This is a genomic window from Hydrogenophaga bisanensis, from assembly GCF_042665135.1.
GTDB lineage: Bacteria > Pseudomonadota > Gammaproteobacteria > Burkholderiales > Burkholderiaceae_C > Hydrogenophaga > Hydrogenophaga bisanensis.
The window spans coordinates 55260-112930 of record NZ_JBHTBX010000010.1; the positions used below are offsets into that span (position 1 = coordinate 55260).

General features: G+C 65.0%; 44 protein-coding genes (2 of these 44 cut by a window edge). 25 read left to right on the forward strand and 19 right to left on the reverse strand.

Features of this window, described 5'->3' with window-relative positions:
- The 5 genes from ACFQNJ_RS14650 to ACFQNJ_RS14670 form a co-directional block, all read left to right on the forward strand.
- On the forward strand, nucleotides 1-424 hold the end of the coding sequence (locus ACFQNJ_RS14650) for a glycosyltransferase family 4 protein (protein ID WP_382258917.1). It extends 821 nt beyond the left edge of the window; only the last 424 of its 1245 coding nucleotides appear in the window; its start codon lies off the left edge, out of view; its stop codon occupies nucleotides 422-424.
- Between the two features lie 65 nt (nucleotides 425-489).
- Nucleotides 490-1344 (forward strand): GNAT family N-acetyltransferase, encoded by an 855-nt coding sequence (locus tag ACFQNJ_RS14655; RefSeq protein WP_382258920.1) that lies wholly within the window; start codon nucleotides 490-492, stop codon nucleotides 1342-1344.
- Between the two features lie 32 nt (nucleotides 1345-1376).
- Nucleotides 1377-2237: a UDP-2,3-diacylglucosamine diphosphatase gene (locus tag ACFQNJ_RS14660; RefSeq protein ID WP_382259048.1), complete on the forward strand. Its 861-nt coding sequence runs from the start codon at nucleotides 1377-1379 to the stop codon at nucleotides 2235-2237.
- Between the two features lie 158 nt (nucleotides 2238-2395).
- Nucleotides 2396-4453: a polyphosphate kinase 1 gene (ppk1, locus tag ACFQNJ_RS14665; protein ID WP_382259050.1), complete on the forward strand. Its 2058-nt coding sequence runs from the start codon at nucleotides 2396-2398 to the stop codon at nucleotides 4451-4453.
- A 31-nt stretch (nucleotides 4454-4484) separates the two neighbouring features.
- Nucleotides 4485-4967 carry a SixA phosphatase family protein gene (locus ACFQNJ_RS14670; protein WP_382259052.1) on the forward strand — a complete coding sequence of 161 codons (483 nt, stop codon included), beginning with the start codon at nucleotides 4485-4487 and terminating at the stop codon, nucleotides 4965-4967.
- A 48-nt stretch (nucleotides 4968-5015) separates the two neighbouring features.
- Here the strand turns inward: ACFQNJ_RS14670 and ACFQNJ_RS14675 are convergent, their stop codons facing one another.
- Both ACFQNJ_RS14675 and ppx read right to left on the reverse strand, forming a co-directional pair.
- On the reverse strand, nucleotides 5016-5498 hold the full coding sequence (locus ACFQNJ_RS14675) for a hypothetical protein (RefSeq protein ID WP_382258923.1): 483 nt from the start codon (nucleotides 5496-5498) through the stop codon (nucleotides 5016-5018).
- Between the two features lie 80 nt (nucleotides 5499-5578).
- A complete protein-coding gene (gene ppx / locus ACFQNJ_RS14680; RefSeq protein WP_382258926.1) occupies nucleotides 5579-7063 on the reverse strand; it encodes an exopolyphosphatase in 1485 nt (494 codons plus the stop codon).
- 212 nt (nucleotides 7064-7275) lie between these two features.
- On the opposite strand from ppx, the gene pstS reads away from it, so the two are divergent.
- The 7 genes from pstS (at nucleotide 7276) to phoR (ending at nucleotide 13778) form a co-directional block, all read left to right on the forward strand.
- Nucleotides 7276-8310, forward strand: a complete 1035-nt coding sequence (gene pstS / locus ACFQNJ_RS14685) for a phosphate ABC transporter substrate-binding protein PstS (RefSeq protein ID WP_382258929.1) — start codon at nucleotides 7276-7278, stop codon at nucleotides 8308-8310.
- 77 nt (nucleotides 8311-8387) lie between these two features.
- A complete protein-coding gene (pstC, locus tag ACFQNJ_RS14690) occupies nucleotides 8388-9386 on the forward strand; it encodes a phosphate ABC transporter permease subunit PstC (protein ID WP_382258932.1) in 999 nt (332 codons plus the stop codon).
- A gap of 1 nt (nucleotide 9387) precedes the next feature.
- Nucleotides 9388-10242 (forward strand): phosphate ABC transporter permease PstA, encoded by an 855-nt coding sequence (pstA, locus tag ACFQNJ_RS14695; protein ID WP_382258935.1) that lies wholly within the window; start codon nucleotides 9388-9390, stop codon nucleotides 10240-10242.
- 26 nt (nucleotides 10243-10268) lie between these two features.
- Nucleotides 10269-11042 carry a phosphate ABC transporter ATP-binding protein PstB gene (gene pstB / locus ACFQNJ_RS14700; protein ID WP_374639811.1) on the forward strand — a complete coding sequence of 258 codons (774 nt, stop codon included), beginning with the start codon at nucleotides 10269-10271 and terminating at the stop codon, nucleotides 11040-11042.
- Nucleotides 11043-11056: 14 nt separating this feature from the next.
- Nucleotides 11057-11758, forward strand: coding sequence for a phosphate signaling complex protein PhoU (gene phoU, locus ACFQNJ_RS14705; RefSeq protein ID WP_374639810.1), 702 nt, complete (start codon nucleotides 11057-11059; stop codon nucleotides 11756-11758).
- Nucleotides 11755-12462 carry a phosphate regulon transcriptional regulator PhoB gene (phoB, locus tag ACFQNJ_RS14710; protein WP_374639809.1) on the forward strand — a complete coding sequence of 236 codons (708 nt, stop codon included), beginning with the start codon at nucleotides 11755-11757 and terminating at the stop codon, nucleotides 12460-12462. The genes phoU and phoB overlap by 4 nt, the downstream gene beginning before the upstream one ends.
- Nucleotides 12459-13778: a phosphate regulon sensor histidine kinase PhoR gene (phoR, locus tag ACFQNJ_RS14715; RefSeq protein WP_382258940.1), complete on the forward strand. Its 1320-nt coding sequence runs from the start codon at nucleotides 12459-12461 to the stop codon at nucleotides 13776-13778. The genes phoB and phoR overlap by 4 nt, the downstream gene beginning before the upstream one ends.
- On the opposite strand, the gene ACFQNJ_RS14720 is transcribed toward phoR, so the two are convergent.
- From ACFQNJ_RS14720 to trxA, 4 genes are all read right to left on the reverse strand, one after another.
- Nucleotides 13767-15506 carry a hypothetical protein gene (locus ACFQNJ_RS14720; RefSeq protein WP_382258943.1) on the reverse strand — a complete coding sequence of 580 codons (1740 nt, stop codon included), beginning with the start codon at nucleotides 15504-15506 and terminating at the stop codon, nucleotides 13767-13769. The two genes, phoR and ACFQNJ_RS14720, sit on opposite strands and share 12 nt — an antisense overlap.
- Before the next feature lie 98 nt (nucleotides 15507-15604).
- Nucleotides 15605-15862 (reverse strand): type B 50S ribosomal protein L31, encoded by a 258-nt coding sequence (locus tag ACFQNJ_RS14725; protein WP_374639806.1) that lies wholly within the window; start codon nucleotides 15860-15862, stop codon nucleotides 15605-15607.
- 100 nt (nucleotides 15863-15962) lie between these two features.
- Complete coding sequence (gene rho / locus ACFQNJ_RS14730; RefSeq protein WP_382258946.1) at nucleotides 15963-17225, reverse strand: transcription termination factor Rho; 1263 nt, start codon at nucleotides 17223-17225, stop codon at nucleotides 15963-15965.
- Between the two features lie 175 nt (nucleotides 17226-17400).
- On the reverse strand, nucleotides 17401-17733 hold the full coding sequence (gene trxA, locus ACFQNJ_RS14735) for a thioredoxin TrxA (RefSeq protein ID WP_374639804.1): 333 nt from the start codon (nucleotides 17731-17733) through the stop codon (nucleotides 17401-17403).
- Nucleotides 17734-17844: 111 nt separating this feature from the next.
- Between trxA and ACFQNJ_RS14740 the strand changes: the two genes are divergently transcribed.
- From ACFQNJ_RS14740 to ACFQNJ_RS14755, 4 genes are all read left to right on the forward strand, one after another.
- Nucleotides 17845-20496 carry a PD-(D/E)XK nuclease family protein gene (locus ACFQNJ_RS14740; RefSeq protein ID WP_382258948.1) on the forward strand — a complete coding sequence of 884 codons (2652 nt, stop codon included), beginning with the start codon at nucleotides 17845-17847 and terminating at the stop codon, nucleotides 20494-20496.
- On the forward strand, nucleotides 20493-23831 hold the full coding sequence (locus ACFQNJ_RS14745; RefSeq protein WP_382258950.1) for a UvrD-helicase domain-containing protein: 3339 nt from the start codon (nucleotides 20493-20495) through the stop codon (nucleotides 23829-23831). Before ACFQNJ_RS14740 ends, ACFQNJ_RS14745 begins: the two co-directional genes overlap by 4 nt.
- Nucleotides 23828-25165 carry a TIGR03862 family flavoprotein gene (locus tag ACFQNJ_RS14750; RefSeq protein ID WP_382258952.1) on the forward strand — a complete coding sequence of 446 codons (1338 nt, stop codon included), beginning with the start codon at nucleotides 23828-23830 and terminating at the stop codon, nucleotides 25163-25165. The genes ACFQNJ_RS14745 and ACFQNJ_RS14750 overlap by 4 nt, the downstream gene beginning before the upstream one ends.
- Before the next feature lie 88 nt (nucleotides 25166-25253).
- On the forward strand, nucleotides 25254-26252 hold the full coding sequence (locus tag ACFQNJ_RS14755; protein WP_382258954.1) for a Bug family tripartite tricarboxylate transporter substrate binding protein: 999 nt from the start codon (nucleotides 25254-25256) through the stop codon (nucleotides 26250-26252).
- Nucleotides 26253-26274: 22 nt separating this feature from the next.
- Here the strand turns inward: ACFQNJ_RS14755 and ACFQNJ_RS14760 are convergent, their stop codons facing one another.
- The 6 genes from ACFQNJ_RS14760 to dapC all read right to left on the reverse strand — a co-directional run bounded on the left by ACFQNJ_RS14760 (nucleotide 26275) and on the right by dapC (nucleotide 33650).
- On the reverse strand, nucleotides 26275-28272 hold the full coding sequence (locus ACFQNJ_RS14760; RefSeq protein ID WP_382258956.1) for an ABC-F family ATP-binding cassette domain-containing protein: 1998 nt from the start codon (nucleotides 28270-28272) through the stop codon (nucleotides 26275-26277).
- On the reverse strand, nucleotides 28269-29144 hold the full coding sequence (gene prmB, locus ACFQNJ_RS14765; RefSeq protein WP_382258958.1) for a 50S ribosomal protein L3 N(5)-glutamine methyltransferase: 876 nt from the start codon (nucleotides 29142-29144) through the stop codon (nucleotides 28269-28271). Before prmB ends, ACFQNJ_RS14760 begins: the two co-directional genes overlap by 4 nt.
- A gap of 5 nt (nucleotides 29145-29149) precedes the next feature.
- Nucleotides 29150-30316, reverse strand: coding sequence for a succinyl-diaminopimelate desuccinylase (gene dapE, locus ACFQNJ_RS14770; RefSeq protein WP_382258960.1), 1167 nt, complete (start codon nucleotides 30314-30316; stop codon nucleotides 29150-29152).
- Nucleotides 30316-31476: a PilT/PilU family type 4a pilus ATPase gene (locus ACFQNJ_RS14775; RefSeq protein WP_374639796.1), complete on the reverse strand. Its 1161-nt coding sequence runs from the start codon at nucleotides 31474-31476 to the stop codon at nucleotides 30316-30318. The genes dapE and ACFQNJ_RS14775 overlap by 1 nt, the downstream gene beginning before the upstream one ends.
- A 75-nt stretch (nucleotides 31477-31551) precedes the next feature.
- Nucleotides 31552-32376: a 2,3,4,5-tetrahydropyridine-2,6-dicarboxylate N-succinyltransferase gene (gene dapD / locus ACFQNJ_RS14780; RefSeq protein WP_374639795.1), complete on the reverse strand. Its 825-nt coding sequence runs from the start codon at nucleotides 32374-32376 to the stop codon at nucleotides 31552-31554.
- A gap of 53 nt (nucleotides 32377-32429) precedes the next feature.
- A complete protein-coding gene (gene dapC, locus ACFQNJ_RS14785; protein WP_382258963.1) occupies nucleotides 32430-33650 on the reverse strand; it encodes a succinyldiaminopimelate transaminase in 1221 nt (406 codons plus the stop codon).
- A gap of 147 nt (nucleotides 33651-33797) precedes the next feature.
- Between dapC and smc the strand changes: the two genes are divergently transcribed.
- From smc to ligA, 3 genes are read left to right on the forward strand one after another with little or no spacing between them, the layout of a single operon-like run.
- Nucleotides 33798-37319, forward strand: a complete 3522-nt coding sequence (smc, locus tag ACFQNJ_RS14790; RefSeq protein WP_382258965.1) for a chromosome segregation protein SMC — start codon at nucleotides 33798-33800, stop codon at nucleotides 37317-37319.
- A gap of 24 nt (nucleotides 37320-37343) precedes the next feature.
- A complete protein-coding gene (locus ACFQNJ_RS14795) occupies nucleotides 37344-38504 on the forward strand; it encodes a cell division protein ZipA C-terminal FtsZ-binding domain-containing protein (RefSeq protein WP_382258967.1) in 1161 nt (386 codons plus the stop codon).
- Nucleotides 38501-40564 carry an NAD-dependent DNA ligase LigA gene (ligA, locus tag ACFQNJ_RS14800; RefSeq protein ID WP_382258969.1) on the forward strand — a complete coding sequence of 688 codons (2064 nt, stop codon included), beginning with the start codon at nucleotides 38501-38503 and terminating at the stop codon, nucleotides 40562-40564. The genes ACFQNJ_RS14795 and ligA overlap by 4 nt, the downstream gene beginning before the upstream one ends.
- A 21-nt stretch (nucleotides 40565-40585) precedes the next feature.
- Here the strand turns inward: ligA and ACFQNJ_RS14805 are convergent, their stop codons facing one another.
- The gene (locus ACFQNJ_RS14805; RefSeq protein WP_382258971.1) at nucleotides 40586-40966 is read right to left on the reverse strand and encodes a hypothetical protein; all 381 of its coding nucleotides are present in this window, start codon (nucleotides 40964-40966) and stop codon (nucleotides 40586-40588) included.
- Between the two features lie 114 nt (nucleotides 40967-41080).
- Here ACFQNJ_RS14805 and def point away from each other — a divergent pair, with 114 nt between their 5' ends.
- Complete coding sequence (def, locus tag ACFQNJ_RS14810) at nucleotides 41081-41623, forward strand: peptide deformylase (RefSeq protein WP_382258973.1); 543 nt, start codon at nucleotides 41081-41083, stop codon at nucleotides 41621-41623.
- Between the two features lie 19 nt (nucleotides 41624-41642).
- Here def and ACFQNJ_RS14815 read toward each other — a convergent pair whose 3' ends face one another.
- Entirely contained in the window at nucleotides 41643-44318 is a 2676-nt protein-coding gene (locus ACFQNJ_RS14815; RefSeq protein ID WP_382258975.1) for a [protein-PII] uridylyltransferase, read from the reverse strand.
- A gap of 68 nt (nucleotides 44319-44386) precedes the next feature.
- The gene (gene map / locus ACFQNJ_RS14820; protein ID WP_374639787.1) at nucleotides 44387-45214 is read right to left on the reverse strand and encodes a type I methionyl aminopeptidase; all 828 of its coding nucleotides are present in this window, start codon (nucleotides 45212-45214) and stop codon (nucleotides 44387-44389) included.
- Between the two features lie 138 nt (nucleotides 45215-45352).
- Between map and purL the strand changes: the two genes are divergently transcribed.
- The 4 genes from purL (at nucleotide 45353) to ACFQNJ_RS14840 (ending at nucleotide 51460) form a co-directional block, all read left to right on the forward strand.
- Nucleotides 45353-49360 carry a phosphoribosylformylglycinamidine synthase gene (gene purL / locus ACFQNJ_RS14825; protein ID WP_382258977.1) on the forward strand — a complete coding sequence of 1336 codons (4008 nt, stop codon included), beginning with the start codon at nucleotides 45353-45355 and terminating at the stop codon, nucleotides 49358-49360.
- Nucleotides 49361-49409: 49 nt separating this feature from the next.
- Nucleotides 49410-50378 (forward strand): DUF808 domain-containing protein, encoded by a 969-nt coding sequence (locus ACFQNJ_RS14830; protein ID WP_374639785.1) that lies wholly within the window; start codon nucleotides 49410-49412, stop codon nucleotides 50376-50378.
- Nucleotides 50379-50488: 110 nt separating this feature from the next.
- A complete protein-coding gene (locus tag ACFQNJ_RS14835) occupies nucleotides 50489-51028 on the forward strand; it encodes a hemerythrin domain-containing protein (protein ID WP_382258979.1) in 540 nt (179 codons plus the stop codon).
- Between the two features lie 60 nt (nucleotides 51029-51088).
- Nucleotides 51089-51460, forward strand: coding sequence for a hypothetical protein (locus ACFQNJ_RS14840; RefSeq protein ID WP_382258981.1), 372 nt, complete (start codon nucleotides 51089-51091; stop codon nucleotides 51458-51460).
- Between the two features lie 4 nt (nucleotides 51461-51464).
- Here the strand turns inward: ACFQNJ_RS14840 and ACFQNJ_RS14845 are convergent, their stop codons facing one another.
- Nucleotides 51465-53444 (reverse strand): peptidase U32 family protein, encoded by a 1980-nt coding sequence (locus ACFQNJ_RS14845; RefSeq protein ID WP_382258983.1) that lies wholly within the window; start codon nucleotides 53442-53444, stop codon nucleotides 51465-51467.
- Nucleotides 53445-53537: 93 nt separating this feature from the next.
- On the opposite strand from ACFQNJ_RS14845, the gene ACFQNJ_RS14850 reads away from it, so the two are divergent.
- Nucleotides 53538-54284 (forward strand): alpha/beta fold hydrolase, encoded by a 747-nt coding sequence (locus ACFQNJ_RS14850; protein WP_382258985.1) that lies wholly within the window; start codon nucleotides 53538-53540, stop codon nucleotides 54282-54284.
- A 52-nt stretch (nucleotides 54285-54336) separates the two neighbouring features.
- Here ACFQNJ_RS14850 and ACFQNJ_RS14855 read toward each other — a convergent pair whose 3' ends face one another.
- The 3 genes in view from ACFQNJ_RS14855 to ACFQNJ_RS14865 are tightly spaced (at most 16 nt apart) and all read right to left on the reverse strand, a layout consistent with a single transcriptional unit that may run on beyond the window.
- On the reverse strand, nucleotides 54337-54984 hold the full coding sequence (locus ACFQNJ_RS14855) for a GntR family transcriptional regulator (RefSeq protein ID WP_382258987.1): 648 nt from the start codon (nucleotides 54982-54984) through the stop codon (nucleotides 54337-54339).
- Nucleotides 54981-56357 carry an aspartate aminotransferase family protein gene (locus ACFQNJ_RS14860; RefSeq protein WP_382258989.1) on the reverse strand — a complete coding sequence of 459 codons (1377 nt, stop codon included), beginning with the start codon at nucleotides 56355-56357 and terminating at the stop codon, nucleotides 54981-54983. The genes ACFQNJ_RS14855 and ACFQNJ_RS14860 overlap by 4 nt, the downstream gene beginning before the upstream one ends.
- 16 nt (nucleotides 56358-56373) lie before the next feature.
- Nucleotides 56374-57671, reverse strand: partial view of a glutamine synthetase family protein gene (locus ACFQNJ_RS14865; RefSeq protein WP_374639777.1) — the 3' portion only. It continues 49 nt past the right edge of the window; only the last 1298 of its 1347 coding nucleotides appear in the window; the start codon falls outside the window, past its right edge; its stop codon occupies nucleotides 56374-56376.

Genomic DNA, 57671 nt, shown 5'->3' on the forward strand with positions numbered 1-57671 from the left:
TCCCGATGCCTTGCTGCTGGGTGTTCAGGGTGGGCTTGAACTCGCACAGAGCTACGCCAGCGCCGACATCTTCCTGTTTCCCAGTCGAACGGAAACCTATGGCAATGTGACCGCCGAGGCGCTGGCCAGCGGCCTGGCGGTGGTGGCGTTCGACTACGCAGCGGCTCGGGAACTGATCATCAACGGCCACAACGGATGGACATCGGGTCTGCAGGACGAGGAGGGCTTTGTGCGTCGGGCGTGCGAGGTGCTGGAGGCATGGCATCCGGGGCACCCCATGCGGATGAATGCCCGTCGCACCATGCTGTCCAGAGACTGGTCGGGCATCGTGGAACAAATGGAGGAGCGCTGGCGGACATTGACCGCTGCGACACAGCAGTTACGCACACATGACGGGAAACTGGGTGTCATGAAGACTTCATGAGAATGCCGCCGCAGTGTCATCACTTCTTTCAACAATGACACCAGTCCGTGAAAGAGGAGTGAACCATGAAAGAACTGCCGACGCCCACCATCGATCTGTCACCGGCCCACCTTCCCCGGGGGTCGCTTCATCCGGCTGGCCCACTGGTGGCCCGGCAGATGGTGGCAAGCACGGCCGCCGCGTCGGGCATTGCGGTGAGCTGGGCCAGGCATCTGGACGAGGTCCGGGAGGCGCAACGTCTGCGGTATGCCGTGTTCGCGGGCGAGATGGGCGCCATCCTGCCCAACACCGTGCCCGGTCACGACGTCGATCTGTTCGATGACTATTGCGAGCACCTGCTGGTCAGGGATGTCGCGACCGCAGAAGTTATTGGCACCTACCGCGTGCTGACACCGGAACAGGCACGCCGTGTGGGATGCACCTACAGCGATACCGAATTCGACCTGACCCGACTGCGTTCGATCCGTGACCGGATGGTGGAGCTGGGCCGCAGCTGTGTGCACCCGGACCACCGGCATGGGGGGGTGATCATGGCCCTCTGGGGCGCGCTGGCCGAATTCATGGTCCGCAACCGCTTGGACACGATGATCGGTTGTGCCAGCATTCCAATGACCCATCAGGGCCCGCACGGCATGGTCGGCGGTGGCCATGCTGCCGCCAGCATCTGGCGTCAGGTGCGCGAAAAGCACCTCGCGTCCATCGAGTTTCATGTGCGACCACGCCTGCCTTTGCCGGTCGAAGAGCTGGACGCGAGTCTCGACGTCGAGCCGCCTGCGCTGATCAAGGGGTATCTGCGTCTGGGCGCCAAGGTGCTGGGCGCGCCGGCCTGGGATCCGGACTTCAATGCCGCAGACCTGCCGATGATGATGCGCCTGGCCGACCTGCCATCGCGCTACCGGAAGCACTTCCTGGGGGCCTGATGAGGACGCCCTTCGGAGTCGATGGTCTTCCGATGGATGACCGGCAGGAAGTCGGCGATGCGGACGCTGATGACAAACTCCCGGATGAGGTGGAACCCAAGTCTCGCTGGCGCACGGTCTTCATCTCCGACATCCACTTGGGTACGCCGGGGTGTCAGGCGCAGGCGTTGCTGGACTTCCTGCGAGCCAACCCTTCTGACCGGCTGTATCTGGTGGGTGACATCATCGATGGCTGGCAGCTGCGCCGCCGCTGGTTCTGGCCTCAAGCCCACAACGATGTCGTGCAGAAGCTGCTGCGCCGGGCACGCAAGGGCTGCCGCGTGGTGTTTGTTCCGGGTAACCATGATGAGTTTGCCCGTCACTTCCTGGGGCACAGCTTTGGGGGCATCGAGGTGGCGGCCGAGGCTTTGCACCTGACTGCTGACGGCCGCAGGCTGTGGGTCATGCACGGCGATCATTTTGATGGGGTGATCCAGTACGCCAAGTGGCTGGCGTATCTGGGCGACACGCTCTACGAGTTCACCCTGCGCCTGAACCGGCATCTCAATTCGCTTCGAGCACGCCTTGGGCTGCCTTACTGGTCCTTGTCCCAGTATCTCAAGCACAAGGTCAAGACCGCCGTGAACTTCGTCTCCGATTTCGAGCGCGCTGTCGCTCAGGAGGCACGGTCTCGCGGATACGACGGTGTCGTCTGCGGACACATCCACCGCCCGGAAATGCGTACCATTGATGGCACGCTGTATTGCAACGATGGCGACTGGGTGGAAAGCCTGTCGGCCCTGGTGGAGCATCAGGACGGTCGGCTGGAGCTGATCCACTGGGCGGGCAGGCAGGGAGGTTTGCCTGTGGCGGCGGCACCGACGCCTGTGGCCGAGGTGGGTGCGACTGCCTGATCCGCCACGGTGCCGTGACAGCGGTGTGCATGTCGTGTCATCAATCTGACACGGTATCGTCTGAAAATAGTCATATTGACATGCTTCGCGGAGAAGAGCCCTTGCCACGCACGAGTGCCAGCACCACCAGCCACCGGGTCACCCACCAGCGGCCGCCCATGACTTTCCTGGATCGCGATCACAGCATCCTGGCCTTCAACGAAAGGGTGCTGGACTGGGCTCGCCGTGTCGATGTCCCCCTGCTCGAGAGGCTGCGCTATCTGAGCATCGTCTCGTCCAACCTCGACGAGTTTTTTGAGGTGCGCATGGCGCCCCAGGTCAGCGCCCGCAAGACCAACGAACAGCGGGGACTGTGCACGGTCGATACCTACCTCGGCATCTCCGAGAAGGTCCACCAGCTGGTGTCAGAGCAGTACCGCATCTACAACGATCAGCTGATGCCTTTGCTGGAGAAGAAGGGTATCCGGGTGGTGGCGCATGCCGATCGCAGTCCTGCACAGAGGCGGTGGGTCAAGGATTACTTCGTCCGCAATGTTCAGCCCCTGCTGATGCCGGTGGGTCTGGATCCAGCCCACCCGTTTCCCCAGGTGGCCAACAAATCCCTGAACTTCATCGTCCGTCTCTCGGGCAAGGATGCCTTCGGTCGCGAGAACGAGATCGCCATCGTCAAGGTCCCGCGCATCCTGCCGCGCTATGTGCGTTTGCCGGTGGCCAAGGGATCGCGGCAGCAGCACTTCGTCTCCATCTCCAGCCTGATCCGTTCGCACCTGGCCGATCTGTTTCCGGGTCGCCAGGTGACCGAGTTCTCGCAGTTCCGGGTGACCCGCCACTCCGACCTGGCGGTGGACGAGGAAGAGGTCAAGAACCTGCGCACCGCGCTGCGCAAGGGTTTGCAGCAGCGCCACTATGGCGAGGCGCTGCGCCTGGAAGTTTCTGCCGGTTGCTCCGAGCACCTGGCCAACTTCCTGCTCAGCCAGTTTGCGCTACCCTCCGAAGCGCTCTACCGGGTGGCGGGGCCCGTCAACCTGGTGAGGCTCAACCAGCTGATCGATCAGGTGGACATGCCCAGCCTGAGGTTCGAGCGTTACAGTGCCGGCTGGCCCGTCCAATTGACACCTGGGCAGTCGTTTTTCGAGCGGCTGCAGCAGGGCGACGTCCTGATCCACCAGCCTTACGAGAGCTTCGATGCGGTGCTGGCTTTCCTGAGGGAGGCGGTCGAGGACCCGGATGTGCTGGCCATCAAGCAGACCATCTACCGCACCGGCGCCAAGTCGGAGCTCATGGAGCTGCTTCGCGAAGCCGTCCGGCGAGGCAAGGAGGTCACCGCGGTGGTGGAGCTCAAGGCACGGTTTGATGAAGAAGCCAACATCAGCTATGCCGAGCGTCTGGAGTCGGTCGGTGCCCAGGTGGTCTATGGTGTGGTGGGTCTGAAGACACACGCCAAGATGCTGCTGATCACCCGGCGAGAAGACGGGCAACTCAAGCGCTACGCGCACCTGTCGACCGGCAACTACAACCCAGGGACGGCTCGCCTTTATACCGATCTGAGCTACCTCACCGCCGATGAGGCGCTGACAGCCGATCTCGATCAGGTCTTCCTGCACCTGGCCAGTCAGAACCGGCTGCCGCGTCTGAACAAGGTGCTGATGGCGCCTTTCCACCTGCACAAGGCCATGATCGAACGCCTGGATGCGGCGGGTGCCGCGGCGTCCAAAGGCAAGGACGTGCGGGTCGTGCTCAAGATGAATGCGCTGACCGACGAAGCCCTGTGCCGCGCCTTGGCGCAGGCCTCGCAGGCCGGGGTCCGGGTGGAGGTGATCGTCCGCGGCGCCTGCATCTTGCCCGCCCAGGTGCCCCAGCTGACGGACAACATTCGGGTCCGATCCGTCATCGGCAGGCTGCTGGAGCACTCACGCGTCTTCTATTTCAAGGTGGGCGAAGTCGAGGAGCTCTGGCTGTCCAGTGCCGACTGGATGAACCGCAACATGCTGCGCCGCATCGAACTGGCCTGGCCGGTCACCGATCCGTCACTGAGACAGCGCATCATCGAGGAGTGTCTGGACTGCTACCTCACCGACAACCGGGATGCCTGGCTGTTGCAGGCCGATGGCACCTATGTACCGGCGCTCAGGCTGAGCTCGGGAACCCGAGCCAAGGCTGCCGAGCCGGTGTCCGCACAGGCCCTGCTGATGGCGCGCTACGGCGGCAAGGGCTAGGCGCACCATGACCACGCCCGAGGACTGCACCATGGACCTGATCCTGTGGCGCCATGCGGAAGCTCAGGAACATCCCGACGGGGTTGAAGGACGTCAGGGGGATGAAAAGGATATGGCCAGGCGCCTGACGCCGAAAGGTGAGAAACAGGCCTTGCGCATGGCCCGCTGGCTGGACCGCCAGTTGCCGCAGGGCACCCGCATCTTTGTCAGCCCGGCGCAGCGCACCGAGCAAACGGCGGCGGCCCTGGGGCGCAAGGTTCGCATTGCTCCCGTGCTGGCACCCGAAGGCGACCCTGCGGCTTTGCTGGAACTCGCGCAATGGCCGAACGGCCGTTCACCGTGCCTCATCGTCGGCCACCAGCCGACTTTGGGGCAGGTGGTGGCCCGTCTGCTGAACCTCCGGCAGGAGGACTGCGCCATCAGAAAGGGCGCCGTCTGGTGGCTCAGACACCGGCAGCGCGACGGCCAATCGCAGACGGTGATCCTGACCGTGCAGACGCCCGAACTGCTCTGAGCCGCCCCGATGGGGCCTGACAGGGCAGAGCGGGGACGTTTCTTTTCCTCAGGCTGCGGCGGTGTCGGCGGGTGTGGCTGCAGGCGATGCGGCTTTGGCGGGAGCTGCTTTCCTGGTTGCCGCCTTGCGGGCCGGCGCCACCTGGGCCGTCTTATTGGCTGCAGGTGCCTTGGCGGTGGTCACTGGGGCTTTGACGGGCGTTTCCTTCTTGACCGATGGGCGGCGAGCGACTGGCGCAGCGGACGCCTTACCCACCGTGGGGGCAATTGCTGCCTTGACGGCCTGGGTCTTCTCCGCCACCGGGCGGCCGGTCTTGAGCGAAGGCACCGCCGCAATGGCCGCCTTGAAGGCGGCTTCGTCGGCCTTGACCAGCAGCATCAGGCCGGCGCGCAGCAACTCGCTTTTCTTGACCGACGTCCCTTGGGCAATGGCACGGGTCTTGAGTGCCTCAATCGCGGCGTATTCGCTCTTGGGAATGGTGAAACTGTCACGGACCAGCTTGGGTTTGCGGGCTTTTTCCTCTGTGCTCATGGCAACTCCTTGTTAACGATATAAACAGTATATACCGTTAGACTTGGTCTGGTCCCGGAGAACAGCCACCCACAACCTGGTCAGCGGATGTCGGCGCTGAACTTCCAGTCGGTCTTTTGCCAGGCCAAGGCCTCTTCGCTCAGCAGCCAGGCCGACTGCGGGTAGCGTTTGGCCCAGCCCGGTGTCGTGGTTACCTTGAACGTCCCGGACTTGAACGCCAGGCGGACCGCCTCGTACTCGGGCGTCTGGCGCGCGTGGCACAGGATGACCGCCAGGCGCAGGCAAACCAGCTGCTTGGCAAACAGCTCGTCGTTCAGGGACGACTCCATTTTTTTCAGCTTCCCGCGTTGCCCCAGCACCAGTTGGCTCATCCGGTGCAGCTCGGGAATTGAAAATCCAGGCGCATCAACGTTGTCCAGGATGTAGGCCCCGTGGTGATAGGAGCGGTCGTGCGAAATGTGGGTGCCGATTTCGTGCAGGCGCGCTGCCCAGGCCAGCTTCTGTGAGTAGCGGCCGCTCTGGGGATCCTCTGCGGCAATCTGGGCGAAGAGGGCGGTGGCCACGTCACTGACCCGCTTGGCCTGGCCTTCGTCGATCGAAAAACGCTCGGCCAGCCAGCGCACCGTGCGCTCACGCACGTCGGTGTCGTCACTCTGTCGGTCGATCAGGTCAAAAAGCGCGCCCTGGCGCAGAGCGCCCTGGGCCGGAATCATCTGCTGGATATCGAACAGGTCGAAGATGGCCCTCAGCACGCTCACGCCACCCCCGAGCACCGGCCGGCGATCGTCCTTGAGGCCGTCGATGCGAAGCTGGTCAAGGTTGCCCGCCTTGATCAGGCGATCCACCAGCCAGTCCAGACCTGAACGGGTCACGACACCGGATGCCCAGCCATTGGCCGCCAGCATGTCCGCCACGGCACTGACGGTACCCGACGATCCATAAGCGACCGTCCACTCGGTCGGCGGAAAGGTGTCCAGTGCTTCATCCAGCACCGCCTTGGCGGCGATCTCCGCCGTTTTGAAGGCGGCGGCCGTGAATTGCCCCCTCGCAAAATACTTGGTTGACCAGGCCACGCTGCCCAGACGGTAGGACTCCATCCGGCGGGCCTCGTAGTTCTGGCCCAGGATCATCTCGGTCGATCGGCCACCAATGTCGACCACCAGCCGCTTCTCGTCGGATTGGGGCAGCAGGTGGGAAACGCCCTGATAGATCAGGCGTGCCTCTTCCTGGCCGGAGATGACTTCGATGGGAAACCCCAGGATGGCCTGGGCCTCGCGAAGGAAGTCGTCGCGGTTGCGCGCCTCTCGCAGGGTCTGGGTGGCGACCGCGCGCACCTGCTGCTTCTTGAAGCCATGCAGGCGTTCGCCAAAACGGGCCAGGCACTCCCAGCCGCGCTGCATCGCCGCCTGGCTCAGCACCTTGTTGTCGTCCAATCCGCCGCCCTGACGCACGGCTTCCTTGATGTATTCGATCCGTTCAATATGACCGGAGTGATAGCGGCCAATTTCCAGCCTGAAACTGTTGGAGCCGAGGTCAACTGCGGCCAGGAGGGTTCCGTTCTGCATGGGGTCCTTGTGGGGCCCGGCGCACTTCAGCCGGGGAAATCTAGCGTCAGCAAGGGGGTAATTGTCTCCGATCGGGGCCGGCGTCGTGTCTGTCCGAGGTGAACGCGTCATCCCGGGTCTTTATGACAAATGTGTCTTGTCACAAAGATGTCACAGAGCATCCCTAGAGTTCAATCCGTCAACCAGTTTTTCCCCAACCAAGAGGACAACCGATGAACTCCAAGCGTACCTTGCTCAAGACCGTTGCCGCCGCCGCCCTGGCCACCATGGCGATGGGCACCGCCATTGCCGCCGACATCACCGGCGCCGGCGCCACCTTCCCGTTCCCGATCTACGCCAAGTGGGCCGAGGCTTACAAGAAGGAAACCGGCACGGGCCTGAACTACCAGTCGATTGGCTCGTCCGGCGGCATCCGCCAGATCCGCGCCAAGACGGTGGCCTTCGGTGCCACCGATGCGCCTGTGTCGGGTGCTGATCTCGACAAAGACGGCATGGTGCAGTTCCCCGCCATCATTGGCGGCACGGTGCCGGTCATCAACCTCGATGGATTCAACAAAGGTGAACTGCGCGTGACCGGTCCGGTGCTGGCCGAGATGTTCCTGGGCAAGATCAGCAAGTGGAACGACCCCAAGCTGGCCGCCCTGAACCCGGGCAAGAACCTGCCGGACCAGCAGATCACCGTGGTCCACCGCGCTGACGGCTCGGGCACGACCTTCAACTGGACCGACTACCTGTCGGCGGTCAGCAAGGACTGGGCCGACACCGTGGGCAAGGGCGCAGCGGTGAAGTGGCCAGCACCCACCTCGGTCGGTGGCAAGGGCAACGAGGGTGTGGCCGCCAACGTGACCCGCATCAAGGGTTCGCTGGGCTACGTGGAGTATGCCTACGCCAAGAAGAACAACATGAACGTGATGGCCCTGCAGAACAAGGACGGCAAGTACGTCATGCCGGACGACAAGACCTTTGCCGCCGCTGCCGCTGGCGTGAACTGGTTCAGTGTCCCGGGCATGGGCGTCTCCATGGTGAATGCCGCCGGTGCCGACAGCTGGCCGGTGTCCACCGCCTCGTTCATCCTGATGTACAAGGAACCGGCCAACAAGGCCGAGAGCGCCGAGGTGCTGAAGTTCTTCGACTGGGCTTTCAAGAACGGCAAGCAACTGGCTGTCGATCTGGACTACGTGCCGCTGCCGGACAGCGTGACCGCCGATATCCGCAGCAAGGTCTGGTCGCAGATCAACAACAAGTGATCCTCTGAGGACAAAGGCGCCCGGATGGCACGACAGGCCAACGGGCGCTTTTTCAGATTCCGCAGACCGGAGCTTTCATGAACCTGGATACCCCCATGAGCGCCACCCCAGATCGCGCCGAGACCGGCAGTCCGCAGATGATCCAGATTGCCCGCCGGCAACAGATCCAGGACGCCATCTTCCACCGCCTCACCCAGGGCTTTTCCCTGCTGGTGTTGCTGGCCCTGATGGGCATCATCGTTTCTCTCTTCATCAATGCCTGGCCCACTTTCCAGAAGTTTGGCGTGCAGTTCATCTGGCATGTCGAGTGGGACATCATCAATGAGGATTTCGGTGCCGCGATCGCCATCGTCGGTACCCTGGCCAGTGCGGCCATTGCGCTGCTGATTGCCGTGCCGCTGGCTTTTGGCATCGCGCTGTTCCTGACGGAAACCTGCCCGGTGTGGCTGCGTCGCCCGCTCGGAACGGCCATCGAACTGCTGGCGGCCGTGCCTTCCATCATCTACGGCATGTTCGGCCTCTTCGTCTTTGCGCCCCTGTTTGCCGACTACATGCAGGTGCCCCTGCAGAAGGTCCTCGGCGGTCTCCCGCTGGTGGGCTTTCTGTTCGGTGGCGCCACCAACGGCCTGGGCATCATGGCGGCGGGCATCATCCTGGCCTTCATGGTCCTGCCGTTCATCGCGTCCGTCATGCGCGACGTGTTCGAGATCGTCCCGCCCATCCTGCGCGAGTCCGCCTACGGCCTGGGCTGCACCACCTGGGAGGTGGTGCGTCGTGTGGTGCTCCCCTACACGCAGAAGGGTGTGGTCGGTGGCGTCATGCTCGGTCTGGGCCGGGCCCTTGGCGAAACCATGGCGGTGACCTTCGTGATCGGCAACGCCAATCGCATGCCCACCTCGCTGTTTTCGCCCGGCACGTCCATCGCGTCGACGCTGGCCAATGAGTTTGCCGAGGCGGCCGACTTCCACCTCTCGACGCTGTTTGCACTGGGCTTCCTGCTGTTCGTGATCACCTTCGTGGTGCTGACCGCTGCCAAGATCATGATCAACCGTGCCGAGAAAGCCAAAGGGATCTGACATGGACTTCAATCATCAACTCTATCGTCGCCGCCAGCGTGCCAACGCGGTCGGTCTGACGCTGTCCATGGGCGCCATGGTGCTTGGCCTGGTGGTGCTGCTCTGGATTCTGGTCGTGCTGTTCAAGAACGGCCTGTCGGCGGTGGACTGGAACATGTTCAGCCAGGACACCCCGGCACCCGGCACCGAGGGAGGCGGATTGCGCAACGCGATCGTCGGCAGCCTGATGATGGTCGGTCTGACGGTGCTGGTTGCCACACCCATCGGGATTCTGGCGGGTGTCTACCTGAGCGAGTACGGTGACGAGAGCAAGACCGCCAGCCTGACCCGATTCGTCACTGACATCATGCTGTCAGCGCCGTCCATCGTGCTGGGTCTCTTTGTCTACGCCATCGCGGTGGCCACGGTCGGCAACTTCTCGGGCTATGCCGGCAGTCTGGCCCTGTCCCTGATCGCCGTGCCCGTGGTGGTGCGTACCACCGAAAACATGCTGCGTCTGGTGCCTGGCAGCCTGCGCGAGGCGGCCTTTGCGCTGGGTGCGCCCCGCTGGAAGGTTGCCACCATGGTGACCCTGCGGGCCGCCAAGAGCGGCGTGATCACCGGTGTGCTGCTGGCCATTGCCCGCATCAGCGGCGAGACGGCGCCTCTGCTGTTCACCGCGCTGAACAACCAGTTCTTCAGCACCGACATGGGCAAGCCCATGGCCAACCTGCCCGTGGTGATCTTCCAGTTCGCCATGAGCCCGTATGACAACTGGATCCGTCTGGCCTGGGGTGGCGCGCTGCTGATCACGCTGGCCGTCCTGGTCCTGAACATCCTGGCGCGCGTGGTCTTCCGAGAGAAGGTCGCCCGCTGATACGAATGCCGAAACAGGTGAATCACATGACAACCGCCACCCTCGAGAAAAACGCGCTGGAAGTGCGCAACCTCAACTTCTACTACGGCAAGTTCCAGGGCCTGAAGAACGTGTCAATGGACATCGCCGAGAACAAGGTCACGGCCTTCATCGGACCATCGGGCTGCGGCAAGTCCACGCTGCTGCGCACGCTCAACCGCATGTACAGCCTGTACCCCGGGCAACGCGCCGAAGGGCAGATCAACTTCTATGGTCAGAACATCCTGGATGCCAAGCAGGACCTGAACCTGCTGCGCGCCCGCATCGGCATGGTGTTCCAGAAGCCGACACCCTTCCCGATGTCGATCTATGACAACATCGCCTTTGGCGTCAAGCTCTATGAGAACCTGAGCAAGGACGAGATGGACGACCGTGTAGAGTGGGCCCTGACCAAGGCCGCCTTGTGGGGCGAGGTCAAGGACAAGCTGCACCAGAGCGGCCTGTCGCTGTCCGGGGGACAGCAACAGCGCCTGTGCATTGCGCGCAGCGTCGCGGTCAAGCCATCGGTCCTGTTGCTGGACGAGCCGACCTCCGCACTGGATCCGATCTCCACCGGCAAGGTGGAGGAACTGGTGCACGAGCTCAAGAAGGACTACACCATCGCCATCGTGACACACAACATGCAGCAGGCCGCCCGCTGCAGCGACTTCACCGCCTACATGTACCTGGGCGAGCTGATCGAGTTCGGCGAGACCGAGCAGATCTTCTTCAAACCCAAGCGCACCGAAACCGAAGACTACATCACCGGCCGCTTCGGCTGATCAGGGAGACCGACATGGGTGACAAACACCTTTCCAGCCAGTTCGACGCCGAACTCAACTCCATCTCCACGCACGTTCTGGAAATGGGCGGGCTGGTCGAATCGCAGCTGCACCAGGCGATCTACGCTTTGGTTCACCTGAGCCTGGAGACGGCCGAGCAGGTGCTCGAGAACGAGAACCGGCTCAACCAGATGGAAGTGAACATCGACCACGAGATCATTTCCACCATTGGACGGCGCCAGCCCACCGCCCGCGACCTGCGCTTCCTGATGGCCATCTCTCGCACCACCCAGAATCTGGAGCGGGCCGGCGACGAGATCGCGCGCATTGCCCGCATGGTCAAATCCATCATCGAGGGCGGTTCGGCCCGGTCCTTGCCGATTTCCGAGCTGCGTCTGGCCTCCGATCTGGCCGCCGGCATGCTGCGAAAGACACTGGATGCCTTCGCCCGCCTGGACACTACCATGGCGCTGGCCATCATGAAGGAAGACAACGCCATCGATGTCGAGTACGACGGCTTCCTGCGCAAGCTCATCACCTACATGATGGAAGATGCGCGTACGATTTCGCCGAGTCTGGATCTGCTGTTCCTGGCCAAGTCCATCGAACGCGTCGGGGATCACGCCAAGAACATCGCCGAGCAGATCATCTTTATTGTCAAGGGCGAGGACGTGCGTCACTCGTCGTTGGCCAAAGTGGAGTCCGTGGTCGGATGAAAAAGTTGCCGCGTGTGCTGGTCGTCGAGGACGAGCCGGCCATTGCCGAACTCATTGCGGTGAACCTGCGCCACAACGGCTTTGCGCCGACGGTGGTGTTTGACGGCGAAGCCGCCCAGCGCGAGGTGGATGCCGTCCTGCCCGATGTCATCCTGCTCGACTGGATGCTGCCCGGGCAGAGCGGCATGGCGCTGGCCCGGCAGTGGCGCAAACAGGAGCGGACCAAGACCGTACCCATCCTCATGCTCACAGCGCGCAGCGACGAGACCGACAAGGTCCAGGGACTGGATGCCGGGGCAGACGACTACATCACCAAGCCTTTTTCCACGCAGGAACTGCTGGCCCGCATCCGCGCGGTGCTGCGCCGCCGCGCGCCGGAGATCGTCGATGACTCGGTGACCGTGGGCGAGCTGACCCTGGACGCTGCGACGTACCGGGTGAGTTTCCGCGGACAGGAACTCAAGGTGGGGCCGACCGAGTTCAAGCTGCTGCACTACCTGATGAAGCATGCCGAGCGGGTGCATACCCGTGGTACCCTTCTGGACAGGATCTGGGGGGATCATGTCTTCATCGAGGAGCGCACCGTGGATGTGCATGTCAAGCGCCTGAGGGAATCGCTGGGTGATGCCGCCAGCATGGTCGAGACCGTTCGTGGTGCGGGCTATCGCCTGACCGCACAAGGTCAGGCCCGAACGGCCGCATGATCCGCCGGGTCCTTGAGCCCGTCATCCTGGTTTCTCTCGGCGCCGTCTGGGGCTGGACCCAGGATGCCGCCACCTGGACGTACGCCGGTGCCTTGCTCGGTGCGGTGGCCTGGGGGGTGTTCGACGCCGTTCGCGCGGCCCGCCTGCTGGCCTGGCTGAACAAGCCGGATGCCTCTCGTGCGCCCCGTTTGTCGGGCGTGTGGAACGAGATCATCGAACGCACTCGCAAGCTGGTCAAGAAGCTGGAGAAAAAGGCCAGCAACAGCGACGCCCGTCTGGAGGACTTTCTATCGGCGATCCAGGCCTCGCCCAATGGCGTGGTGCTGCTGGATGCGGACTGGAAGATCGAGTGGGCCAACCTGACTGCGGCCAGCCATCTCGGCTTCGATCCCCAGAGGGACCAGGGTCAGTACGTTCGCAACATGGTGCGCGCACCGGCGTTCAGCGCCTACCTGGCCGAGGCTGACTTCAGCCACGAGATCGACATCGACGGGCCTGGGCCACGCCCGTCCCAGCCGACACGCATCTCTCTGCAGATCCATCCCTACGGCAAGAAGCGCAAGCTGATGATCACGCGGGACGTGACAGCGCTTCAACTGGCCGAAACCATGCGACGCGACTTTGTGGCCAACGTCTCGCACGAGATCCGCACTCCATTGACAGTGCTCAGCGGGTTTGTCGAAACCATGCAGAGCCTGCCGCTGGAGGAAGCCGATCGCACCCGCTACCTGGGTTTGATGGCCCAGCAGGCCCAGCGCATGCAGACGCTGGTCAGCGACCTGTTGACCCTGTCCCGGTTGGAGGGAAGCCCGGCGCCCGGCGCCGGCGAGTGGATCGCGGCCCGGGAGCTGTTGGAGCACGTGCTGCAGGAAGCACGGGGTCTCAGTGCGGTGATCGCCGACCCACCACACGACATCGCTGCGGATGCGGACGAGGAAATCTGGATCTCCGGTGCCAAGACGGAACTGCTCAGCGCCATGTCGAACCTGATGAGCAATGCGGTGCGCTACACGCCCCCAGGCAGAAAGATCAGTGCCGGATGGACACACCGCGAGGACGGATCGGCGGAGTTCCATGTCCGTGACACCGGGCCAGGCATCGCGGCCGAGCACATTCCCCGTCTGACCGAGCGTTTCTATCGGGTGGACCGAAGCCGGTCACGCGAGACCGGGGGCACCGGCCTGGGCTTGGCGATCGTCAAGCACGTGGTTCAGCGCCATGGGGGCCAACTGGACGTCACCAGCGAGCTGGGTAAGGGGTCCACTTTCATGCTCGTGATCCCAGCCTCCCGGGTGCGGGCTCGCTCAAGGCGTTGAGGCAGGTCGCACGCGCAGATACAGCAGCAAGCGTTCCTTGCGATCCGTCAGGCGGCGAACCGTGGCCTTGAAGGCCCACTCGGTCAGGTTCGTCCGCTCTGCCAGGCTGTCCTGCCGATCGGGCTCCACGATCAGTGCGCGGCAGGCGCCTTGACCGGGCTGACCGATGCGCACGAGCGTCAGCCCGCCGTGGTATCGCAGTGCAGATTCCTGGGCCTGGGTCAACCCATCGACGACCACACAGCTGTTGGCCGGCACCAGTGTGGCCATGCGCCGGGACAGTGGCCCGTAACTTCGCGCAAAGTCCAGAAGCGGCAGCCACAGACTCATGAGCAGGATCCAGCACAGGGTCGCGCCTGCAGCGGGCAGCACCAGACTCTTCCAGAGCGCCTGGCGGTGACGTCCCGCCCGCCAGCGCACCAGCCACAGCCAAGCGAGGGTTGAGCTCAGCCCCACCAGCAGCAGCCAGACGGAGAACTCCGGCTGGAAGCCGGGCGCCAGCTTGGCCACGTTGGCCGCAGGTTTGGCCGGAAAGCCGGTCATCATGGCCAACCAGATCACCCAGATGATCAACGCACAGCCCGAGAAGAACAGCAGGGTGAACCAGTCGATGAACGCCGAGACGCTGCGGCGCAGCGTCGGCAGCGCAAAGGCGGCGAGTGTGGCCATGGCGGGGAGGGCGAGCAGCAAGGCCCGATCCAGACGGTCCGTGGTCAGGCTGGCCACCAGACCAACGGCGGTCACCCACAGCGGAATCAACAAGTGTGGGCGCAGCCACTGGCGACGCCATCGCCATAGCGTCCAAAGTGCCAGGGGCCAGGCGGGCCAGGCAAACCACAGCACCATGCGGCCCCAGCGCTGCCATTCCTCGATGGCGGCGGGCAGGGCGGGGGAGACCATGGGCGCCAGCGTGTCCAGCCAGCCGGCCAGAAGCAGCAGTGCGGCCAGGGAGGCCGCGGCCAGCGGGACGCTCCAGCGTCGCGCATCGATCGCTGCAGCGGGCTCCCAGTCGGATGATGCCCGGGGCGAACTGCCAGCCGCAACGATGCCGATCAGCAGTCCGGCACCAAGCAGCAGGGCCTGCCACGGCGCACCGGCAAAAACCAGCAGCACCGAGCCCATCAACCATCCGACGACGCCTCGGTAGGGATGCCGGTTTTCCTGCAGCGCCAGCTGGGCGGCACCGTAGAACATGGCCGCGGTACCCGCCAGCCGCACCAGGTCCGGGGTGCCTTCGTGCGACAGCTGCGCCAGGCCCAGACAGGCCATCAGGGCCAACAGGGCAGCGTCGGCCAGGGTGCGTGCATAGTCCCTGGGGTTGGCTTCTCCCCCGAATGCCAGGCTGACGGGTTGTGCCGCAGGTTGTCTGGCCAGGTGGTACACGCTGTACCAGGTGCAAGCCAGTGTCAGGAGCAGCAGGGCAATGAAGGGCAACCTGGCGGCCGTGTCGGCTGCGAGGAAAGGCAACCCCTGAATGGCCCAGGCGCCCAACCAGTAGGCCAGCCAGCCGGGCACCTCGGCGGGTGCCCCCAGAACCCCAGGGTTCCACCAGTCACCACCCCGCGCGAGATCGAGCATGATCCCGAACGCGGTGACGTCGGCGGTTTTCCAGGGCTCGCGCCCGATGAAACCCGGCAGCACATAGGCGATGCAGAACAGCAGCAGCACGGGCCTTGGCAGGCGGCGAACCGCATCCTGGGTGACGATGGCGGGTGTGGTCTTGTTCACTGCGCAGGACTATACGGCAGGAGCATGAGTGCAATCAGGCGACAGGGGCCAAAAAAAACAGCCGGACAAGCCGGCTGTTTGTGTTGATCGGGCCAGGATTACTTGGCCGCGGTCTTTGCGTAGCGGTTGCGGAACTTCTCCACGCGACCACCCATGTTGTCCACGCTCTTTTGCGTGCCGGTGTAGAAGGGGTGCGACTCGCTGGAGGTATCAAGCTTGAACAGCGGCAGTTCACGGCCGTCGTCGGTCTTGCCCATTTCCTTGGTGTTCACACAGGAACGGGTGACAAACTTGAAACCGTTGGAGAGGTCCACAAACAGGACTTCGCGGTAGTTGGGGTGAATGCCTTCTTTCATGGCTGATCTTTCAGTTCAGGTGCGGCAGCCGCGGAAAACCCTTTTCTCCGTACTTGCCAGCAAGTTGCAAAGCCTTGGATTATATGAAATTTGCGAGGAATCAGCCACCGCGACGCATCATGTCGAAGAACTCGGAGTTGTTCTTGGTGGCCTTCATGCTCTTGAGCACCATTTCCATGGCCTCGATTTCGTCCATGTTGTACATGAACTGGCGCAGGATACGGGTCTTTTGCAGGATCTCCGGCTGCAACAGCAGTTCTTCGCGACGGGTGCCCGAACGGTTGAGCTGGATGGAGGGGAAGACACGCTTCTCGTAGAGGCGGCGGTCCAGGTGGATTTCGCAGTTGCCGGTACCCTTGAATTCCTCGAAGATCACCTCGTCCATGCGGCTGCCGGTATCGACCAGCGCCGTGGCAATGATGGTCAGGCTGCCGCCTTCCTCGACATTGCGCGCGGCGCCGAAGAATCGCTTGGGACGCTGCAGGGCGTTGGCATCCACACCACCGGTCAACACCTTGCCGGAGGATGGCAGCACGTTGTTGTAGGCGCGAGCCAGGCGGGTGATGGAGTCGAGCATGATGACGACGTCCTTCTTGAGCTCGACCAGACGCTTGGCGCGTTCGATCACCATCTCGGCCACATGCACGTGGCGGGCAGCCGGCTCGTCGAAGGTGGAGGCAATGACCTCGCCGCGAACCGTGCGCTGCATCTCGGTCACTTCTTCCGGACGCTCGTCCACGAGCAGCACCATCAGTTCCACATCGGGGTGGTTGGTGGTGATGGCGTGGCAGATGTGCTGCATCATGACCGTCTTGCCGCTCTTGGGCGGGGCGACGATCAGGGCGCGCTGGCCACGGCCGACGGGCGCGATGATGTCGATGACACGGCCGGTGATGTTCTCGTCTGTCTTGATGTCGCGCTCAAGCTTCATCTGCTCCTTGGGGAACAGCGGCGTGAGGTTCTCGAACATGATCTTGTGCTTGTTCTGCTCGGGTGGCAGGCCGTTGATCTTGTCGAGCTTGTTCAGGGCGAAGTAGCGTTCGCCATCCTTGGGAATGCGCACCTCACCCTCGATCATGTCGCCGGTGTGCAGGTTGAAGCGGCGGATCTGGCTGGGCGAGATATAGATGTCGTCGGTGGACGCCGTAAAACTGGTGTCCATGTTGCGCAGGAAGCCGAAGCCGTCGGGCAGGACTTCGAGGATGCCGTCGGCAAAGACCTGCTCCCCGGCTTTGGCGCGCTTCTTGATGATGGCGAACATCAGCTCCTGCTTGCGCATGCGGCCGGTGTTTTCAATCTCGAGGGCTTCGGCCTGCTTAAAGACTTCAGACACATGCAGTGCCTTGAGCTCGTTGAGGTGCATGGATTCGACTCCGTGGGGAGTGTCAGTGAATTCGGGGAGGTGGGCGCGATAGGCCGTGGGTCGGGCCTGCGCAGTGGACACCGGGCTGTGTCAGCCGGCTGGGAAAGATTATGACAGGAAAAAATGCGGCGCCAGAAAGGACCCGGGCGTTGCACCCGGGTCAGGCCGCAGACGATCAGGCCAGTTGCTGGTCGATGAACGCGGTCAGCTGGGCCTTGCTCATGGCGCCCACCTTGGTCGCTGCGAGCTGGCCGTCCTTGAACAGCATCAGGGTCGGGATGCCGCGGATGCCGAACTTGGCAGGCACTTCGCGGTTCTCGTCCACGTTCACCTTGGCCACTTGCAGCTTGCCGGTGTAGGCGGAGGCGACTTCATCGAGGATCGGCGCGATCATCTTGCAGGGGCCGCACCACTCGGCCCAGAAGTCGACCAGCACGGGCGTCTGCGCGCTGAGCACATCTGCCTGGAAGCTGGTGTCGGAAACGTGTTTGATGAGGTCGCTGGCCATGGTCCGTCCTGTGGAACGATTGCTAGGAATGAAATGGAAGGCGGGCATACTCGCCAAGCAAGCGAGCATTTCCCAATACGATCAGATTGTGACAGAAACCGCATTTCCACGATGAGCCCCACCACCGAAGGCCCTGATGCGAACATGACCGCCAGGATGGCGGAGCCGCCTTGGGAAGGGTGGTTGCTGCAACTGGAGCAGCGACTGGCCTCTGAGGGCGTGATGCCTTCCCGGGTGGTGGTGGTGCTGCCCTACGCCCAGATGATGGCAGAGGGGCGCCGTGCCTGGGCGGCGCGACACCCCAGCGGTCTCTCGCCCCGGTTTGAGACCACCCGCAACTGGGCGGCTGCGCTGGGGCCTTTTGTGCCGTCGGGCGACGACCTGACGGGTGACATGGCCAGGGACAGTCTGGTGGCGGCCGCTTTGCTGGATCGGGTGGCCGGACGTCGCGCTGACCGGTCCCTGCATCCGCTGCTGGTCTCCCGGCTGGTGGAGATGGCCCGCCAGATTGCCCCGCTGGCGGCCGCGCGGCCGCCGGGCGAACGGGCCGCCTGGGCGCAGTCCCTGATGGCCGATCTCGTCCCATCGTCGCAGACGCTTCAATGGGAGGGCCTGTTGGCCTCCCTGGCGCTCACCTGGGCCGGTCACTCTGCCTATCCGACCGATGCCCTCTGGGCACCGGTGGCCGAGCCTGGCGTGGTGGCGGACCTTTTGATCGTGATTCCCGGTTTTCAGGAAGATCCGTTGACCCAGGCCCTGCTGAACCGGTGGGGTTCGCGCGGGGACCAGGTGGTAGCCACGTTGCCCCCCCGGTCGCCTGTCGCATCGGCAGAGATCATGCTGCATGCCTGCGCAGATGTCCACGACGAAGCCGAGCGCGCGGCGGCCTGCGTGCTGGCTCACCTCCAGGCGGGACGTCGGCCGGTCGCGCTGGTGGCCACCGACCGGCTGCTGACGCGGCAGGTGACCGCCTTGCTGGCCGGCAGAGGTCTGGTGCTGGTGGATGAAACCGGCTGGCGCCTGTCGACGACGCACGCCGCCGCCAAGGTCCTGGCCCTGCTCAGGGCTGCTTCGCCCCGAGCCAGTCTGGATGACGTGCTGGACTTGCTCAAGGCGGGCGATGCCTGGCCCCAGCGCCTGGTGGACCGGCTGGAGTCGGCAGCCCGTCGGCACGGGATCGCCAGTTGGTCTTCGGCTCGTGCCCATCCCACGCTGTCCCAGCTTCTGCCCGAAGGTTTTTCGTCCTTGCTCGAGGCGTTGCAGCCGTCCCGTTCTCTGGACCGCTGGCTGGCTGCGCTGCGTGAGGGATTGCGACAATGTGGATGGGACGGCTGGTTTGCCGGGGATGCCGCGGGGCAACAGCTGTGGGAGGTGCTTCGACTGGGAGAAGGGCGATCTCAGGAGCTATGTGGCCTTCAGGGCCATCATCCAGGCGGGGAGGAGCGCTCGCCAACCTGGTCATTGGCGGCGTTCACCGGTTGGGTTCGGCAGGTATTGGAGTCCGTCAACTTCACGCCCGACGCGGCTGCTCGCCCGGACGTGGTGGTTCTTCCCATGGCGCAGCTGCTGGGTCGACCGTTTGGAGCGGTGGTGGCCGCTGGTTGTGACGAAATACGCCTTCCCGCCTCACCGGAACTGCCCGGACAGTGGACCGCGGGCCAGCGCGAGCAACTGGGCTTGCCCGCCAGAGACACCTTGGCACTGGCGGCGCTGCGGGCCTGGCAGCACCTGTTGACCCATCCTTCCATCGATATCCTGTGGCGCACCCAGGAGCAGACCGAGCAGATCCTCCCTGCACCCTGGCTCCGACCCATGGTCGAGCGAGAGGCCGGGGCGGCCGTGGCGGCCCCAGACCCCAGGGCGATGAAGGTGGTTCAACGTGAACCCGCCGGACCACCGGCTTGCAGTGCCGCCGATCTGCTGCCGTCCAGCCTCTCCGCCAGCGCCTACCAGGACCTGCGGGATTGCCCATACCGCTTCATGGCGCTGCGGCAGTGGCGCCTGAAGGAAGACGAGGAACTGGACGACACGCCGGACAAGCGGGACATGGGACTCTGGCTGCATGCGGTGCTGGGGCGGTTTCATGAGGAGCGGCGCGACCGGCGGCACCCGGATGAGCCCGATGATCAGCGACTCGACCGCATCGCGCGAGAAGAGGCGCAGGCGCGCGGTCTGTGGGCCATGGACGGATCGGGGTCCCCTGGTTTCCTGCCTTTTCTGGCCGCTTGGCCGACCCTTCGGCAGGGCTATCTGAGCTGGCTCGGGCAGTACGAGGCCTCGCCCGAACGCCCGGTGTTCGGCCAGGCCGAGGCTTCGCTCTCGAGCCGGGTTGGCCGATGGCGTCTGGTGGGACAGCTGGACCGCATCGATGTATTGGAGAGCAGTTCGGATGGCACGCGCATGGTGATTGACTACAAGACCGAGCCGCGTGACAAGACCCGCGCCAGGGTGTCTGAGCCGCTGGAGGACACGCAACTGGCCTTCTACGCCGCGCTGGTGGATCCGCAAGGGACTGGCGCGGTCAGGGGCGCCTACCTGAGCATTCAGGACAGCGCCAGCGGCAAGGGCGTTGATGGTCCGACGCGGCTGTTCGAGCAAACAGAGCTGGCCAGAGCCCGCGATGCGCTGCTCCAGGCACTGCCTGCCGAGATGGACCGGATTGCTCAGGGGCACGTGATGCTGCCGCTGGGCGAGGGGCGGGTCTGTGAGTATTGCGCGGCAAGGGGTCTGTGTCGCAAGGATTTCTGGGAGCCGCAGGCATGAGCACGGAAGCGGCATATCGCGTCAACGGCCAGCTGGTGTCGCGCGAGCAGTTCTATCGGGTGGCCTGTGATCCGCAGCGCAGCGTCGCTGTCGAAGCCTGTGCGGGTGCCGGCAAGACCTGGATGCTGGTCTCCCGCATCCTGCGGGCGCTGCTGGAGGGCACCGAGCCACAGGATATTCTGGCCATCACCTTCACCCGCAAAGCGTCGGCCGAGATGCGTGAACGCTTGACGGTCTGGTTGGCCGATCTGGCGCGTACGACCGACGAACGCCGGGAACAGGAGCTGACCAGCCGCGGGATGTCGGCCGAGCAGGCGCGGCGGCTGGCGCCCGCCCTGCTCACGCTCCATGAGCGCCTGCTGGCCTGCGGGCGCCCGGTCCAGATCAGGACCTTTCACAGCTGGTTTGCATCCTTGTTGCGGATGGCTCCGCTGTCGGTGCTGCAGGAACTGGGGCTGCCACCCGAGCACGAGCTGCTGGAGGACGACGAGGAGGCGGTGGCGCTGGCCTGGCCGCTGTTCCAGCGCGCTGTGGTGCAGGATAAGCACTTGCGCCAGGACTATCTGGACAGTGTGGCCCGTTTCGGTCGCAGCCAGACCGACAAGGCCCTGAAGAACGCCCTCGACAAGCGGGTTGAATTCTCCTTGTCGGATGAGGCCGGCCAGCTGGAGACCTCGATCGAGCCCTTCGGGGCCCTGTATCCCGAGTGGTCGGGACTGCCTTCGCCACAGCAGATGCTGCAGGAGCCGGCCACGCGTGAACGTTGGCTCCTGAGGGCTCGGATTCTGGGGGCGGAAAAGAACAAGACGCCCCAGGACGCTGCCAATGCCATCGTGGATGCATTCGCGGGTACCGATGAACCGCAGGCGATGGCCAGTCGGCTGGAGGCCTTGCGCAAGGCCTTCTTTGTCGCCAACGAGGACAGGCTCAAGCAGCACCTGGCCCGCCACGAGGCCGCCCAGCAGGCCGAGGCCGAGTTGCAACGCCTCCTGGCCGCCTGCCGGCAGCACGAAGCCTGGCAGCACCAGCAGCGGATGACCCGCCTCACACGGGTCCTGCTGGCCACCTACGCGGCGCTCAAGCGCGAACGAGGGTGGGTGGACATGAGCGATGTCGAGCAGGCGGCGCGCCGCCTGCTGGGCGACGCGGAACTCTCCGGGTGGATGCAGCAGCGTCTGGACGCAAAGGTGCGTCACCTGCTGGTGGATGAGTTCCAGGACACCAACCCGCTGCAGTGGCAGGCGCTGTACGGGTGGCTCAGTGCCTATGCCGGGGCGGGGTCTGGCGACGGTCCCCGGGTGTTCCTGGTGGGGGACCCGAAACAATCGATTTACCGGTTCCGGCGGGCCGAGCCGCAGGTCTTCCGGGCTGCACAGGCGTTTGTGGTGAATGGATTGGGCGGCTCACTCCTCAGCTGTGATCACACGCGCCGCTGTGCGGTTTCTGTCGTGGACACGCTCAACGCCGTGATGACTGGTGCCAGCGATGATGCAGGGTATGCAGGCTTTCGACCGCACACCAGCGAGAGTCGGGACCCGGGCGAGGTGCTCGCACTGCCTCGCCTGGAGCGGGCCCGGGATGCGGGGCAGATCGCCGACACAGATACCGGCTCTGGCACCGGCGCGCATGACTGGCGCGACAGCCTGATCACACCTCGCGTGCTGCCGGAAGACAGCATCGCCACCCATGAAGCGCGGCAGGCGGCACGGTGGATCGCTCGGGAGCTGGCTGGCGGAGGTATCCGACCGGCGGATCTCATGGTACTGTCGCGCCGTCGTGACCGCCTCAGCCGCGTGCACGAGGCCCTCACGGCGCTCGGGGTGCCGGCCGATGAACCCGAAAAGGCCGACCTGGCCGATAGTCCGGCGGTCCAGGATGTGGTCGCTCTGCTGGATGCGCTGGTCTCACCGCAGCATGACCTCAGCCTGGCACGCGCGCTTCGCTCGCCGATCTTTGGCCTGGACGAATCCCGGCTGACGCTGATTGCGAAGGCCCGGCGCGACTGGCCGGTGGGTGACCTGCAGTCAGAGCCTTCCTGGTGGGATGTCATCGGTCAGTTGGCCCGGGAGCCGGGGTGTGACGCCCAGTGGCCGGCCGTTGCGCAGCGATTGGCTCGCTATCGGGACTGGGTGAGCGCCTTGCCCCCCCACGATGCGCTGGTGGCCATCTATCAGGACAGCGACCTGATGGCCCGCTACGCTGCGGCGACGTCGACCCACCGGCGCGATGCCATGCTGGCTTCCCTGCGTGCCTTGCTGGGGCAGGCCCTCGCCCAGGACGGTGGACGCTATCTCACGATGTACCGCTTCGTCAGGGCCATCAAGGCAGGAGGCATCCGCCTGGGGGCCTCCGCGCGGCCGGACGCTGTCCGTCTGCTCACCATTCACGGTGCCAAAGGGCTGGAGGCCCACACCGTGCTGATGCTGGACACCGACGCCCCGCCATCACGACCGGACACCATGGGGGTGCTCGTGGACTGGCCGGGCGAACTCCCTCAGCCCCGGCGTTTCATTTTCCTGGCCAGTGAAAAGCAGCCACCCTCGTGTGCGGCCGCCGCCCTGGAGCAGGAGCAGCAGGCCCGGAGCCTGGAAGAACTCAATGCGCTGTACGTCGCCCTGACCCGAGCGGCTTCCCGCCTGGTGATCTCCAGCAGCGAGCCCCACCAGCGGGGATCGGTCACCAGCTGGTATGAAAGGCTCCGGCCGTTTCTCACGCCGCTGGTCGTGCAGGATGAGGCGCCATCGCCCCTTCGCTCCGTCGAACCCAAATCGCTGTACCTGCCGAGTCTCCCGGCCCTGCCTTTGCCAGTGCAGTTCAGTGCTGGCGCGCCAGAGCAAGGGGAGGGTGCTGGTCAGGACCGCGACGAAGACAGCAGTCACACGCGCCTGGGCCTGGCGCTTCATCGGCTGCTTCAGTGGGCGCCGACGCCCCTGTCGGGCTGGACCCCTTCAGACCACGGCATTCAGGCGGTGTGCCAGGAGTTTGCCCTGGATCCTGCACAGGGTCGGCAGGTCGCCAGCATGACCGAACGCATCCTGGGTGGCCCCGCCCGCTGGGTCTGGGACGATGCCCAGGTGGACTCCTGGGGCAACGAGGTCGAAATCTGGCTGGACGGCACGCTGTTGAGGATCGATCGCCTGGTTCGCCACCGCGAAAGCGGACACTGGTGGGTGCTTGACTACAAAAGCGCCCTGGCGCCCCAGACACAACAGGGGTTGCGGGAGCAACTGCAGGGTTACCATCGCGCGCTCGCCCTGACGCAGCCCGCAGACACCATCCGTCTTGCCTTCATCAATGCCCAGGGCCAACTGATTGAAATTGACCCGCCCACATGACCTCTGACGCCCAGGAACCCCAGTCACTGCCGATTGCATCCGTGGATGTGGCCATCATCGGGGCCGGCCCTGCCGGTCTGATGGCGGCGCAAACCCTCGCGGCGCATGGCGTCGACGTCGATGTGTACGACGCCATGGCGTCGGCGGGACGCAAGTTTTTGCTGGCAGGCAGAGGCGGGCTGAACCTGACCCATGCCGAACCCCATGAGACCTTCGTGCGGCGCTATGGTGACCGGGCTGAATGGGTGTCCGCCTGGCTTAACGCCATGGGCGGGCAGGCGGTTCGCGAGTGGGCGGCTTCCCTGGGCGTCGATACCTTTGTCGGTACTTCGCAGCGGGTATTCCCGGTGGGCATGAAGGCCGCGCCCCTGTTGCGGTCCTGGCTGCATCGCCTGCGTCATCCGCAGGACGGACAGGGACAGGTGCGCTTTCACATGCGCCATCGGTGGTGCGGCTGGTCCGACACCGACCCCGCAGGAGCCGGTGGCCTGATGATGACCAGTCCTTCGGGCGCTGTCCGCTTGCAGGCCAGGGTGTTGATCCTGGCCCTGGGCGGCGGCAGCTGGGCGCGGCTGGGATCCGACGGCGCCTGGGTGCCCTGGCTGGAGGAGGCCGGCGTTCCTGTCGCGAGCCTGCGGCCATCGAATTGCGGTTTCGACCTGGCTGGCACGCACGCCAGCACCGGGCAAGTTGGCTGGAGCGAACACTTTCGCAGCCGTCATGCTGGAGAACCTTTCAAATCTGTCGTCCTGCGATTCGAGGACAGCCAGGGGCGACGCTTTGAGCGCAAGGGAGAGTTCGTCGCCACCGACAGCGGTATTGAGGGAAGCCTGGTGTACGCGGCCTCAGCCATGCTGCGCGACGAGATTGCCCGGGCGGGAACCGCGACGCTGACGCTGGATTTGCTGCCGGACCGCAGCCCGGACGATGTGCAGCGCCAGGTGTCGCATCCCCGCGGATCACGCAGTCTGTCGAGCCACCTCAAGAGTCGCCTGGGGCTGGACGGCATCAAGATGGCCCTGCTCCACGAGTGCCTGAACCGTGCCACCATCAACGACCCGGTGTCGCTGGCGCGGTCCATCAAGGCACTGCCACTTACCCTGTCAGCTCCCCGCCCGATCGACGAAGCCATCAGCACCGCCGGCGGCGTGCCGGCGCAGGCACTCGACGAAGACTTGATGATCAGACACCTCCCGGGTGTGTTCTGCGCCGGCGAGATGCTCGACTGGGAAGCGCCGACGGGTGGCTACCTGCTGACGGCGTGTCTGGCGAGCGGCCGGTGGGCGGGGGAGGGTGCCTGGCGATGGCTGACGCGAAAACCATCGGGCCATTGACCACCTCCAACACTGTCATGATCGGTTCACGCAGGCCCTATACCCTTGCGGTGTCCGTTTTCACGATCACCATCCGATACGCTCACCCATGAAGTTCCGCTCGCCCACGTCCCACCAGCGCCGATGCCTGCTCAAGCTTGGAGCCGCCACACTGGCCATGGCAGGCACGCTGTCACACGCAGACACGTTCCCATCGCGCACGATCCGTGTGGTGGTGCCCTTTGCCGCCGGTGCCGGCACCGACGCGATGGGGCGACTGATCGCCGAGAAGCTGTCAGTGGTGCTGCGGACCAGCGTGGTGGTGGAAAACAGGGTGGGGGCCTCTGGCGCCATCGGTGCCCAGGCTGTGGCCCAGAGCGCGCCGGACGGTCACACCCTGCTGCTGGCGGCGGCCCCGTTCACCACGGTGCCGGCGGCCTTGCCCTCGGCAGGCTACGACCCCTTGCGTGATTTCACGCCGGTGGGCATGTTCGCCCAGGGACCGCTGGTGTGGGCCACCCATCCTCGCCTGGGCGTGAACACGCTGCCGGAACTGGTGGTGCTGGCCCGACGTCAACCCGGCGCGCTGAACTATGGCTCTGCCGGGGTGGGAGGCATCAACCATCTGGTCCTCGAGTCGCTCAAGGCACGAACGGGGACGTTCATCACCCACATTCCCTACCGGGGGATTGCCCCAGCCACCCTGGACACGGTGTCCGGCGAGATCCAGTTGCTCACGGGCACCATCCCGGCCCTGGCTCCCTTCATCCGGGACGGTCGCCTGAAGGCACTGGCGGTCACCAGCCCGCAGCGCAGCCCGGCACTGCCGGATGTTCCTGGCATGCAGGAAGCGGGCATGCCGGATTTCAATGTGCTGAACTATTTCGCTCTGGTGGCCCCCCGCGGCACGCCAGGCGACGTGGTGGCGCGCATCAACGCGGCGATGTCAGCGATCGTGGCAATGCCGGACGTCAAGGCTCGCCTGCAGCGTGACGCAGTGGAACCGGCGGTGGGGACTCCCGCCGAACTGGACGCCTTTCTGCGTCGTGATTTCGAGGGATGGAAGCAGGTGGTCCAGCGTCAGGGTCTGAAAATCGACGCTTTCTGATCCCGACAACCCCTGGGCGGCTTCAGCCTTGCGCGGCCTGTTCGATGGCTTCGCTCAGTTCCAGCCAGCGCATTTCGCAGGCCTCCAGTTCGTCGCTGACGGCTTTCAGCCGTCTCCCGGCCTGAGCGATGTCGTCTGGCGTCAGGGTCCCGCTCAGGGCGGCTTCCAGGCTTTCCTTCTCGGTACCCAGGGCGGCCATGCGCTGTTCGACCTGGGCCAGTTCCTTCTTCATGGGCCGCAGTTTGTCGGCCATCTGCTGGCGGCGCTGCGCCTCCAGCCTGCGCTGTTCTGCGCCGCGAGGGGCGTTGTCCGGCGTTCCCGATGGCACGCCACCAGCGTCGGCGCTGCTGCCCGATGCCTCTCGGTTCTCCTGGCGCTGCATCTCGCGAGCCTGGCGCGCCACGTCCAGCAGGTAGCGCTGGTAGTCGTCCAGATCGCCATCAAAGGGTTCGATACCGCCGCGCGAGACCAGCCAGAACTCGTCACACACCGCGCGAAGCAGGGCACGGTCGTGGCTGACCAGCATGACGGTGCCTTCGAACTCGTTGAGTGCCACCGACAGCGCCTCACGGGTGGCCAGATCCAGGTGGTTGGTCGGTTCGTCCAGCAGCAGCAGGTTGGGGCGTTGCCAGACCAGCATGCACAGCACCAGCCGCGCCTTCTCGCCCCCGCTCATGCTGCCGACCGCCTGCATGACCTGATCGCCCGTGAAGTTGAAGCCACCCAGGAAGTTGCGCAGATCCTGCTCGCGGGTGTCCTGTCCGCTGAGCCGGCCTTGCGCCGCGCAATCCTTGGCCAGGCGGATCATGTGCTGCAAGGGGTGTTCGTCCGGGCGCAGCACGTCCAGTTCCTGCTGGGCGAAGTAGCCAATGTTCAGGCCCTTGCCCTCGGTGATCACGCCCGCCAGCGGCGCGAGGGCCCGGGCGATCGTCTTGACCACCGTCGACTTGCCCTGGCCGTTCGCCCCCAGGATACCGATGCGCTGGCCGGCCTGCACCGAGCGCGTCACGCGGCGCACGATGGTGACGGGCGGCAATGCCTCGGTGGCTCCCGGATAGCCGAAGTCGACCTCCCGCAGCGCGAGCATCGGGTTGGGCAGGTTGGCCGGCTCGGCGAACTCGAAGCTGAACTCGGCATCGGCCAGCACCGGTGCAATTTTCTCCATGCGCTCCAGGGCCTTGACGCGGCTCTGGGCCTGTTTGGCCTTGGTGGCCTTGGCCTTGAACCGGTCAATGAAGCGCTGCAGGTGCGCCATTTTTTCCTGCTGGCGCGTGAACGCGGCCTGTTGCTGGGCCATCTGTTCGGCCCGCATCTCCTCGAAGCGGCTGTAGTTGCCGCCGTACCGCGTCAGTTGCGCCCGCTCGATGTGCAGGGTCACGGTGGTCACCGCATCCAGGAACTCGCGGTCGTGGCTGATGACCAGCAGCGTGCCTTCGTAGCGCTTGAGCCAGGCCTCCAGCCAGACCAGGGCGTCCAGATCCAGGTGGTTGGTCGGCTCGTCCAGCAGCAGCAGGTCGCTGGGACACATCAGCGCTCGCGCCAGTTGCAGGCGCATGCGCCAGCCGCCCGAAAAGCTGTTGACCGGACGTTCGAGCTCATCCAGCCGGAAGCCCAGACCCAGAATCAGCGACTGGGCCCTGGCGGAGGCATCGTGGGCACCCGCATCCTGCTGCAGCATGTAGGCGTGTGCCATGCGCTCGCCGTCGCCCGAGGCTTCAGCCTCGGCGACCGCCTGCTGCGCCGCGGTCAGGCGGGTGTCTCCCTCGACAACGAACCGTGTGGCCGATTCCCCGGTCTCGGGCATGTCCTGGGCCACCTGCGCCATGCGCCACTGCGCGGGCACCTGGAAATCTCCCCGGTCCTCGTGCAGCTGACCATCCAGCAGGCGGAACAGGCTGGACTTTCCCGCGCCGTTGCGGCCAACCAGGCCCACCTTTTCTCCCGGGTTGATGACGCAAGATGCGCCATCCAGAAGCACCTTCGCGCCCCGACGAAGGACGATATCCTTGAGGATGATCATGCGTGGAACCGCCGGAGAGATTCAGCCGTGACCAGCAGCAACTGCTCGTCGCCCGCGCTGGTGCTGAGCCAGACCACGTCCAGACCGGGGAACGCATGCTCGAAATGGTCTTTCTCGTTGCCGATCTCCAGCACCATCACCGCATTGGCGCTCATTCTCGACGGCGCGTCCCTGAACAGGGTTCGGACAAAGTCCATGCCGTCATCGCCGCCAGCCAGGGCGATTTCGGGTTCCGCCCGGTACTCGGCGGGCAGGACGGCCATGCTGCCCGCGTTCACATAAGGCGGGTTGCACAGGATCAGGTCCCAGGGGCCAGGGCACCGGGCCAGGCCATCCGACTCCAGCAGGGTGATCCGGTCCTGCAGGCCATGACGCGCCACATTCTTGTGCGCCACCGCCAGGGCATCCGGTGAGATGTCAGCGCCGATGACGCGGATCTCGGGCCAGGCCATGGCGGCCAGCACCGCCAGGCTGCCGTTGCCGGTGCACAGGTCGAGCACATGCCGCGTGTCCGGTGACAGCCAGGCATCGAAGCCACCCTCGGCGATCAGTTCGGCGATGAAGCTGCGGGGAACGATCACACGTTCATCGACATGAAACGGAACGCCCTGCAGCCAGGCCTCGCCGGTCAGGTAGGCCGCCGGCTTCCTGGTCTCGATTCGCCGCACAATCAGCTCACGCACCGCCTCGGCGTCCGCGTCCTTGACGGGCTTGTTCCCCTGGTCATTCAGGTCGGTGTCGAGTGGCAGACCCAGCCGCCACAACACCAGCCAGGCCGCCTCGTCGTGGGCGTTGGTGGTGCCATGGCCATAGGCCAGGTGAGCGGCGTCCAGCCGGGCTGTGGCCTCGGCCAGGATGTCCTGCAGTGTCATGGGCGTCAGGGTTGGACCGCGCGTGACAGGTTGTCCAGCACACGGTGGTAGATGTTCTTCAGGGGTTCGATGTCACTGACCACCACATGCTCGTCCACCTTGTGGATGGTCGCGTTGGGCAGTCCCAGCTCCACCACCTGCGGACAGATCCGGGCAATGAAGCGGCCGTCGCTCGTGCCACCGGTGGTGGACAGCTCGGTCTCGATCCCGGTCTCGGTGCGGATGGCGTCCCGCACCGCGTCCACCAGGGTACCCGGTGTGGTGAGGAAGGGCAGGCCACCCACGGTCCAGGTCAGGTCATGGTCTCGCCCGGCCTGGAGCCCGTGGCGGGCAAGAATGTCGGCCACCCGCTGCTGCAGGCCCTCTGGCGTGGATTCGGTGCAGAAACGGAAGTTGAAGTCCAGCACCACGGTGCCGGGAATCACGTTCGACGCCCCGGTTCCGCCATGGATGTTGTTGACTTGCCAGCTGGTCGGCGGGAAAAAGGCATTGCCGCCGTCCCAGACGGTCGAGGCCAGCTCTGCCAGGGCCGGCGCCACCATGTGGATCGGGTTGCGTGCCAGGTGCGGGTAGGCGATGTGGCCCTGCACGCCCTTGACGGTGAGCTTGCCGCTCATGGTGCCGCGGCGGCCGTTCTTGATCATGTCACCCGTGCGTTCGACCGACGTGGGTTCGCCGACGATGCACCAGTCCAGTCGCTCCCCCCGGCGCTGCAAGGCCTCGCAGACCACCACGGTGCCATCGACGGCAGGGCCTTCCTCGTCGCTGGTGAGCAGAAAAGCGATGTCGATACCGGGTTCGGGGTTGGCCTGCAAAAACTCCTCGCACGCCACCACCATGGCGGCCAGCGAGGTTTTCATGTCGCTTGCGCCCCGACCGAACAGGCGCCCGTCACGGTGGGTCGGTGTGAACGGATCGCTGCCCCACTGTTCCAGCGGCCCGGTGGGCACGACATCGGTGTGGCCCGCCCACACCAGTGTGGGGTGGCGGCCATGGCCGCGCCGGGCCCAGAGGTTGGATACCCGGAAGTTGTCGGGGCCGCTGTCGATGCGCTCGCACTGGAAGCCCAGGGGCGCCAGCCGCTGGGCCAGAAGATCGAGGCATCCGGCGTCCAGCGGGGTGACAGAGGGGCGCGCAATCAGCTGCTCGGCCAGAACAAGGGTGGCGGTCATCAGAACTTGACGTCGAGGGTGAATTCCGTGAAGGTGGCCTGGTCGCCCTGATCCTCCTCGGTGGCTTCGGCCACCTGGGCCGACTTGGCGCCCTGGAAGTCGTTCTGCAGCCGCCACATCAGGTTGTTGGGCGAGTCGGCATAGGCCAGACCTTCGTTGCGCGACACCAGTCCGTCGTTGATCAGGCGGGCAATGTCCTGTTCAAAGGTCTGGGAGCCTTCGGCCAGGGATTTCTCCATCGCCTCGCGAACGCCGGAAAAATCGGCCTTCTGGATCAGGTCCGACACCAGCGCGGTGTTGAGCATGATCTCCATGGCGGGCACGCGGCTGCCCGTGTGGGTGCGCAGCAGGCGCTGGGAGACGACTGCCCGCAGCGCGGCGGCCAGATCGCCCAGCATGGTGGGTCGGACTTCGACGGGGTAGAACGACAGAATCCGGTTGAGCGCCTGGTAGCTGTTGTTGGCGTGCAAGGTGGCGAGCACCAGGTGGCCCGACTGTGCGTAGGCGATGGCTGCCGACATGGTTTCCCGATCACGGATTTCGCCGATCAGGATGACATCGGGCGCCTGGCGCAGTGCGTTCTTCAGGCCCACCTGCAGCGACGCCGTGTCCGAGCCGATCTCGCGCTGGTTGATCACCGATTTGCGGTTGCGGAAGATGTACTCGATCGGGTCCTCGATCGTCAGGATGTGTCCGCTGGCGTTCTCGTTGCGGTGGTCGATCATGGCCGCCAGCGTGGTGGACTTGCCGGCACCGGTGGCCCCCACCATGAGGATCAGGCCACGCTTTTCCATCACCATCTCCCCCAGGATGGGGGCCACATTCAGAGAGTCCAGGTGCGGGACATCGGAGGGGATGAACCGGATGACCACCGCATAGCTGCCCCGCTGGCGCAAGGCGCTGACACGGAAGTTGCCCACGCCCTCGAGCGGGATGCCCATGTTGAGCTCGCCGGTCTCCATGAGCTCTTCGATGCGGGTGGCCGGGGCGATCTCGGCGAGCAGGTTCTTGGGTGCCTCAGGGGGCAGCACCTGGCTGTTGATGGGAATGGTCTGCCCGTTGATCTTGATCATCGCCGGCGCGTGCGCCGAGAGGTAGACGTCCGAGGCCTTCTTGTCGGCCATCAGGCGCAGGATGCGCTCCATCGTTCCGCTGCTCATGCCGTGTTCCCTTGCTGCTTGTTGTGAATGATTCTGCCCACCGGCCATCTGGTCACCGGACGGCCGGTGCCCTCATCAGGGACGCAACAGATCGTTGAGGCTGGTCTTGGCGCGTGTCTGGGCATCAACGCGCTTGACGATCACCGCCGCGTACAGGCTGTACTTGCCGCCATCCTTGGGCAGGCTGCCGCTGATCACCACCGACCCAGCCGGCACGCGACCGTAACTCACCTCGCCAGTGGCCCGGTCATAGATCGGGGTGCTCTGGCCGATGTACACACCCATGGAGATGACCGAGTTCTCCTCGACGATCACGCCTTCCACGATCTCGGAGCGGGCGCCGATGAAGCAGTTGTCCTCGATGATGGTCGGATTGGCCTGCAGGGGCTCGAGCACACCGCCCAGGCCCACGCCGCCCGACAGGTGAACATTCTTGCCGACCTGTGCACACGAACCAACGGTGGCCCAGGTATCGACCATGGTGCCTTCGTCCACGTAGGCACCGATATTCACGTAGCTGGGCATCAGGATGGCGCCCTTGGCGATATAGCTGCCACGGCGGGCCACGGCCGGGGGCACCACGCGAACGCCAGTGGCTTTCATCTCCGCCTCGGACAGGTGGGCAAACTTGGTCGGAACCTTGTCGTAGAAGGCCAGATCCCCGGAGCGAATGATCTCGTTGTCCTTCAGGCGGAACGACAGCAGCACGGCCTTCTTGACCCATTGGTGCACCGTCCACTGGCCGACGCCTTCACGGGTCGCCACGCGCAGCTTGCCCACGTTGAGTTCAGCGATCACATGCTCGACCGCATCCATGACTTCCTTGGGCGCCGTCGAAGGGGAGAGCTCGGCACGGTTGTCCCAGGCGTTGTCGATCAGGGTTTGCAGTTGTTGGGTCATGTTGTCTCTGAGATGAAGAAAAAATACAAACGAAGGTAAAGGAGAGGGCAGGGTCAGGCGTGCTGACGGACGAACTCGGCGATCCGGCGGGCGGCCTCGAGGCATTCCGCGGGCTCGGCCACCAGGGCCATGCGCACGCGCCCGTTGCCGGGGTTGACGCCGTTGACGGTTCGCGAGAGGTAGCTGCCGGGCAATACGGTCACATTGTATTGAGCCAGCAGTTCCCGGGCGAACGCCTCGTCGGCGCTCAGGCCGGGCACCCGGTTGGCGAACGACGCCGGCACACCGGCCCAGAGATAGAACGCGGCATCGGGCAGCGCCACGTCCAGCACCTCGGCCAGCAAAGGGGTGACCTGGGCAAATTTCTCGCGGTACTGGCGTCGGTTGTCGATCACATGCGCCTCGTCATTCCAGGCCGCGACGCTGGCCGCCTGGACGGCCGGGCTCATCGCGCTGCCATGGTAGGTGCGGTACAACAGAAAGGACTTGATCAGGGCGGCGTCACCCGCCACGAATCCGCTGCGCAGTCCGGGCACGTTGCTGCGCTTGGACAGGCTGGTGAACATCATCAGGTTGCGGAAATCCCGGCCCAGCCGGGTGGCCGCTTCCAGTCCGCCCAGCGGAGGCTCTTCGCGGAAGTAGATCTCGCTGTAGCACTCGTCAGAGGCGATCACGAAGCCGTGGCGGTCACTCAGGTCGAACAGCATTTTCCATTCGTCCAGTGGCATGACGGCTCCGGTCGGGTTGCCCGGCGAACACACAAAGATCATCTGCGTGCGCGCCCAGACATCCTCGGGCACGCTTTGCCAGTCGACGGCGAAGTTGCGCCCGGGCACGCTGGGCACGTAGTACGGTTGTGCGCCCCCCAGCAGCGCGGCCCCCTCATAGATCTGATAGAACGGATTGGGAAAGGCGAGAACCGGCGACGGTTTGGAGCTGTCGAGCACGGTCTGCGCGAAGGCAAACAGGGCCTCACGGGAGCCATTGACGGGCAGGATCTGGCATGCGGGATCGACCGTCACCCCGTAGCGCCGCTGGAGCCAGTCGGCACAGGCTTGCCGCAGTGCCGGCTCACCAGCGGTCGCCGGGTAGCCGGTCAGGCCGGTGTCCAGGGCAGCCGCGAGCGCGTCCTTGAGCATCTGGGGGGTGGCATGCCTGGGCTCACCGATACCCAGACTGATGGGACGCAGGTCGGGGTTGCCCTGGACGCCGGCAAAGAGTTGGCGCAGCCGCTCGAACGGGTAGGGCTGCAGGAGGGACAGCTTGGGATTCATGGGCGAGATTATCCCCAGCCGGCGACCGCTGTCGCGCCACTGCGGTCGTGACCGCGCCACAAGGTATCATCCAGCATCGGTTTTCTGCCCCCGGGGAAGGGGTTTTTTCTTAAAAATCAAGCAGTTGCAAGCTGCACAACGTCACCCGTGCGCCTCACATCGATCAAGCTCTCAGGCTTCAAGTCCTTCGCCGAGCCCACGGCATTCATGCTGCCCGGCCAACTGGTGGGGGTGGTGGGGCCCAATGGTTGCGGCAAATCCAACATCATGGACGCCGTGCGCTGGGTGCTGGGCGAGTCCAAGGCGTCGGAACTGCGTGGCGAGTCCATGCAGGACGTGATCTTCAACGGCACCAACACCCGCAAGCCGGCCAGCCGCTCCAGCGTCGAACTGGTCTTTGACAACAGCGACCACCGCGCCGGCGGCCAGTGGGGCCAGTTCACCGAGATCGCCGTCAAGCGCGTGCTCACGCGCGACGGCACCAGCAGCTATTACATCAACAACCAGCCGGTGCGCCGGCGTGACGTGCAGGACGTGTTTCTTGGCACCGGACTGGGTCCGCGCGCCTACGCCATCATCGGCCAGGGCACGATCAGCCGCATCATTGAATCCAAGCCGGAAGAGCTGCGCCTGTTCCTGGAAGAAGCTGCGGGCGTGTCCAAATACAAGGAACGCCGGCGCGAGACCGCCAACCGCCTGTCCGACACCCGTGAGAACCTGACGCGGGTCGAAGACATCCTGCGCGAACTCAACGCCAACCTGGAAAAGCTGGAGAAACAGGCCGAGGTCGCCGCGCGCTACCACGAGCTCAATGCCAGCGCCACGCTCAAACAGCACCAGCTGTGGTTCCTGCGGCGGGCCGAGGCTGAAGCCGATCAGGCCCGCATCAAGACCGACGCCGCCCAGGCGGTGAATGACCTGGAGTCGCGGACCGCCGACCTGCGCCGCGTGGAGGCCGAGCTCGAGACAATCCGCCAGGCCCACTACGCAGCGGGTGATCAGGTCAACCAGGCACAGGGCAAGCTGTACGAAGCCAGCGCCGAGGTCGGCAAGCTCGAAGCCGAAATCCGGTTCGTGGTGGAAGGCCGCCAGCGGGTGGAGCAACGTCTGGTGCAGCTGCGCGAACAGCTGGGCTCCTGGGCCACGCGCCGGGAAGATGCGGCTGCCGAGCTGGAGCAACTGGCGGGCGCCATGGTTGAGGCCGAAGAGAAGGCAGCGATTCTGGAGGCCCAGGGCGAGGAACAGTCGGGCGTGCTGCCCTCGCTGGAGGATGCCTTGCGGCAAGCCCAGCAGCGATCGAACGAGCAGCGGGCTGGTGTCACCCAGATCCAGCAACAGATCCAGGTGCTGGCGGCCGAGCAGCGCAGCATCGAGGAACAGGCGCGCCAGATCACGCAGCGCAGGGAGCGCCTGATGGCGGACCGCAATGCCCTGGCGGCCCCCGACGAGGCCCGCGTGCAGGATGCACAGGCCCAGCATGCGCAGGCCGATGAGGCCGCCCAGGTGGCCGAGGCGGTGCTGCACGAGCTCCAGGACAGCGTCCCCCAACTGGACGAACAGCGGCGCCAGGCGCAGCAGGCCGTGAACCAGGAAGCGGCACGACAGGCGGACCTGTCGGCGCGTCTGGAAGCGCTCAAGGCCTTGCAGGAGAAAGTCCGGACCGATGGCAAGCTCAAGCCGTGGCTGGCCAAGCACGGGCTGGATGGACTGCAGGGCCTATGGAGCCGCATTCACATCGAGACAGGTTGGGAGACGGCGCTGGAGGCTGCCCTGCGCGAACGCCTGTCGGCCCTGGAGGTGTCCCGGCTGGAAATGATCAAGGCCTTCGGCAGCGATGCGCCGGCCGCCAGGCTGGCCTTCTACAGTCCGCCCCCGGCGGCTGCGGCAGCGACTGCCCATCCGATATTCAAGGCCCTGTCCGACTGGCTCCGCGTCACGGATGCGAGCCATAAGGCACTGCTGGACGAATGGCTGCAAGGTTGTCTGACCGCGGCCACACTGGATGAGGCCCTGGGCCGGCGCCATGAGCTGCAGCCCGGGCAGGTCATCTTCGTACCGGCCGGCCATGCGGTGACCGCCCACAGCGTCAGTTTTTACGCGCCCGACTCGGAACAGGCCGGTCTGCTGGCCCGCGCCCAGGAAATCGAGAACCTGGACAAGCAGCTCAAGGCGCAGGTCCTGATCACGGAGCAGGCGCGCACGGCCCTGGTGCGGGCTGAAGCGGGTTATGCCGATGCGTCACAGCGTCTGGTGGCCGCACGACGCGACGCCGCCGAAGCACGCAACCGTGCGCATGAGCGGCAGGTGGAAGCCTTGCGGCTGGCGCAGCAGGCCGAACAGACACGGGCACGCAGCGAACAGCTCGCGGCTGATATGGCCGAGGTGGATGAGCAGCTGGAAAGCCTCCAGGAAAGACGGGTGACTGCCGAGGCACGTTTCGAAGAACTGGACATGCAATTGGCGGACAGCCAGGAACGCCATGCCCAGTTCGATGACAAGGTCATCGAGGCCGAGCGTGCACTCAACCAGGCCCGTGAGCAGCAACGTTCCCTGGAGCGCACAGCTCAGGAGGCAGCCTTCGCGATGCGGACCCTGGCGGCCCGCCAGGGTGAATTGCAGCGTGCGCTGGAGACAGCCGCCGCGCAGGAACGCACGCTCACCGAGGAACAGGTGAGGGCCGCCGACGAGCTGTCGCGCCTGACCGACGCGGCCGCCCAGGCAGGGCTGCAAGCGGCACTGGCGGCCAAGCTGGAGCGTGAACAGGCTCTGGCGGCCCTGCGCAGCCAGTACGATGACCTCACGCTCAAGCTGCGTGCGTCGGATGAGCGCCGCCTTCAGCTCGAACGTGAACTGGAACCTCTGCGGCAACGCATCACCGACTTCCAGCTCAAGGAACAGGCCGCCCGCCTGGGTGTCGAGCAGTACTCCCAGCAACTGGCGGAGGCACAGGCCGATCTGGCGGCGGTGGGTCAGAGCATCGCTGAAGGCAATGTGCGCCTGGCGGGCCTGCAGGGCGAGATCGACCGGCTGCACCGCGAGATCCAGTCGCTGGGGGCGGTGAACCTCGCGGCGCTGGACGAGTTGACGGCAGCCCGCGAGCGCAAGACATTCCTGGACGCCCAGTCCGCCGACCTGAACGACGCCATCAACACGCTGGAAGACGCCATCCGCAAGATCGACAACGAGACGCGCGATCTGCTGGGCAATACCTTCGAAACCGTCAACGGTCACTTCGGACGCATGTTCCCCGAGCTGTTCGGGGGCGGCAATGCCCGTCTGGTGATGACCGGTGAGGAAATCCTGGATGCGGGCGTGCAGGTCATGGCCCAGCCTCCCGGCAAGAAGAACCAGACCATCCATCTGTTGTCCGGTGGTGAGAAGGCACTGACGGCCATTGCCCTGGTCTTTGCGATCTTCCAGCTCAACCCGGCACCTTTCTGTCTGCTGGACGAGGTGGATGCCCCCCTGGACGACGCCAACACCGAGCGGTACGCCAAGCTGGTGCGGGCGATGAGCAGCAAGGGCACCCAGTTCCTGTTCATCAGCCACAACAAGATTGCCATGGAGATGGCCGAACAGCTGATCGGTGTCACCATGCAGGAGCAAGGTGTCTCGCGTATCGTGGCGGTCGACATGGAGTCGGCGGCCGGCATGCTGGAAGCCTCCTGAGTCCCACACACCATTGCCCGCATCATGAGCACTTTGCAGATCAGCCTGGCGATCATCGGTGGCCTCGTATTGGCCGGTGTGGTGGCGTACAACGCATGGGTCACACGCCAGAGCACGCCACGCACCGCCAGAGAGACAGAAGACCATGCCGAGCGCAGCAGCAACGAGCCGGCGATGTCCCACGGGCCGCTGGATCCCCAGGAGCACAGCGAAGCTGACCGCATTGAACCGGTGCTTGACGGCGAGTCGCTGGCATCCGAAGAGACCCCGGCCGGGGCCTTGCACGGATCGGGAACCGGTGAGGCGGTGCGGCCTCCGGTTCCCCTGGTGACGCTCAACCACGTGATTCCCTCGCCCGAAAAGCGTCCGGGGCTGGACGCCCTGATCGATGTGATCGCTCCGCTCTCGCTGGACTCGGTGGTGTCTGGCGAAGCGGTGCTGGCGGCGCTGCCGTCGACCCGGCGCGTGGGCAGCAAGCCCTTCGCCATCGAAGGCCTGAACGAGAACACCGGGGAATGGGAGTCGGCTCGCCCCGGTCAGCGCTACTCGGCCCTGCAGGCCGGCGTTCAGCTGGCCAACCGGTCCGGTCACCTCAATGAAATCGAGTTTTCGGAGTTCGTGGTCAAGACACAGGCCTTTGCCGACGCGGTGGGTGCGGCCCCGGACTTTCCCGACATGCTGGCCGAGGTGGCCCGTGCCAGGGAGCTGGATACCTTCGCCAGCGGACACGACGCCCAGCTGGGCTTCATGCTGCGTGCGCGCCGGGCCGCGTGGAGCCCGGGCTATGTCACCCAGCACGCGAGCCGGCTGGGGTTTGTGCCCGGCGTGCTGCCCGGGCGGCTGGTGCTGGCGGGCAGCCAGCCCGGACAGGCTCCCATTCTCAGCCTCTCCTACGACGCTCAGGCCGCCATGGCCGAGGACCCGGAGCAAAGCGCCTTGCGCGAAATCGCCCTGTCGCTGGAGGTCACCCATGTGCCCCGCAACGAGCAACCCTTCGTGCGCCTGCGTCAGGCCGCCACCGCGCTGGCCGACGCCATGGACGGGGTGGTGACCGACGATGCCGGCCAACCGCTGTCTGCCGAGGTCATGGACAGCATTGGTGCCGACCTCGAGAGCCTTTACGAGGCGCTGGAAGCGCGCGATCTGGCGGCGGGGTCAGCCCAGGCGCGCCGCCTGTTCTCATGAGCACCCCCGATCTGTTTGATGAGGCCGGTTTGTCCGACCCTGTGATTCCCTCTGACCGGGCCGCGGAGCTCCGGGCCATCCTGCATCACCATGCCCACCGGTACTACGTCCTGGACGAGCCTGAAATTCCCGATGCAGAGTATGACCGCCTGTTCCGGGAACTGCAGGCCATCGAGGAGGCACACCCTGAGCTGCTGACCCCGGATTCCCCCACCCAGCGGGTGGGCGGGAAGATCCTGGACGGCCTGGTGCCGGTCCGGCATGCCGTGCCCATGCTGTCCATCCAGACCGAGACGGACACCACCTCGGTGGGTGCCCAGGCGTTCGACAACCGCGTCCGGCGCGAGCTCGGGCTGTCCGACGATGCGCCGCCGATCGAGTACGCGGCGGAACTGAAGTTCGATGGTCTGGCCATCAACCTGCGCTACGAGCAGGGGGTTCTGGTGCTGGCGGCCACGCGTGGCGACGGTGAAACTGGTGAGGATGTGACCCAGAACATTCGAACCATCGGGCAGATACCCCTTCGTTTGATCGGGTCGTCCCCCGAGGTGCTGGAAGTCCGGGGTGAGGTCTACATGCGCCGCGATGACTTCGAACGGCTCAATGAGCGCCAGCGCGTCAAGGGCGAAAAGACATTCATCAACCCACGCAACACCGCCGCCGGCGCGGTTCGGCAGCTCGATTCGTCCATTACCGCGCAGCGCCCGCTGTCCTTTTTCGCCTACGGCCTCGGAGAGGTCCGTGGCTGGGATACGCCTGCCACCCACAGTGGTGTGCTGGACGCGCTCTCCGCCATGGGACTGCCGGTGTGCCCCGACCGGTGTGTGGCGGCAGGATCTGCCGGACTGGTGGCCTTTCATCAGCAGATCGAGGGCCGGCGCGATCAACTGCCCTTCGACATTGATGGCGTGGTCTACAAGGTCAATTCGCTGGCGCTGCAGCGCGAGCTCGGGTTCAAGACCCGGGAGCCCCGGTGGGCAGTGGCCCACAAGTACCCCGCCCAAGAGCAACTGACGCAGGTGCTGGGCATCGACGTGCAGGTCGGTCGCACGGGCAAACTCACGCCGGTGGCCAAGCTGGCTCCGGTGTTTGTCGGCGGTGTGACCGTGACCAACGCCACCCTGCACAACGAGGATGAAACGCGCCGAAAGGACGTGCGGGTGGGGGATACGGTCATCGTCCGGCGTGCCGGCGATGTCATCCCCGAGGTGGTCGCCGTGCTGCCCGACAGGCGTCCCGAGGGGGCGCAGGTGTTTTCGATGCCCGGTACCTGCCCGGTCTGTGGCAGCGCCGCCGTGCGCGAAGAGGGTGAGGTCGACTTCCGCTGCACCGGTGGCCTGTACTGCGGTGCCCAGCGCAAGCAGGCGATCCTCCACTTTGCCCAGCGGCGGGCGGTGGACATCGAGGGTCTGGGAGACAAGCTGGTGGAGCAGCTGGTGGATGCAGGCGTGGTCAAGACCCTGCCGGATCTCTACCGGCTGGGCGTCATGGCCCTGGCCAACCTGGACCGGATGGCCGAGAAATCGGCCCGCAACGTGCTGGAGGCACTGGAGAAGTCCAAGCAGACCACCTTGCCACGCTTCCTGTTTGGTCTGGGCATCCGGCATGTGGGTGAAGCAACCGCCAAGGACCTGGCCCGCCATTTCGGCAACCTGGATGCCATCATGAATGCCAGCGTCGATCAGCTGCTGGCCGTCAACGATGTGGGGCCAACCGTGGCCCAGAGCATCCGCACCTTCTTCGACCAGCCCCACAACCGCGAGGTGGTCGAGCAGTTGCGCGCCTGTGGGGTCCACTGGGAAGAGGGCGCTCCGCTGGATGCCGCCTCACTGCATCTGGCCGGCAAAACCTTCGTGTTGACCGGCACCTTTCCGACGCTGCGGCGCGAAGAAGCCAAGGCCTTGCTGGAAGCCTCGGGCGCCAAGGTGGCGGGATCGGTCAGCAAGAAAACCGATTATGTGGTCGCGGGCGAGGAAGCCGGCAGCAAGCTGGACAAGGCCCGCGAACTGGGGGTCGCGGTCATCGACGAGGCGGGCATGCTGGCCTTGCTCAGGCCGTAAGGGCCCGTCTCGCCCTTCCACTCATTTGAACTTGTAGTGGTCGCGGTTGAGCACCGCTGCCACTGCAGTGACGTCCTCGGGGAACAGTCCGAGGTTCATGGTCGTGTTGCACATCTCGACCATCCCCCGCAACAGGCCGGCCGTGTTGATCTTGCCAGCCGGTTTATACATGGCACTGCCATCTCCCCCGACCTTGCTGATATGGCACTGCGTGCACTTGTGTTCGGCGATCAGCTTTTCACCCAGCGCGATATCGGCGCCCTTGAAAATGTCGGCACCCTGGGCGCGCGCGACCCCGGCGGTCCAGACCAGACCGCCCGCCACCAGCAGGCACGCCAGCCACCGCAGGCGACGGCTGCCCAGGGATTCATGACGGGGAGCTGTTGTTGTGGATGGCTTCATGGGGGTCTCCGGTGAAACGGGTGTTTCTCTGCAAGAATTGACTCTACCGGGCTCCCGGGTGAATGCCATCGGGGGTATTCCCGGTACCGATCCTCCTTTCATTATTCAATGCCCATGACTGTCCACGCCATCCTCAAAATGGGTGACCCGCGCCTGCTCAGGGTTGCCCAAGCGGTCACCGCCTTCGACAGCACCGAGCTTCATCAGCTGATCGCGGACATGGACGAGACGATGCTGGCGGCCAACGGGGCTGGCCTGGCCGCACCCCAGATCGGGGTGGACCTCCAGGTGGTGATCTTTGGCACCGGTCGCCCCAATCCCCGGTACCCGGATGCTCCCATCGTGCCCCGCACGGTGCTGATCAACCCGGTCATCACCCCGCTCGATGCCGAGGAAGAAGAGGGCTGGGAAGGCTGCCTGTCGGTGCCAGGCCTGCGCGGAGTGGTGCCTCGCTGGCGCCGCATTCGCTACCAGGGATTCGATCCGTTCGGTCGCCCCATCGAGCGGGAGGCAGAGGGGTTCCACGCGCGGGTGGTTCAGCACGAATGCGATCACCTGATGGGTGTGCTCTATCCCATGCGGGTGCGGGATTTCACCCGTTTTGGCTTTACTGAGGTCCTGTTTCCTGGTCTGGATGCGTCCGCTGACGACGACTGAAGCTGGGCCTAACCAGCCATCAGGCCGCCAGCACCTCCAGCAGCCGGGTTTCGATTTGGATCTGTCGCTTGTTGACCTGAAGTTGCGGACCGCTGATGAGGAAGGTGTCTTCCACCCGTTCCCCCAGGGTCGAAATCTTGGCCAGTTGCACGCTGATGTCGTGCTCGGCCAGTACCCGGGCAATGCCGTACAGCAGACCGGCGCGATCGCCCGCCGATACGTTCAGCAGCCAGTGCTGCGCCTTTTCGTCGGGCCGAAGGTCGACCCTTGGTGCGATCGGAAAGCTCTTGACGCGGCGTGACAGTCGGCCTTTGGTCGGCTGTGGCAGCGGGTTGCTGACGTCAATGGCCTGTGCCAGGTTCTTCTCGACCATGGCCACCAGTTCGCGGTAGTGCTCGGAAAGTGAAGGCGAGACCACCTGAAAGGAGTCCAGGGCGTGACCGTCACGGGTGGTGTGGATGCGCGCCTCCAGAATGGAGAAACCGGCGTTGTCGAAGTAGCCGCAGATGCGGGCGAACAGGTCCGACTGATCCCGCGTGTAGACCAGCACCTGCAGCCCCTCTCCCTCGGGGGAGAGTCGCGCACGAACCACGGTCGGTGAGGTATCGGCGCTGGTACCGTCCTGGGACCGCAGGGCCAGTGGGCGCGAGATCATGCGTGTGTGCCAGGCGATGTCATCGGCCTGGTGCCGCATGAAATAGCTCACATCCAGGGTGTCCCACAAGGCCTTGTGTGCCATGTGCGGCAGGGCGTGCAGCGCCAGCAGTGACAGTGCCTCGCGCTTTCGGGACTCGACGACGGCATCCGGATCGGGTGCCCTCCCACCCAGCGCGCGCAGGGTGTAGCGATACAGGTCTTCCAGCAGCTTGCCTTTCCAGGCATTCCACACCTTCGGACTGGTGCCCCGGATGTCGGCCACGGTGAGCAGGTACAGGGCGGTCAGGTAACGTTCATTGCCCACCCGGCGGGCGAAACCGGCGATCACCTCCGGGTCGCTCAGGTCCTCCTTCTGGGCCATCCGGCTCATGGTCAGGTGCTCGGACACCAGGAACTCGATCAGCCGGGCATCTTCCCGGGCGATACCGTGCTGGCGACAGAAGGTGCGCACGTCGCGGGCACCGAGTTCGGAGTGATCACCACCCCGACCTTTGGCGATGTCGTGGAAAAGGGCAGCCACGTACAGAATCCATGGCTTGTCCCAGCCGGAGGCCAGTTGAGAGCAGAACGGATACTCGTGGGAATGCTCGGCGATGAAAAAGCGGCGGACGTTGCGCAGCACCATCAGGATGTGCTGGTCGACCGTGTAAACATGGAACAGGTCGTGCTGCATCTGCCCCACGATGTTCCGGAAAACCCAGAGGTAGCGGCCGAGCACCGAGGTCTGATTCATCAGCCGCATGGCGTGCGTGATGCCTTCAGGCTGCTGAAGAATGCTCAGAAACGTGGCCCGGTTGACCGGGTCGTTGCGGAACCGGGCGTTCATGATCGGTCGGGCGTTGTACAACGCCCGCAAGGTGCGCGCCGAAAATCCCTTGATGCCCACCGTGGTCTGGTAAAGCAGGAAGGTCTCCAGGATGGCGTGCGGCTGTTGCACGTACAGATCATCAGACGCCACTTCCAGCATGCTGGATTTGTCGAAGAAGCGCTCGTTGATCGGCCGCATGGGACGGACGCCTGCTTCGTCGCTGGCCAGACGTTCCTCGATGTTCAGCAACAGGATCTGGTTGAGCTGGGCCACCGCCTTGGCGGCCCAGTAGTAGCGCTTCATCAGCTGTTCGCTGGCACGCTTGGTGCCGCGGGCATTCGGTGCGTTGCGGGTGCCCTCCGAGGCCAGCAGTGGCGGCACGACCGCCTTGTAGCCGAAAGACTCGGCCACCGCCGTCTGCAGATCGAACACCAGCCGGTCTTCCCGGCGACCCGAGATCAGGTGCAGGCGAGAGCGGATGAGGCTGAGCAGCGCCTCGTTTGCCTTGATCTGCCGGGCTTCCAGCGGCGTAGCCAACCCCTTGCGGGCCAGTTCGTCCCAGGTGCGCCCCAGACCTGCCGCCTTGGCCACCCACAGGATGATCTGCAGATCCCGCAGGCCCCCCGGCGACTCCTTGCAGTTGGGCTCGAGCGCGTAGGGTGTGTTCTCGAATTTCTGGTGACGCTGGCGCATCTCCAGGGTCTTGGCCACAAAGAAAGCCTTCGGGTCCATCGCCTCGCCCAGGCGTGACACCAAAGCACGGAATGCCGTGCGGCTGCCGGTCAGCAACCGGCATTCCAGCAGGGACGTCTGGATCGTGACATCCCGAGATGACTCGGCCACGCATTCGTCCATGGTGCGCACCGATGAGCCGATCTCCAGACCGGCATCCCAGCAACTGCCGATGAATGACTCGATACGGGTCTTCAGCGAATCGTCCCGCTCAACCTGGGTGCCGTCTGGCAACAGCACCAGCACGTCCACGTCCGAATGCGGGAACAGTTCGCCCCGACCGAAGCCACCGACGGCAATCAGGCTGAAGCCCACCTCGAAACCCGCTTTTTCCCACAGGCGCACCAGCAGCCGGTCGGTGCTGAGGGCCAGCTGGCGCAGCACCTGACGCACACCTCGGGGCGCCACGCCTTGCTGCAGCAAGGTGGCGCTCAGGCGGGCCTTCTCGTCTCGGTATTCCTGCCGCCACAGGGCAATTTCGTCCGGAAGCTGCGACATTGACGTGTTCTCTCAGGGAAAAAGCCCCGCCCGGCAACGGCGCCAGGGGAGGGTGGCGGCGATTGCACTCAGGCGGCGCCGATCGCGCTGGCTGGCACGAACGCCGGCAAGCCGGGATAGCCGTCCGACATCGTGAGCACTTCAAAGCCCGATTCCGTCACGAGCACCGTGTGCTCCCACTGGGCCGAGAGAGACCGGTCGCGGGTCACGATGGTCCAGCCGTCGCCCTGTTCCTTGATCTCGCGCCTTCCGGCATTGATCATGGGTTCGATGGTGAAGGTCATGCCGGGCTTGAGCACCTCCATGGTGCCAGGCTTGCCGTAGTGCAGCACCTGAGGTTCCTCATGGAACTTCTGGCCGATGCCATGCCCGCAGAACTCCCTTACCACCGAATAGCCGTGGCCCTCTGCGTAGGTCTGGATGGCATGCCCGATATCGCCCAGCCGCACGCCCGGCTTGACCATCAGGATGCCTTTCCACATGGACTCGTAAGTGACCTGGCACAGACGCTTGGCCTGAATACTGGCCGCCGCCTCGCCGCCGACCAGGAACATGCGGCTCGTGTCGCCGTACCACCCGTCCTTGATCACGGTCACATCAATGTTGACGATGTCGCCTTTCTTGAGCGGCTTCTCATTGGGGATGCCATGGCACACCACGTGGTTGACCGACGTGCAGAGGTGGCCAGGGTAGGGAGGGTAGCCCGGTGGCTGGTACCCGACGGTGGCCGACACGGTTCCCTGCTTTTTCATGTACTCGGCCGCCAGACGGTCGATCTCCAGTGTCGTGATGCCCGGCTGGATGAACGGCGTGAGGTAGTCCAGCACCTCGGAGGCCAGCCGGCCGGCCAGGCGCATGGCGGCAATGCCCGCTTCGTCTTTGTAGGTGATGCTCATGGCTGCGATTATCCCATCGCGACCCCACTTCGGTATGGGCACGGTTCCCGGCCCCTGTCGCTGCAAAGGTAAAATCAGAGGCTCCTCACCCCATCCCCGGGCGTCAAATCCCGCCCATCAGCCACAAGGCCACCCGCCGTGACCCTGCACCTGCGCTTTTTCGATGGCGGCAACGCTGTCAGCGACTTCAAAGTCCAGCAACTCCTGCCCCGCCTGCAAGCGGTTTCCGACAAGATCACGGGCCTCTCGGCCCGTTTCGTGCATCTGGCGTCCTTCGATGCCGCGCCGGATGCGGCCACGGTGGAGCGCCTCGGCCAGCTGCTGACGTACGGTGAACCGGCAACCGAGGCCTTCCAGGCTGCCGAAAAGGCTGGCGCTCCGGCCCTCTATGTGCTGCCTCGCCTGGGCACGGTCTCGCCCTGGGCCTCCAAAGCCACCGACATCGCGCACAACTGCGGCCTGGGCCTGCACCGCGTCGAGCGTCTGGTGGAGTTCCGCATCGGTCTCAAGAGCGGCCTGCTGGGCAAGGCCAGCCTGTCCGATGAGCAACTGCGCGCCGTGGCAGACCTGCTGCACGACCGCATGACCGAGTCGGTGACCACCGAGCGCAGCCAGGCCGAGGCCCTGTTCACCGAACTGCATCCGGCGCCCATGGAGCACGTGGACGTGCTGGGCGGTGGTCGTGCTGCGCTGGAAAAGGCCAACACCGATTGGGGTCTGGCCCTGGCCGACGACGAGATCGACTACCTGGTCAACGCGTTCAAGGGCCTGAACCGCAACCCGACCGACGTCGAGCTGATGATGTTTGCGCAGGCCAACAGCGAACACTGCCGCCACAAGATCTTCAACGCGCAGTTCACCATCGACGGCGTGGCGCAGGACAAGAGCCTGTTCGGCATGATCCGCCACACGCACCAGACGTCGCCGCAGCACACGATCGTGGCGTACTCGGACAACGCATCGATCATGGAAGGCCACCAGCTCGAGCGCTTCGTTGCCAAGGCCGGTGGCAACGCATCGCCCGCCTACCAGGCCGAGGCCGCGACCCACCACATCCTGATGAAGGTGGAAACGCACAACCACCCGACCGCGATTTCCCCGTTCCCCGGCGCCTCCACCGGCGCGGGCGGCGAGATCCGCGACGAGGGCGCGACCGGCCGCGGCTCCAAGCCCAAGGCCGGCCTGACCGGTTTCACCGTCTCCAAGCTCTGGGGCGGCATGAGCGACCAGCCAGGCGGCAAGCCCGAGCACATCGCCAGCCCGCTGCAGATCATGACAGAGGGCCCGCTGGGCGGCGCCGCGTTCAACAACGAGTTCGGCCGTCCGAATCTGCTGGGCTATTTCCGGGAATACGAACAGGACGTGGGCGGTGTGACCCGCGGCTACCACAAGCCCATCATGATCGCGGGCGGTCTGGGGCAGATCGACGCCGGGCAGACAAAGAAGATCGAGTTTCCGGCCGGTACGCTGCTCATCCAGCTCGGCGGCCCGGGCATGAAGATCGGCATGGGTGGCGGCGCCGCCAGCTCCATGGCGACGGGCACCAACGCCGCCTCGCTGGACTTCGACAGCGTGCAGCGCGGCAACCCGGAGATCGAGCGCCGGGCGCAGGAGGTCATCAACCACTGCTGGGCGCAGGGTGAGAAGAACCCGGTGCTGTTCATCCACGACGTGGGTGCGGGCGGCCTGTCCAACGCCTTCCCTGAGTTGGTGAACGACGCTGGCCGTGGTGCCCGCTTTGACCTGCGCGCCGTGCCGCTGGAAGAGAGCGGTCTGGCGCCGAAGGAAATCTGGTGCAACGAAAGCCAGGAGCGGTACGTGCTGGCCATTGCACCCGAATCGCTGGAACAGTTCAAGGCCTTCTGCGAGCGTGAGCGCTGCCCGTTCGCGGTGGTCGGGGTGGCCACCGAAGAGCGGCAACTGCAACTGGTGGACGAGGGCAAGGAAAGCCCTGTGGACATGCCGATGGACGTGCTGCTGGGCAAGCCGCCCAAGATGCACCGGGACGTCAAGACCGTGCAGCGCCAGTTCCAGCCGATGGACCTGACCGGCGTCTCGCTGGAAAAGGCTGTCATCGACGTGCTGAGCCACCCGACCGTGGCCTCCAAGCGCTTCCTGGTCACCATCGGCGACCGTACCGTGGGCGGCCTGACCCACCGCGACCAGATGGTTGGCCCCTGGCAGGTGCCGGTGGCCGACTGCGCCGTGACCCTCGCCGACTACGCTGGTTTCGCCGGTGAAGCCATGTCCATGGGAGAGCGTACGCCGCTGGCAGCGATCAACGCCGCGGCGTCGGGCCGCATGGCAGTCGCTGAAGCCATCACCAACCTGCTGGCCGCACCCATCGAACTGCCCCGCGTCAAGCTGTCCGCCAACTGGATGGCTGCCTGTGGTGAGCCCGGTGAAGACGCCGACCTGTACGCCACCGTCAAGGCCATCGGCATGGAACTGTGCCCGGCGCTGAACGTATCGGTGCCGGTGGGCAAGGACAGTCTGTCCATGCGCACCCAATGGCAGGCCGATGGCGAGAAGAAAAAGGTCACTTCCCCCGTCAGTCTGATCGTGAGCGCCTTTGCGACGCTCGCTGATGTGCGCGGCACACTCACGCCGCAGCTCAACCGCGACCTCGACGACACCACCCTGATCCTGGTGGACCTGGGCAAGGGCCGCCACCGCCTGGGCGGCAGCGTGCTCGGCCTGACACTGGGCCAGCCGGGTGACGAGGTGCCCGATCTGGACAGCCCGCAGGACCTGATCAACCTGGTCAACGCGGTGAACGCCTTGCGCGCCAAGGGCCAGATCCTAGCCTACCACGACCGTTCAGACGGTGGCCTGCTGGCCGCCGCCGCCGAGATGGCCTTTGCTGGTCATGTGGGCGTGGCTCTGAACGTGGACATGCTGGTCACCGAAGGCGACGGCATCAGCGACAGCCGCATGGACACCGGCGACGCCAAGAACTGGGCATCGCAGGTCAGCGCCCGCCGCGAGGAACTCACCCTCAAGGCCCTGTTCAGCGAAGAGCTGGGCGTGCTGCTGCAGGTGCGCACCGAGGACCGCAATGCGGTGATGCAGACCCTGCGCGAGCACGGCCTGTCCAAGCACAGCCACTTCGTCGGCAAGACCCGTCCCGCGTCCTCGTCCATCGACGTGGGCAAAGGCCAACTGCAGGTCTGGCGCGACACCAAGGCCATCTTCAGTGCCAGCCTGTACGACCTGCATCAGGTCTGGGACAGCGTGAGCTGGAAGATCAACCAGCAGCGCGACAACCCGGCCTGTGCCGACAGCGAACACGCGGCCGCCGGGCTGCCCGAGGACCCGGGCATGCACGTCAGCCTGTCCTTCGATCCGCTGGACAACGTGGCGGCGCCCTTCCTGAACCTGAGCCGTCCGAAGGTCGCGATCCTGCGGGAGCAGGGCGTGAACTCGCACGTGGAAATGGCCTATGCCTTCACCCAGGCCGGTTTCGAGGCCTACGACGTGCACATGACCGACCTGCAGTCGGGCCGCGCGAAGTTGGCCGACTTCAAGGGTGTGGTCGCCTGCGGTGGCTTCAGCTACGGCGACACGCTGGGCGCCGGTATTGGCTGGGCCCGCAGCATCACCTTCAACCCAGTGCTGTCCGAGCAGTTCCAGGGTTTCTTCGGCCGCGCCGATACCTTCGGCCTGGGCGTGTGCAACGGCTGCCAGATGTTCGCCGAGCTGGCCGACATCATCCCCGGCGCCGAGGCCTGGCCGCGCTTCACCACCAACCAGAGCGAGCGCTTCGAGGCCCGCCTGTCCATGGTCGAGGTGCTGGACTCGCCCAGCCTGTTCCTGCAGGGCATGGCCGGCAGCCGCCTGCCGATTGCCGTGGCGCACGGCGAAGGTTTTGCCAACTTCAAGCACCGCGGCGATCCGGCCAAGGCGATTGCCGCCATGCGCTTCGTGGACAACAGCGGCGCGGCCACCGAGCAGTACCCGTTCAACCCGAACGGCAGCCCGGGTGGCCTGACGTCCGTCACCACGGCCGACGGCCGTTTCACGGCCATGATGCCGCACCCCGAGCGCGTGTTCCGCAACATCCAGATGAGCTGGACCAGTGGCAACCCGTCCGACCTGAGCCCGTGGATGCGCATCTGGCGCAACGCGCGCAAGTGGGTGGGCTGAGCGCCAGTGGCGCCGAGAAGCAACAACAACCAAGCACAGGGAAACACCGATGGCTTCCAGCCTGCTCGCACTCATCGACGACATTGCCACCTTGCTGGACGATGTGGCGGTGATGACCAAAGTGGCCGCTCGCCAGGGCATGGCTGCTGCCGACGACGTGGCTGCCATGACACAGATGGCGGCCAAGAAGACCGCCGGTGTACTGGGTGATGACCTGGCGCTCAACGCGCAGCAGGTCACCGGCGTCAATGCCGATCGCGAGCTGCCCGTGGTCTGGGCAGTGGCCAAGGGTTCCCTCCTGAACAAGGCCATCCTGGTGCCGGCCGCGCTGGCCATCAGTGCCTTTCTGCCCTGGCTGATCACCCCGCTGCTCATGCTGGGCGGTCTGTTTCTCTGCTTTGAAGGTGCAGAGAAGCTGCTGCACAAGTTTTTCCACGCCAAGGCCGAGGACGACGCTCACCACGCCGAACTGGTCAAGGCGGTGGCTGACGAGCAGGTCGACCTCGTCGCCTTCGAGAAGGACAAGGTCAAGGGAGCCATCCGCACCGACTTCATCCTGTCGGCGGAAATCATCGTCATCACCCTGGGTACCGTCGCAGCCGCGAGCTTCGCCCAGCGCGTATCTGTGTTAGTGGGCATCTCCATCCTCATGACGGTCGGCGTGTATGGTCTGGTGGCGGGTATCGTCAAGCTCGACGATGCCGGGTTGCGCCTGAGCCGCAGCGCGTCGGGAGCAGCACAGGCCTTCGGCCGAGGTCTGCTGGCCTTTGCGCCCTGGCTGATGAAGGCGCTGTCAGTGTTGGGCACGGCGGCCATGTTCCTCGTTGGCGGCGGCATCCTGCTACATGGCGTGCCTGCGCTGGGCCACGCGGTCGAGCACTGGGCCGAGGGCATGGGCTGGGTGGGTGGACTGATCAGCAACCTGGCCGGTGGTGTGGCTGGCGTGCTGGCCGGAGCCGTGGTGGTTCTGATCGTCACCACCATCCAGCGGATGCGCGGCGGCAGCAACAGCCATTGACATGCATCAAGGTGAGTTGGATGGCGCAGCCTAGACTGGCGTCATGCCAATCATGAGTGTGCTGTGCATTAAATCGGACACCGTGATCGGCCATGACCAAAGGAGCCACCATGTCCGACAACACCCCCATTGATACCGATGCCCCGCTGACCAATTTCAACAACTGCCATGTGGGCATCGTCAGGCGGCTCAAGGCCCTGGATGAACTGCCTGCATTGCTGGAGCCGGCCGCGCGTGCCCGCCAGATTGCCGAACAGTCGCTGGAGTTCTTCCGGGAAGCCATCTTCGAACACCACCTGGAAGAGGAGCGCGAACTGTTCCCGGCGGTCATTGCCAGTGCTCAAACGGGTGATGAGTTGCAGCGTGTCAAGGCCCTGGCACAACGCCTGACCGACGAGCACCGTGCCATCGAGAAGCTCTGGAAAAGCCTGGAAAAAGGGCTCAAGCAGGTGGCCAAGGGGCATGGTACCGAGCTGGACATCAGCGATCTGCACCGCCTGGTGACCGAGTACCAGGCCCACGCGCACTTCGAAGAGACCGAATTCCTGCCGCTGTCGGAAAAGATCCTCGGGCGCAACAGCAACCACATGGCTGCGCTGGGACTGAGTCTGCACATGCGACACGCCAAGCCCGTCAACGCCTACATCTGATCAGGCCGCAAGATCCCCTGGAAGGGCTGGGCTTCATGGTCTGGGGTACAGTCCCCGGCCATGAAAATCATGACATCACGGTCAGTGCAGGACGTTCCAGAGCACTGGCACAGCGAAGGCGCAGACGGCGTCGCGGTGCTCAGCATTCCGGGCCTCAACGGGCGGCCTCGTGTTTTTGATGTGGACGCCAGCCTGACCGTGGACGTCCCTGAACAAGCAGCCAATGCCTGGCTGGAACTGACGGTCGAGTTCGATGGCCAGCGACAGTGGTCCCGCCGCATCCAGGCGCACAATCCCGGGCAGACGGACAGCCTGGACTACCATCAGAGAATTCGTCTGGAGGCTGAGCAGGGCATCCGTATCCGGGCCGTGGCTCAACTCCATGGCGTGCGTCTGCGGCAACTGCTGCTCGAGGCGCGGGAAGACGCCTGAGGGCTCAGGCTGGGGTCGCCGGCCGCGTCCGGTAGAACTTGACCGGGCTGGACGGCACCGCGTTCATCACGCTGCGCTTGATCTTGCCCACCACATGCATTTCGCAGGGCTTGCAGTCGAATCGAAGCGTCAGCTTTTCCTTGCCGTTGATCAGCTGCATGGGCTCTGCCTTGACCGTACCTTGCACTCCGGTCACGCCCTTGGCCTGCTTGGGGCAAAGGCTCAGGCTGAAGCGCACGCAGTGCTTGGTGATCATCAGGCTGACTTCGCCTTCTTCTTCGTGGCTCTCGTAGGCGGCCGCGATCACCTTCACGCCGTGTTTGGCGTAGAAGTCGCGCGCCTTGTGGTTGAACACGTTGGCCAGGTAGCTGAGCGTGTCTTCGGGGTAGGGCACGGGCGGCTCGACGGGCTTCGCACGCGGCAGGCGGTGCCAGGCGGCGGCGCGGGTGGCTTCCAGCCTCTCCACCGCTTCGCGGCGCAGGGCGTTGAGCTGCGAAGCCGGTACGAAGCGCGGGCCGTTCAGGTTCAGCGCCACGTCCAGCGGCTGGAACAGCGTGTCGCCCAGGCGTGAGAGGTTCTCTCTCAGCCTGTTCTCGGCCTGGTTCGGGTCTTTGGCGTCCTGCAGCGGGCCGGGCAGGGTGGCCTGTCCACTGTGGCCATCTTCGTCCGTCACCGTCAGGGTGAGGCCACTGGCAGATTCTTCCAGCCGCAGCCAGGCGCCGATGCGGCGCTCAGCGGATTTCTTCTCCAATCCGCGCACCCAGTCCATGTCGCGGTTGCGGTTGACCTGCACGCCCTTGCGCAAGTCCTTGAACCCCTCCATCGGATCCTTCGGGAACACCCGCCACAGGCCTTTCTTGTTGACCGCTTCGGCGCGGTTGATCTGCAGGCCCACCAGTTCCTTCTGCAGGTCCAGGTAACACAGGCCGTCACCATTGTGGATCACGGTGGCCGGGTCGTCGGTCTGCAGTTCGACGAAATTGGCACCGGTGGCGGTCACATAGCCGATGGGACGACCTGGGTTCTTGGGTGTGTCGAAAGCGCCGATGTCTTCCTTGCGGCCATTGACGAAGTAGTCGGTGAACTCGCGGTTGAAGTTCTGGTCGGGGTCTGGCCGGAAGAAGAAGGTGCACTCGCCGCTGCTGGCGCGGCCGAGTTCCGGGCGCTCTGCCAGGATGTCGTCCAGCAGCACGCGATAGTGCGCAGTGATGTTCTTGACATAGGCCATGTCCTTGTAGCGGCCTTCGATCTTGAAGCTGCGAACACCGGCGTCGATGATCTGGCGCAGGTTGTCACTCTGGTTGTTGTCTTTCATCGAGAGCACGTGCTTGTCGTGCGCGACGATGCGGCCCTGGCTGTCTTTCACTTCGTAGGGCAGGCGGCAGGCCTGCGAGCAATCGCCTCGATTGGCGCTGCGCCCCGTGTGGGCATGGCTGATGTAGCACTGGCCGCTGTAGGCCACGCAGAGAGCGCCGTGCACGAAGAATTCGAGGATGGCTCGGCCGGGCGCGTCCTTCGGGCCGAGCGCGGCGTCGATGGCGGCGATCTGCTGCAGCGTCAGTTCGCGCGCCAGCACGATCTGGCTCAGGCCCGCATCCTGCAGGAATCGGGCCTTTTCGGGCGTGCGGATGTCGGTCTGGGTGCTGGCGTGCAGCTGGATCGGCGGCAGGTCGATTTCCAGCAGGCCCATGTCCTGGATGATCAGCGCGTCCACCCCCGCGTCGTACAGCTGCCAGGCCAGTTTTCGCGCTGGCTCCAGCTCGTCGTCGCGCAGGATGGTGTTCATTGTCACGAAGATGCGGCTGTTGAAACGGTGTGCGTGCTGCACCAGTCGCGCGATGTCCTGCACGCTGTTGTCCGCCGTCGCACGGGCGCCGAAGCCAGGCCCGCCGATGTAGACCGCATCGGCCCCATGGTTCACCGCCTCAATGCCTATCTCGGCGTCACGGGCGGGGGCAAGCAGTTCGAGCTGGTGGGGCAACATGGTGGGGATGTCCGAAGAAAGGCGCCTGGCCCGCCAGGGGCGGACGATGAAGGCAGAATGCGGGCTAACCCTGTATTGTCCCGGAGATCGAGCATGTCTGCATCCGATGCAATGGCGGATACCGCCATCGTTCTGGTTCATGGTGCCTGGCATGGCGCCTGGTGCTGGAAGAGGGTGCTGCCGCTTCTGCGGGGTGCGGGGATCGAAACGCATGCGGTCACCTTGACGGGCGTGGGCGAACGAGCCCACCTGCTTTCTGCAGATGTCGATCTGCACACGCACATCCAGGACGTGGTCGGGCTGATCGAGGCAGAGGAGCTGCGTCGTGTGGTGCTGGTGGGGCACAGCTACGGCGGCATGGTCATCACGGGTGTGGCAGACCGGCTCGAGCGTGACCAGCCCGGCCGGCTGGCCCGCCTCGTCTATCTGGATGCTTCAGTACCCAGCCCGGGCGACAGTTGGAGCACCCCGCACCCGCCGGAAACCCGTCAGGCCAGAATCGATGCGGCCACCGCCAGTGGTGGACTGAGCTTTCCGCCGCCCGATGCCACCGTCTTCGGTCTGGAGGGGGAGGACCGTGTGTGGGTCAACCGCCGCCAGACACCTCAGCCGTTCCGGGTTTACCAGCAGCCGCTGGAGTTCGATGCCGCCCGGGTGGCCTCATTGCCGCGCACCTTCATCGACTGCAATCGACCGGCGCTGCCCACGATCGCCGCCGCCAGGAAGCGCGTGCGCGAGGAGCCAGGCTGGCAGGTTTTTGAGCTGGCGACAGGACACGATCCCATGGTCAGTGAGCCTGAGGCCCTCGCGTGGATGCTACTGGCGATTTCGAGGGCATGAATCCCTGCGTCAGCGGCCGGTCCGTCGACGTGATCAGAGGCTCTGACCCCGGCTAGACACAGAACGGCCGAAGAAACTGGGCGGCCACAAAGAGATCGCGCTCGATGGCACGACGCACACCGGTACAGTCCCGGCGCAGCAGGGCCTGTATCGCGTCATCGTGGGCGTGATTGAGCACCGTGCTCGCACCCTCTGCGTCGAACAGGCGGTTGGACAGCGGACCGATCTTCAGCCACACCGTTTCGATGAGTGCCATCAACATGGGAGAACCGGCGGCCTGATAAAGACGCAGATGGAACAATTCGTTGGCGGCCAGGTAGTCCTTGCCGTCACCGCGTTCGAGGGCCTGCGCCATTCGCAGATCGAGTTCCTGCAAAGCGGCCACGCCGTCGGTGTCAATCCGGTGGGCGCCCCGTTCGGCAGCGGTGCCTTCGAGCATCAGGCGTGCGTCCAGCACGTCATCGAATTCGGCCACCGACAGTTTGGGCACAGTGACACCCGCGTGGGGGACATTGACCAGCGCCCCTTCGGCGGCCAGCCGCTGCAGCGCGGCTCGCACCGGCATGACCCCCAGGTTCAGACGCTGCGCAATGTCGTGGATTTTCAGCCGCTGTCCGGGCAGGACCTCACCCACGGTCAGCCACTGGCGCAACAGCTGGTAGGCGGCGTCCTGCCGGGGAGGAGAGGGCAGCGTTTTCACGACGGCGTGGTGATCTGGCGCAGCACCTGGTCCAGCGCACCGAGCAGGCTCTCCACGTCGGCTGCTTGCGTGCAGGGACTGATGAGCATCATGTTGTGGAACGGTGTGATCATCACCCCCCGGTTGAGCAAGCCGAGATGAAGGATGTGCTCGAGTTCACCGTCCAGGATGCGATCCGCCTCGCTGCCGTTGACTGGCGGCGTGGGGATGAACTGGAACTCGACACGCGCGCCGACCTGGGTGACACACCAGGGAAGGCGATACCGGGAGATCATTTCTTTCAGGCCGCGGGCCAGTTGCCCGGCCTGCGCCAGCATGTGGTCGTAGGCTTCGGACGTCATCACCTCGGTCAGCGCCGCCCGCATGGCCGCCATGGCCAGCATGTTGCCGGTCAGGGTGGTGCCGATGCCGCTGTGGCCGGGAGGCGCGCTGTGCTTGGCCTGCATGGCGCGTTCGGCCAGATCTGCGCTCATGCCATACACCGCGCAGGGCACGCCTCCGCCCACCGGTTTGCCCAGCACCAGGGCATCTGGACTCAGACCATGGGCGCGGGTGTAACCGCCCGGGCCCGTGCTGATCGTGTGGGTCTCGTCGAGCACCAGCAGCGCCCCATGGCGGCGGATCACTTCCTGGGCCTGTTCCCAGAATCCGGCGGCAGGCAACACCATACCGATGTTGGTCATCACCGGTTCGGCCAGCACGCAGGCCACGTCGCCGTCCGCAAGCGCCGCTTCCAGGGCAGGCAGATCGTTGAACTCGACCACAACCGTGTGTTCCAGCAGGTTGTGCACCTGACCGAGCAGACTGTCTCGCTGCACGGGCCGGCCGTCCACCAGATCGACAAACACGTCTTCGATGGTCCCGTGGTAACAGCCATTGAACACCAGGAGCTTGCTGCGTCCGGTGGCAGCACGGATCCAGCGCACGATGTAGCGGTTCGCATCGGTGGCGCTCATGGCGAATTGCCAGAATGGCAGTCCGAAGCGGCTGGCCAGCTGTTCCCCCACCACGGCGGCGTCCTCGCTGGCCAGCATGGTGGTGTAACCACGGCTGGCCTGCGCGGCCAGCGCCCGGGCCACCGGCTCGGGCGAGTGCCCGAACATGGCACCCGTGTCGCCCAGGCAGAAGTCCACGCGGGTGTGGCCGTCAACGTCCGTCACCTGTGCGCCGCTGGCGTGGTCCACATGCAGGGCAAAGGGCGTCCCCCAATCGCGCATCCAGTGAAGCGGCACCCCGAACAGCAGGTGCTGCTGGGCACGCTCGGCCAGGGCGGCCGACCGCGGATTGTTCCGGGTAAAGGCCTCCCGTTCAGCTTGGGCAAACGCCTGGGCACGGCCCCAGTCGATGCCCTGGCGGGTGTTTGGCTTGTGCATGCTCGTGTTCTCCGCTTCAGACCAGCAACAGCAGATGCTCGCGCTCCCAGGAACTGATCACGCGGTTGTAGGTGGCGTACTCCAGTTCCTTGACCGCCAGAAACGCGTCAATGAATGCGCCGCCCAGCACCTCTCGCAGCGGTTCACATTCGCGCATGCGGCGTATGGCGTCCTCCATGTGGCTGGGCAATTCGTGGTCCATGTCCCAGGCGCTGGATTTCATGGGCTCGCTGGGTTGGCGTCTTTCCATCAGGCCCAGGTAACCGGCAGCCAGGGTCGCCGCCATGGCCAGATAGGGGTTCACGTCCACCCCGGGGACGCGGTTTTCCAGGCGCCGGTTCGCGGGGTCGGACTCAGGCACCCGGATGCCGCAGGTGCGGTTGTCGTAGCCCCACTGGACGTTGATCGGCGCCGACATGAAGCGGGAAAGCCGGCGGTATGAGTTGACGTAAGGGGCCAGCATGGGCATCAGCTGGGGCACGTAACGCTGGAGCCCGGCGATGTAGTGACGGAAGTGCGGGGTCACCGCACCATCCTCGGGTGCGCTGAAGATGTTGTGGCCGCTGGCGCTGTCCAGAATGCTCTGGTGGATGTGCATGGCGCTGCCGGGCTCTGCCTCCATCGGCTTGGCCATGAAGGTGGCGAAGATCCCGTGCCGCAGCGCGGTTTCCCTCACGGTCCGCTTGAACAGGAAAACCCGATCGGCCAGCTCCAGCGGCTCACCGTGGGTGAAGTTGATTTCCATCTGGCCCGCGCCCGCTTCGTGGATGAGGGTCTCCACCCCCAGTCGGTGCACCTCACAGAAGCGCGAAAGCTCCAGGAAGAAGGGGTCGAAGTCATTGACCGCATCGATGGAGTACGACTGACGGCCCGCCTCGGGTTTGCCGGAGCGGCCCAGCGGAGGCTGCAAGGGTTCGTGCGGGTTTTGCTGGCGAGCCACCAGGTAGAACTCCATCTCGGGCGCGACCACGGGTTGCCAGCCTTGTGCCTCATACAGGGCCAATACCCGCTTGAGCACGCTGCGCGGTGACAAGCTCACCGGCGATCCGTCAAACTCCTCGCAATCGTGAATGACCACGGCCACCGATTCCGCAGCCCAGGGCACCACGCGGGCGGTGCTGGCATCGGGCACGCAGACCATGTCAGGATCGGTTTCGCCGACGTAGGGGGTGTTGTCGGGTTGTTGGCCATTGACCGTGTTCAGTAAGACACTCTTGGGCAGGCGCATCCGGCCAGCATTGAGAAACAGGTCCTTGGGCAGGATCTTGCCCCGGGCAATCCCCGTCATGTCCGGAATGACGCATTCCACTTCAT

Excerpts from the sequence above, each read along its gene's own strand:
- ACFQNJ_RS14655 (WP_382258920.1), top strand. The coding sequence starts at position 490 with ATGAAAGAACTGCCGACGCCCACCATCGATCTGTCACCGGCCCACCTT.
- ACFQNJ_RS14660 (WP_382259048.1), top strand. The coding sequence starts at position 1,377 with ATGGATGACCGGCAGGAAGTCGGCGATGCGGACGCTGATGACAAACTC.
- ppk1 (WP_382259050.1), top strand. The coding sequence starts at position 2,396 with ATGACTTTCCTGGATCGCGATCACAGCATCCTGGCCTTCAACGAAAGG.
- ACFQNJ_RS14670 (WP_382259052.1), top strand. The coding sequence starts at position 4,485 with ATGGACCTGATCCTGTGGCGCCATGCGGAAGCTCAGGAACATCCCGAC.
- ACFQNJ_RS14675 (WP_382258923.1), bottom strand. The coding sequence starts at position 5,498 with ATGAGCACAGAGGAAAAAGCCCGCAAACCCAAGCTGGTCCGTGACAGT.
- ppx (WP_382258926.1), bottom strand. The coding sequence starts at position 7,063 with ATGCAGAACGGAACCCTCCTGGCCGCAGTTGACCTCGGCTCCAACAGT.
- pstS (WP_382258929.1), top strand. The coding sequence starts at position 7,276 with ATGAACTCCAAGCGTACCTTGCTCAAGACCGTTGCCGCCGCCGCCCTG.
- pstC (WP_382258932.1), top strand. The coding sequence starts at position 8,388 with ATGAACCTGGATACCCCCATGAGCGCCACCCCAGATCGCGCCGAGACC.
- pstA (WP_382258935.1), top strand. The coding sequence starts at position 9,388 with ATGGACTTCAATCATCAACTCTATCGTCGCCGCCAGCGTGCCAACGCG.
- pstB (WP_374639811.1), top strand. The coding sequence starts at position 10,269 with ATGACAACCGCCACCCTCGAGAAAAACGCGCTGGAAGTGCGCAACCTC.
- phoU (WP_374639810.1), top strand. The coding sequence starts at position 11,057 with ATGGGTGACAAACACCTTTCCAGCCAGTTCGACGCCGAACTCAACTCC.
- phoB (WP_374639809.1), top strand. The coding sequence starts at position 11,755 with ATGAAAAAGTTGCCGCGTGTGCTGGTCGTCGAGGACGAGCCGGCCATT.
- phoR (WP_382258940.1), top strand. The coding sequence starts at position 12,459 with ATGATCCGCCGGGTCCTTGAGCCCGTCATCCTGGTTTCTCTCGGCGCC.
- ACFQNJ_RS14725 (WP_374639806.1), bottom strand. The coding sequence starts at position 15,862 with ATGAAAGAAGGCATTCACCCCAACTACCGCGAAGTCCTGTTTGTGGAC.
- rho (WP_382258946.1), bottom strand. The coding sequence starts at position 17,225 with ATGCACCTCAACGAGCTCAAGGCACTGCATGTGTCTGAAGTCTTTAAG.
- trxA (WP_374639804.1), bottom strand. The coding sequence starts at position 17,733 with ATGGCCAGCGACCTCATCAAACACGTTTCCGACACCAGCTTCCAGGCA.
- ACFQNJ_RS14740 (WP_382258948.1), top strand. The coding sequence starts at position 17,845 with ATGAGCCCCACCACCGAAGGCCCTGATGCGAACATGACCGCCAGGATG.
- ACFQNJ_RS14745 (WP_382258950.1), top strand. The coding sequence starts at position 20,493 with ATGAGCACGGAAGCGGCATATCGCGTCAACGGCCAGCTGGTGTCGCGC.
- ACFQNJ_RS14750 (WP_382258952.1), top strand. The coding sequence starts at position 23,828 with ATGACCTCTGACGCCCAGGAACCCCAGTCACTGCCGATTGCATCCGTG.
- ACFQNJ_RS14755 (WP_382258954.1), top strand. The coding sequence starts at position 25,254 with ATGAAGTTCCGCTCGCCCACGTCCCACCAGCGCCGATGCCTGCTCAAG.
- ACFQNJ_RS14760 (WP_382258956.1), bottom strand. The coding sequence starts at position 28,272 with ATGATCATCCTCAAGGATATCGTCCTTCGTCGGGGCGCGAAGGTGCTT.
- prmB (WP_382258958.1), bottom strand. The coding sequence starts at position 29,144 with ATGACACTGCAGGACATCCTGGCCGAGGCCACAGCCCGGCTGGACGCC.
- dapE (WP_382258960.1), bottom strand. The coding sequence starts at position 30,316 with ATGACCGCCACCCTTGTTCTGGCCGAGCAGCTGATTGCGCGCCCCTCT.
- ACFQNJ_RS14775 (WP_374639796.1), bottom strand. The coding sequence starts at position 31,476 with ATGAGCAGCGGAACGATGGAGCGCATCCTGCGCCTGATGGCCGACAAG.
- dapD (WP_374639795.1), bottom strand. The coding sequence starts at position 32,376 with ATGACCCAACAACTGCAAACCCTGATCGACAACGCCTGGGACAACCGT.
- dapC (WP_382258963.1), bottom strand. The coding sequence starts at position 33,650 with ATGAATCCCAAGCTGTCCCTCCTGCAGCCCTACCCGTTCGAGCGGCTG.
- ACFQNJ_RS14795 (WP_382258967.1), top strand. The coding sequence starts at position 37,344 with ATGAGCACTTTGCAGATCAGCCTGGCGATCATCGGTGGCCTCGTATTG.
- ligA (WP_382258969.1), top strand. The coding sequence starts at position 38,501 with ATGAGCACCCCCGATCTGTTTGATGAGGCCGGTTTGTCCGACCCTGTG.
- ACFQNJ_RS14805 (WP_382258971.1), bottom strand. The coding sequence starts at position 40,966 with ATGAAGCCATCCACAACAACAGCTCCCCGTCATGAATCCCTGGGCAGC.
- def (WP_382258973.1), top strand. The coding sequence starts at position 41,081 with ATGACTGTCCACGCCATCCTCAAAATGGGTGACCCGCGCCTGCTCAGG.
- ACFQNJ_RS14815 (WP_382258975.1), bottom strand. The coding sequence starts at position 44,318 with ATGTCGCAGCTTCCGGACGAAATTGCCCTGTGGCGGCAGGAATACCGA.
- map (WP_374639787.1), bottom strand. The coding sequence starts at position 45,214 with ATGAGCATCACCTACAAAGACGAAGCGGGCATTGCCGCCATGCGCCTG.
- ACFQNJ_RS14830 (WP_374639785.1), top strand. The coding sequence starts at position 49,410 with ATGGCTTCCAGCCTGCTCGCACTCATCGACGACATTGCCACCTTGCTG.
- ACFQNJ_RS14835 (WP_382258979.1), top strand. The coding sequence starts at position 50,489 with ATGTCCGACAACACCCCCATTGATACCGATGCCCCGCTGACCAATTTC.
- ACFQNJ_RS14840 (WP_382258981.1), top strand. The coding sequence starts at position 51,089 with ATGAAAATCATGACATCACGGTCAGTGCAGGACGTTCCAGAGCACTGG.
- ACFQNJ_RS14845 (WP_382258983.1), bottom strand. The coding sequence starts at position 53,444 with ATGTTGCCCCACCAGCTCGAACTGCTTGCCCCCGCCCGTGACGCCGAG.
- ACFQNJ_RS14850 (WP_382258985.1), top strand. The coding sequence starts at position 53,538 with ATGTCTGCATCCGATGCAATGGCGGATACCGCCATCGTTCTGGTTCAT.
- ACFQNJ_RS14860 (WP_382258989.1), bottom strand. The coding sequence starts at position 56,357 with ATGCACAAGCCAAACACCCGCCAGGGCATCGACTGGGGCCGTGCCCAG.